General features: G+C 59.2%; 54 protein-coding genes and 1 tRNA gene (2 of these 55 only partly in view). 16 read left to right on the top strand and 39 right to left on the bottom strand.

Annotation, left to right across the window (positions count from 1 at the left end):
* A protein-coding gene (locus F6V25_RS15805) for a nitrogenase component 1 (RefSeq protein WP_151129576.1) crosses the window boundary here: on the top strand, positions 1-412 show its final stretch. It extends 932 nt beyond the left edge of the window; 412 of the gene's 1,344 nt are visible here — the last part of the coding sequence; its start codon lies beyond the left edge, outside the window; it ends in the stop codon at positions 410-412.
* A gap of 300 nt (positions 413-712) precedes the next feature.
* On the top strand, positions 713-1,279 hold the full coding sequence (locus F6V25_RS15800) for an HPP family protein (RefSeq protein WP_151129575.1): 567 nt from the start codon (positions 713-715) through the stop codon (positions 1,277-1,279).
* 3 nt (positions 1,280-1,282) lie between these two features.
* Here the strand turns inward: F6V25_RS15800 and F6V25_RS17105 are convergent, their stop codons facing one another.
* The 8 genes from F6V25_RS17105 to F6V25_RS15765 all read right to left on the bottom strand — a co-directional run bounded on the left by F6V25_RS17105 (position 1,283) and on the right by F6V25_RS15765 (position 8,174).
* Complete coding sequence (locus F6V25_RS17105) at positions 1,283-1,435, bottom strand: hypothetical protein (protein WP_191966232.1); 153 nt, start codon at positions 1,433-1,435, stop codon at positions 1,283-1,285.
* A gap of 33 nt (positions 1,436-1,468) precedes the next feature.
* Positions 1,469-1,759, bottom strand: a complete 291-nt coding sequence (locus F6V25_RS15795; RefSeq protein ID WP_151129574.1) for a hypothetical protein — start codon at positions 1,757-1,759, stop codon at positions 1,469-1,471.
* A 180-nt stretch (positions 1,760-1,939) separates the two neighbouring features.
* Positions 1,940-2,398 carry a hypothetical protein gene (locus F6V25_RS15790; protein ID WP_246167073.1) on the bottom strand — a complete coding sequence of 153 codons (459 nt, stop codon included), beginning with the start codon at positions 2,396-2,398 and terminating at the stop codon, positions 1,940-1,942.
* Positions 2,399-2,506: 108 nt separating this feature from the next.
* The gene (locus tag F6V25_RS15785) at positions 2,507-3,013 is read right to left on the bottom strand and encodes a hypothetical protein (RefSeq protein ID WP_151129573.1); all 507 of its coding nucleotides are present in this window, start codon (positions 3,011-3,013) and stop codon (positions 2,507-2,509) included.
* Positions 3,014-3,054: 41 nt separating this feature from the next.
* Positions 3,055-4,227, bottom strand: a complete 1,173-nt coding sequence (locus F6V25_RS15780; protein WP_218043563.1) for an MGDG synthase family glycosyltransferase — start codon at positions 4,225-4,227, stop codon at positions 3,055-3,057.
* Positions 4,228-4,246: 19 nt separating this feature from the next.
* A complete protein-coding gene (locus tag F6V25_RS15775) occupies positions 4,247-4,849 on the bottom strand; it encodes a glycerol-3-phosphate acyltransferase (protein WP_151129572.1) in 603 nt (200 codons plus the stop codon).
* On the bottom strand, positions 4,846-5,586 hold the full coding sequence (locus F6V25_RS15770; RefSeq protein ID WP_151129571.1) for a zinc ribbon domain-containing protein: 741 nt from the start codon (positions 5,584-5,586) through the stop codon (positions 4,846-4,848). Before F6V25_RS15770 ends, F6V25_RS15775 begins: the two co-directional genes overlap by 4 nt.
* Before the next feature lie 56 nt (positions 5,587-5,642).
* Positions 5,643-8,174 carry an SPFH domain-containing protein gene (locus F6V25_RS15765; protein WP_151129570.1) on the bottom strand — a complete coding sequence of 844 codons (2,532 nt, stop codon included), beginning with the start codon at positions 8,172-8,174 and terminating at the stop codon, positions 5,643-5,645.
* Between the two features lie 1,127 nt (positions 8,175-9,301).
* On the opposite strand from F6V25_RS15765, the gene F6V25_RS15760 reads away from it, so the two are divergent.
* Positions 9,302-9,724, top strand: coding sequence for a pyridoxamine 5'-phosphate oxidase family protein (locus F6V25_RS15760; RefSeq protein ID WP_151129569.1), 423 nt, complete (start codon positions 9,302-9,304; stop codon positions 9,722-9,724).
* 83 nt (positions 9,725-9,807) lie between these two features.
* Here F6V25_RS15760 and pepN read toward each other — a convergent pair whose 3' ends face one another.
* The 9 genes from pepN to F6V25_RS15715 all read right to left on the bottom strand — a co-directional run bounded on the left by pepN (position 9,808) and on the right by F6V25_RS15715 (position 18,059).
* Positions 9,808-12,447, bottom strand: coding sequence for an aminopeptidase N (gene pepN, locus F6V25_RS15755; protein WP_151129568.1), 2,640 nt, complete (start codon positions 12,445-12,447; stop codon positions 9,808-9,810).
* Between the two features lie 37 nt (positions 12,448-12,484).
* Entirely contained in the window at positions 12,485-13,063 is a 579-nt protein-coding gene (locus F6V25_RS15750; RefSeq protein ID WP_151129567.1) for a TetR/AcrR family transcriptional regulator, read from the bottom strand.
* Positions 13,064-13,341: 278 nt separating this feature from the next.
* Positions 13,342-13,770 (bottom strand): cupin domain-containing protein, encoded by a 429-nt coding sequence (locus tag F6V25_RS15745; protein WP_151129566.1) that lies wholly within the window; start codon positions 13,768-13,770, stop codon positions 13,342-13,344.
* 1 nt (position 13,771) lies between these two features.
* Positions 13,772-14,425 carry a flavodoxin family protein gene (locus F6V25_RS15740; RefSeq protein ID WP_151129565.1) on the bottom strand — a complete coding sequence of 218 codons (654 nt, stop codon included), beginning with the start codon at positions 14,423-14,425 and terminating at the stop codon, positions 13,772-13,774.
* Between the two features lie 82 nt (positions 14,426-14,507).
* On the bottom strand, positions 14,508-15,311 hold the full coding sequence (locus F6V25_RS15735; RefSeq protein ID WP_151129564.1) for a nitroreductase family protein: 804 nt from the start codon (positions 15,309-15,311) through the stop codon (positions 14,508-14,510).
* A gap of 73 nt (positions 15,312-15,384) precedes the next feature.
* Positions 15,385-16,224, bottom strand: a complete 840-nt coding sequence (locus F6V25_RS15730) for an epoxyqueuosine reductase (RefSeq protein ID WP_151129563.1) — start codon at positions 16,222-16,224, stop codon at positions 15,385-15,387.
* Positions 16,225-16,247: 23 nt separating this feature from the next.
* Complete coding sequence (locus tag F6V25_RS15725; protein WP_151129562.1) at positions 16,248-16,817, bottom strand: flavodoxin family protein; 570 nt, start codon at positions 16,815-16,817, stop codon at positions 16,248-16,250.
* Positions 16,814-17,398: a flavin reductase family protein gene (locus tag F6V25_RS15720; protein WP_151129561.1), complete on the bottom strand. Its 585-nt coding sequence runs from the start codon at positions 17,396-17,398 to the stop codon at positions 16,814-16,816. The genes F6V25_RS15725 and F6V25_RS15720 overlap by 4 nt, the downstream gene beginning before the upstream one ends.
* A gap of 73 nt (positions 17,399-17,471) precedes the next feature.
* A complete protein-coding gene (locus tag F6V25_RS15715; RefSeq protein ID WP_151129560.1) occupies positions 17,472-18,059 on the bottom strand; it encodes a TetR/AcrR family transcriptional regulator in 588 nt (195 codons plus the stop codon).
* 426 nt (positions 18,060-18,485) lie between these two features.
* On the opposite strand from F6V25_RS15715, the gene gabD reads away from it, so the two are divergent.
* A complete protein-coding gene (gene gabD / locus F6V25_RS15710) occupies positions 18,486-19,940 on the top strand; it encodes an NADP-dependent succinate-semialdehyde dehydrogenase (RefSeq protein ID WP_151129559.1) in 1,455 nt (484 codons plus the stop codon).
* A gap of 302 nt (positions 19,941-20,242) precedes the next feature.
* On the opposite strand, the gene merA is transcribed toward gabD, so the two are convergent.
* A complete protein-coding gene (gene merA, locus F6V25_RS15705) occupies positions 20,243-21,661 on the bottom strand; it encodes a mercury(II) reductase (protein ID WP_151129558.1) in 1,419 nt (472 codons plus the stop codon).
* A gap of 121 nt (positions 21,662-21,782) precedes the next feature.
* Positions 21,783-22,145 carry a hypothetical protein gene (locus F6V25_RS15700; RefSeq protein WP_149309368.1) on the bottom strand — a complete coding sequence of 121 codons (363 nt, stop codon included), beginning with the start codon at positions 22,143-22,145 and terminating at the stop codon, positions 21,783-21,785.
* A gap of 229 nt (positions 22,146-22,374) precedes the next feature.
* On the opposite strand from F6V25_RS15700, the gene rimI reads away from it, so the two are divergent.
* From rimI to F6V25_RS15685, 3 genes are all read left to right on the top strand, one after another.
* A complete protein-coding gene (rimI, locus tag F6V25_RS15695) occupies positions 22,375-22,824 on the top strand; it encodes a ribosomal protein S18-alanine N-acetyltransferase (protein ID WP_151129557.1) in 450 nt (149 codons plus the stop codon).
* Positions 22,825-22,988: 164 nt separating this feature from the next.
* Positions 22,989-23,807: a dihydroorotate dehydrogenase electron transfer subunit gene (locus tag F6V25_RS15690; RefSeq protein ID WP_151129556.1), complete on the top strand. Its 819-nt coding sequence runs from the start codon at positions 22,989-22,991 to the stop codon at positions 23,805-23,807.
* A gap of 4 nt (positions 23,808-23,811) precedes the next feature.
* Positions 23,812-24,726, top strand: a complete 915-nt coding sequence (locus F6V25_RS15685) for a dihydroorotate dehydrogenase (protein ID WP_151129555.1) — start codon at positions 23,812-23,814, stop codon at positions 24,724-24,726.
* A 226-nt stretch (positions 24,727-24,952) separates the two neighbouring features.
* On the opposite strand, the gene F6V25_RS15680 is transcribed toward F6V25_RS15685, so the two are convergent.
* From F6V25_RS15680 to F6V25_RS15600, 17 genes are all read right to left on the bottom strand, one after another.
* Positions 24,953-26,989 carry an ABC transporter substrate-binding protein gene (locus F6V25_RS15680; protein ID WP_151129554.1) on the bottom strand — a complete coding sequence of 679 codons (2,037 nt, stop codon included), beginning with the start codon at positions 26,987-26,989 and terminating at the stop codon, positions 24,953-24,955.
* Positions 26,990-27,266: 277 nt separating this feature from the next.
* Positions 27,267-27,884 (bottom strand): YdjY domain-containing protein, encoded by a 618-nt coding sequence (locus F6V25_RS15675; protein ID WP_420849999.1) that lies wholly within the window; start codon positions 27,882-27,884, stop codon positions 27,267-27,269.
* Between the two features lie 142 nt (positions 27,885-28,026).
* Entirely contained in the window at positions 28,027-30,456 is a 2,430-nt protein-coding gene (locus tag F6V25_RS15670) for a VTT domain-containing protein (protein ID WP_246167072.1), read from the bottom strand.
* Entirely contained in the window at positions 30,453-30,869 is a 417-nt protein-coding gene (locus F6V25_RS15665) for a rhodanese-like domain-containing protein (RefSeq protein ID WP_151129552.1), read from the bottom strand. The genes F6V25_RS15670 and F6V25_RS15665 overlap by 4 nt, the downstream gene beginning before the upstream one ends.
* 209 nt (positions 30,870-31,078) lie before the next feature.
* The gene (locus tag F6V25_RS15660) at positions 31,079-31,543 is read right to left on the bottom strand and encodes an acyl-CoA thioesterase (protein WP_151129551.1); all 465 of its coding nucleotides are present in this window, start codon (positions 31,541-31,543) and stop codon (positions 31,079-31,081) included.
* Positions 31,544-31,736: 193 nt separating this feature from the next.
* Positions 31,737-32,462, bottom strand: a complete 726-nt coding sequence (locus tag F6V25_RS15655; protein ID WP_151129550.1) for a YcbK family protein — start codon at positions 32,460-32,462, stop codon at positions 31,737-31,739.
* Between the two features lie 1,254 nt (positions 32,463-33,716).
* Complete coding sequence (locus F6V25_RS15650; RefSeq protein ID WP_151129549.1) at positions 33,717-34,277, bottom strand: hypothetical protein; 561 nt, start codon at positions 34,275-34,277, stop codon at positions 33,717-33,719.
* Positions 34,234-34,371: a cytochrome c gene (locus F6V25_RS17540; RefSeq protein WP_151129548.1), complete on the bottom strand. Its 138-nt coding sequence runs from the start codon at positions 34,369-34,371 to the stop codon at positions 34,234-34,236. Before F6V25_RS17540 ends, F6V25_RS15650 begins: the two co-directional genes overlap by 44 nt.
* A gap of 81 nt (positions 34,372-34,452) precedes the next feature.
* On the bottom strand, positions 34,453-34,812 hold the full coding sequence (locus F6V25_RS15640) for a hypothetical protein (RefSeq protein WP_151129547.1): 360 nt from the start codon (positions 34,810-34,812) through the stop codon (positions 34,453-34,455).
* Positions 34,813-34,955: 143 nt separating this feature from the next.
* Positions 34,956-35,375, bottom strand: a complete 420-nt coding sequence (locus F6V25_RS15635; protein WP_151129546.1) for a DUF302 domain-containing protein — start codon at positions 35,373-35,375, stop codon at positions 34,956-34,958.
* 95 nt (positions 35,376-35,470) lie between these two features.
* Positions 35,471-35,812, bottom strand: a complete 342-nt coding sequence (locus F6V25_RS15630) for a hypothetical protein (RefSeq protein ID WP_191966231.1) — start codon at positions 35,810-35,812, stop codon at positions 35,471-35,473.
* 237 nt (positions 35,813-36,049) lie between these two features.
* Positions 36,050-36,388 carry a hypothetical protein gene (locus F6V25_RS15625; RefSeq protein WP_151129545.1) on the bottom strand — a complete coding sequence of 113 codons (339 nt, stop codon included), beginning with the start codon at positions 36,386-36,388 and terminating at the stop codon, positions 36,050-36,052.
* A 78-nt stretch (positions 36,389-36,466) separates the two neighbouring features.
* Positions 36,467-38,092 (bottom strand): ABC1 kinase family protein, encoded by a 1,626-nt coding sequence (locus F6V25_RS15620; RefSeq protein WP_151129544.1) that lies wholly within the window; start codon positions 38,090-38,092, stop codon positions 36,467-36,469.
* Positions 38,093-38,126: 34 nt separating this feature from the next.
* Positions 38,127-39,059, bottom strand: a complete 933-nt coding sequence (locus F6V25_RS15615; protein WP_151129543.1) for a hypothetical protein — start codon at positions 39,057-39,059, stop codon at positions 38,127-38,129.
* Positions 39,060-39,510: 451 nt separating this feature from the next.
* Positions 39,511-39,587 (bottom strand) — tRNA-Arg (locus F6V25_RS15610).
* Positions 39,588-39,596: 9 nt separating this feature from the next.
* Positions 39,597-40,082 (bottom strand): hypothetical protein, encoded by a 486-nt coding sequence (locus tag F6V25_RS15605; RefSeq protein ID WP_151129542.1) that lies wholly within the window; start codon positions 40,080-40,082, stop codon positions 39,597-39,599.
* 102 nt (positions 40,083-40,184) lie between these two features.
* A complete protein-coding gene (locus F6V25_RS15600) occupies positions 40,185-40,655 on the bottom strand; it encodes a tetratricopeptide repeat protein (protein WP_151129541.1) in 471 nt (156 codons plus the stop codon).
* Between the two features lie 645 nt (positions 40,656-41,300).
* Here F6V25_RS15600 and rsmD point away from each other — a divergent pair.
* From rsmD to F6V25_RS15580, 4 genes are all read left to right on the top strand, one after another.
* On the top strand, positions 41,301-41,864 hold the full coding sequence (gene rsmD / locus F6V25_RS15595; protein ID WP_151129540.1) for a 16S rRNA (guanine(966)-N(2))-methyltransferase RsmD: 564 nt from the start codon (positions 41,301-41,303) through the stop codon (positions 41,862-41,864).
* Positions 41,861-42,346, top strand: coding sequence for a pantetheine-phosphate adenylyltransferase (gene coaD, locus F6V25_RS15590; protein WP_149309391.1), 486 nt, complete (start codon positions 41,861-41,863; stop codon positions 42,344-42,346). The genes rsmD and coaD overlap by 4 nt, the downstream gene beginning before the upstream one ends.
* Before the next feature lie 107 nt (positions 42,347-42,453).
* Positions 42,454-42,645 (top strand): DUF1858 domain-containing protein, encoded by a 192-nt coding sequence (locus F6V25_RS15585; RefSeq protein WP_149309393.1) that lies wholly within the window; start codon positions 42,454-42,456, stop codon positions 42,643-42,645.
* Between the two features lie 52 nt (positions 42,646-42,697).
* Positions 42,698-43,867 carry a PilZ-like domain-containing protein gene (locus F6V25_RS15580; RefSeq protein WP_151129539.1) on the top strand — a complete coding sequence of 390 codons (1,170 nt, stop codon included), beginning with the start codon at positions 42,698-42,700 and terminating at the stop codon, positions 43,865-43,867.
* A gap of 111 nt (positions 43,868-43,978) precedes the next feature.
* Here the strand turns inward: F6V25_RS15580 and recB are convergent, their stop codons facing one another.
* On the bottom strand, positions 43,979-47,653 hold the full coding sequence (gene recB, locus F6V25_RS15575) for an exodeoxyribonuclease V subunit beta (RefSeq protein WP_151129538.1): 3,675 nt from the start codon (positions 47,651-47,653) through the stop codon (positions 43,979-43,981).
* Complete coding sequence (recC, locus tag F6V25_RS15570) at positions 47,650-50,862, bottom strand: exodeoxyribonuclease V subunit gamma (protein ID WP_191966230.1); 3,213 nt, start codon at positions 50,860-50,862, stop codon at positions 47,650-47,652. The genes recB and recC overlap by 4 nt, the downstream gene beginning before the upstream one ends.
* A 290-nt stretch (positions 50,863-51,152) precedes the next feature.
* Here recC and F6V25_RS15565 point away from each other — a divergent pair, with 290 nt between their 5' ends.
* Complete coding sequence (locus F6V25_RS15565) at positions 51,153-52,472, top strand: DEAD/DEAH box helicase (protein WP_151129536.1); 1,320 nt, start codon at positions 51,153-51,155, stop codon at positions 52,470-52,472.
* Positions 52,473-52,577: 105 nt separating this feature from the next.
* On the opposite strand, the gene F6V25_RS15560 is transcribed toward F6V25_RS15565, so the two are convergent.
* Positions 52,578-53,882: an aminotransferase class I/II-fold pyridoxal phosphate-dependent enzyme gene (locus tag F6V25_RS15560; protein ID WP_151129535.1), complete on the bottom strand. Its 1,305-nt coding sequence runs from the start codon at positions 53,880-53,882 to the stop codon at positions 52,578-52,580.
* Between the two features lie 228 nt (positions 53,883-54,110).
* Between F6V25_RS15560 and F6V25_RS15555 the strand changes: the two genes are divergently transcribed.
* The 4 genes from F6V25_RS15555 to F6V25_RS15540 form a co-directional block, all read left to right on the top strand.
* Positions 54,111-54,989, top strand: a complete 879-nt coding sequence (locus F6V25_RS15555) for a YicC/YloC family endoribonuclease (protein ID WP_151129534.1) — start codon at positions 54,111-54,113, stop codon at positions 54,987-54,989.
* Positions 54,990-55,254: 265 nt separating this feature from the next.
* On the top strand, positions 55,255-55,863 hold the full coding sequence (gmk, locus tag F6V25_RS15550) for a guanylate kinase (protein WP_151129533.1): 609 nt from the start codon (positions 55,255-55,257) through the stop codon (positions 55,861-55,863).
* A gap of 60 nt (positions 55,864-55,923) precedes the next feature.
* Complete coding sequence (rpoZ, locus tag F6V25_RS15545; RefSeq protein WP_149309409.1) at positions 55,924-56,133, top strand: DNA-directed RNA polymerase subunit omega; 210 nt, start codon at positions 55,924-55,926, stop codon at positions 56,131-56,133.
* A 100-nt stretch (positions 56,134-56,233) separates the two neighbouring features.
* Positions 56,234-56,485 carry the beginning of a RelA/SpoT family protein gene (locus F6V25_RS15540; RefSeq protein WP_151129532.1) on the top strand. Its footprint extends 1,899 nt past the window's final position, so 252 of the gene's 2,151 nt are visible here — the first part of the coding sequence; the start codon lies at positions 56,234-56,236; its stop codon lies off the right edge, out of view.

Here is a 56,485-nt window from a genome sequence, read left to right as displayed (position 1 = left end):
CACGGCCCTGACCAAGTTCCTGGCCGACGACCTGGGATGGCTCCCCGAACTGACCGTCTGCACCGACCCCTTGGAGGACGAGGAAAAGGACCGGCTGACCAGCCAATTGAACGTTCTGGAGTCGCGCTACAAGAGCACGCTGGTCTTCGAGACCGACGGCAGCCGCGCCATCGAACACCTGCAGAAGAAATGGCCGCCGGCCGGTGGCCAAAAGTACCATAACGCCTTCAGCCCGGCCTTTGTCATCGGCAGCTCTTTGGAGCGGGAACTGGCCCAGACCATCGGCGCTCCCCACCTGTCGGTCAGTTTCCCGGTGTCCAACCGTGCCGTGCTCGACCGGGGCTACACCGGTTTCCGCGGAGGACTGCGCCTGACCGAGGATATCCTCAGCGCTGTTGTGGCGGGGAGGTAGACTCCTTCCGGCACCGGGGTGATACCGCTCCAGACGTCGCATCGTGAACCCGCCCACCCTTCCGAGGGTTGAGCGGGTTTTCCTTTTCCCGGCCATCTCTCCCGCGCACGACACGGCCATTCATGGCCCCGCATCACGGCATTTTTGATCTGAGTCAAAGCCATGCCGGTGATTTATGCTACCTTTGACGTGTTCCGAATGCACGCTCCAGCACCATCTTTTGCGGGCACTGAGCCCGGTTGTCAGCGGCGCATACCGCCTGAAACGTATCTTGGTCATGAAATCGGAGGCATCGGCTGAATGAAAAAACGCATTTCAATCTTTGTGAGAAGGCACCTTGCGATCAATAAGAGGCTTGCCAGGCTGCCCCGCAACTGCAAAGCCCCGCTCCGGGGGCCGCGCCCGCCCATGTCGCTGCGCTATGCCGTCTGGAGCTTCATCAGCGCCACCCTGGGTATTCTTGCTATTTGCGAGGTGACTACCCTGGTCGGCCATCCCTTGCTGATCGGCTCGTTCGGCGCTTCGGCGGTTCTCCTGTTCGGCGCCACGGATTCGCCGCTGGCGCAGCCGCGCAACCTGGTCGGAGGGCACCTTGTCTCCGCCACGGTGGCGGTGGTTGTGGTCGCCCTCTTCGGCTCCTCGCCGGTGACCATGGCCATTGGGGTGGGGCTGGCCATTTTCGTGATGAACGTGACCCACACAACCCATCCTCCCGGCGGAGCCACCGCCCTGATCGGCGTACAGGGGGCGGTGGGCCCGAGCTTCATCCTGATGCCGGTGCTGGCAGGGGCGTTGATCCTTCTGGCAACGGCGATCTTTACCAATAACGTGGTGTATCATCGCTCGTACCCCAAACATTGGCTCTAGCTTTTAGATGCTATTTCTGCGCATCGCCTTGTCTGCATCCAGCCCGGCGCGTTTTTCTCGTTTCCTACGCACCGCGGCGCGCATCCCGAAGAACCCGCCGGTTGCGGTCAGCACCCAGATGGTTGCCGTAACGACGATTTCACTTGTGGTGACCATTACATGCTCCTTTCCCCCAGAGTCGCCGTAGGTTCACGGCACCGTCGGCAGGACGAAATTGGCCCCGGCAAACTGGATGGCAGCCGGGTCTGCGGCGCGAGGCGGCGATACGGCATGCACGCCGCCGCACTCCGGGCAGGCCTGGACGAACGACACCAGTAAAAAGGATGCGCCGCATCCCTGGCACGTTGCCGTCAGCCCGCCATTGGGTAGGGGTGACGCTGCTAGAGCACCGCCATGGGCTGCAAGCACGAATTCCACAAGTTCTCTGCCGGTGGCAAACGGCCCTGCTCCCGGTCCTCCGTTTGGTCCACAATCGCACATAGTCTGCTCCTCCTGAATTGGTGTGTCGCTATCCGAGAGCAGCATACCCCCCTGCATTCACCTTATGCATGACGTACGTCAAATTATTCATATTATCCGGAAATTCCACGCGCCGCGACCAGGCACAGAAAAGCCCACCTCTTTCGGGGTGGGCTTTTCTGTGCTCCCTGCTTCCCGTCTCTATGCAGGGGGAGAAACGATCGATTCAAACGATTGCATCCACTTGGTGCCGCCGCCATCCGAGCCGCCGTCGTCACTCCCACTGTATTTGTAGGTGAAAATAAGTTTTGTGCCCGGCGCCGCCATGGTCGGCAACGTGACGCCGAAGGTGGTAAGACCGTCCTTCTCCAGGGTCCGCGGGATCACATAACCCACTGACCGGCTGACGACCTTGCCGCTGGCGTCAATCGACGATACCCAGATCTCAATATCTTCCATCGTTGCATAACGGACATTCTGGATAACGCCGTTAATGGCGGTGATGCCCTTCTCCGCTTTCACATCCCACCCCATATTCACATCAAACTGGGAATAATGCTGTGGTGACGTTTTTAGTTGTTCCCTGAGCCGGTCCGGGAGCGACGTGAACCCTCCCAGCAGGAACAGGGCTCCCATGAGCAGTAGCGCTTTGCGTATCATAATCGCGTACCTCCTTCTCGATTCATTTTCTCAAGTTGTGAGGGGAATTTCAATAGGCAATTAATGAAAGGCGAGCGCAGTAAGGAAAGGAAAACTCTGTGATTCAGTTCACGGCTGTACTCTCTCGTTCGAGCGCAATCCTGAAAAAGAAGCCATGAGGAGCAGGGATCCCACCGCGGTGAAGAGTAGATAATCCGTGGGCACGCCCACGGCCCAATGTTTGTGCCAGGGGATGAATTGCGGCCTGAAATGGGCGATGCCGAAGGCCGGGTTCATAACGAACCAGAGGAAGTCCTCGATGATCCAGAAGATCATCAACGAACCGAGGCACCGCGCCTCCTGACGCCAGGTGATCCGTCCCACGATGGCGTGGGGCAGGTGGAAGACCAGGCACATGAAGGAAAATACCCAGGCGTGGTAGCCGGTCATGGCCCGGCCGCCCCAGAAAAGGTCCAGCAGCCAATGCTTTTCGACGCGCCAGGTGGGCAGGGAAGCGGCCCAGCCGTTAGCCCCCTCGATCTGGATTTCGGTCATGGCAAAGAACAGCCCCAGGAGTGTTACCCAGGTGATGAGGAGCAACAGGTGCCCTGCGTGGGACCAAGGGGTTTTTTTCATAGACGGTTTCACCTTCAGCTTGTTTGTGCGGGGAAAAGGATTTAGAACGTGCCCTGAACGATCTCCAACACCTGCCGGGCCGCATCCGGCCGCCCCAGCCCCAGGGCCTTCTCCCCCATGCGCGCCAGACGCTCCGGCTCGTGCAGCAGCATATCAACCCGCCAGGCCAGGGCACCGGCGTCGCAGGCCTTCATGGCCGCACCGTTTTCCAGCAGGAAATCGGCGTTGCGTTCCTCCTGGCCCGGGATCGGCGATACCACGATCATGGGCAGCCCCATGGCCAGGCATTCCGAGGTGGTCAGGCCGCCCGGCTTGGTGATGGCCAGGTCGCTAGCCGCCATGGCCCGCTCGATCACCTTGGTGAACCCAAGGGGGAAGAGCCGGCCCGGATGGTGGTGGGCCATGGCCCGGAGATCGGCCAGCAGTCGCTCGTTTTTTCCCGCCAGGGCCACGATCTGGAAATCCCCCTCCAGTTTGAGCAGCCGTTCGGCCAGAAATTGGATACTCCCCACACCGGCGCCGCCGGACATCATCAAGAACGTTTTCCGGCCGGGATCGAGCCCCAGTTCAGCGGCGCAGGTGGCGCGGTCCAATTTTTGTCCGAAAGCCGGCATGATCGGGATGCCGGTCACCCGAACGCCGGTCGCCGGGATACCCCGCTCGGCCATGCGCCAAGCCACCTCGTCGTGGGCGGCGAAGTAGCCGTTCAACCCCTCGTGAATCCAGAGGGCATGCACGTCGAAATCGGTCACCTGTACCCAGACCGGCCGTTTGAACTCTCCCTTGCGGATCTGGCGCGCCAGCAGTTGGGCCGGCAGGAAGTGGGTGCAGATCACATGGTCCGGGGCGATCTCGGCCAGCACCCGTTTCAGCTTCCGGGTATTTAGCCGCTCGATGGCGCTCCTCAGGCGGCTCAGGGCCGAATCCACCTTGTCGCGGTCGGTCTTGTCGTAGAGGTAGCCCCAAAAGGCCGGGTGGCGTTCCACCACCTTGATATAGGTGTCGGCGTAGATGGTCTTGAACAGTTTGGGCACCAGCGCCATCAGGTCCACGTGGACCGTTTCCAGGTTGGGATACCATTTCTCCGCCGCGGCCTGGAGCGCCTGGGCGGCCCGCACGTGGCCGGCGCCGGCCGAGACGCTCAGGATGGCGATTTTTTGCCGTTTACCGGTGGTGCCGGTCATGGTGATATCCGTGTGTTGGCAGTTTTGCACAAATCAGGAGCCTCCGGTATTATCCCAAACAGCCGCCGCGATTGAAAAATTCCTTGCGGATGTTGGTACGGTGGGCGTAGAGGACCACGAGCACCAGCAGGCAGTAGAGCGTCGTTTCCACCGATACGGGTGGGGTGCCGCTCCGCAGATGCCCTGCTACGACAAACAGGGGGGAGCAGGCCAGGGCCACCAGGCCGGTCTTGGTGGTGCCGCGCAGAAACGGATAGGCCACGGCGCAGAGGGCCAGGCCGGTCAGCAGCACCAGCGGCTTGAGCAGGATCATTCCACCCGCGAAGGTGGCGAACCCCTTGCCGCCGCGCAGGCCGAGCTGTATCGGCCAGATGTGCCCGGCAACAGCCGCCAGCAGGGCGGCGCAGGGAAGCCACGGGGCGGGGCTCAGGTAACGGGCCAGCCAGACCGCCAGCAGCCCCTTCCCGGCATCGCCGAGAAAGGTGAGGATAAAACCTTTGGTGCCCAACAGACGCCCCACGTTGCGGCTCCCCAGGTTGCCGCTGGCAGTGGCGCGGATATCCTGGCCGGTCAAAAACCGCACCAGGTAGTAGCCGGTGGCGAAACAGCCCAGCAGGTAGGCGACGGTTATGGCGATAATGGTTTGTGTCATGAACGCCTCGATACGCCCGCGCCCTTCTGGCGGTACAGCACCCAGCCGCCCCACAGGAGCGCCGCAAGCATCAGGACCGCGCCGCAGCCGAAGGAGAGGCGTGCGATGAGGTGGTCGTACCGCATCCACCCCAGGCGGGTCAGGATGATCTCCCAGTCGTGGTAATCCGCCACCTCGCTCCCGGTAACCCCGCCCAGGAGCATCAACTGCCCGGCCCGGGCGTCGTCCATGTAGGGCGCGATGTCCATGAAGCTCTGGCCGAGCCACCAGAGGCCGACCGAGGCGGCAAACCGGTCCGTCTTGAGAAGGAAGGCCACTGTTACCACTAACGGTATGATCCATTGCCCCAGGGTACCGCCCAGGACCTGGAGAAATCTGCCGAAGGGAGAGAAAAAGAGGTGACCCGCCTCGTGGAAAGGGAGGTTGATCAGGTGCATGAACGATTGGTTGAAAAACTCCCCGCTGATTGGCGCCGTCATGAACCGGACTCCCCATACGGCGAGGCCCAGCCAGAGGCAGAAACGTCCCGCCAGCAATAGCCGGTTTTCCTCCGCCTCAACCGCGAACAGTCGTTCTTTGAACGGACCGGTCACCCCTGACAAGGTAGCGGTAGGCGTTGCGGCGACTTCAACGGTTACCAGTTGCGGCGCAGAATGCACCTTGGCGAAGATAACGCCGCAACGCAGGCAGTGGTCGGAGCCGTCAGGCTGTTCATGGGTGCATTTGGGGCAGATCATGGTGCTCCGTCTCCGCCTGAAAACATTCCTCGTGATATCATAGGCATCGCAACCTGTTACGCCCGCCCCGACTCCGGTCGCCCTATCGCGGCAGATGGTGCGGATTGTTTCACCAACGCCGGTATATCCACTCCGGGCAGCAGTTTCGTCAGCATCCCCATCAGCCCTTCCGTGGCATTGCCGCCGCCCGTGACCAAGACATCCGGGACGATCTTGATGTTGCCGTTTTGGATGGCGGTGGAGATCAGCTCAACGATCTTGATCTGCTTGATGGCCTCTTCGCCGATGGCCTCCTGCTGTTTGCTGTAGGCCTGGGCGGTCGCCTCACCGATGGCCGCGATCTTGGACGCTTCGCCGTCGCCGATGGCCTTCAGCCGCTTGCCCTCGCCGACGCCTTCCAAGGCCTTGGACTCTGCCGTGCCTTCGGCCAGGGTGATCATCTCGGTCTTCTTCTGGGTGGCCACCTTCACGGCAATCTCCGATGCCACCAGGGTGGGCTGCTGGTCGGCGGTGGCGCGCATTTTCTCCATCTCGGTGCGCTCCGCTTGGGACCTTTGCTCCATCTTGTACATCTCCTGCTGTTGCTCGGCGATGATCCGCTTGGTCTGGGTCTGCATCAATTCCTCGGGCAGGCGGATCTGGCAGATCAGGACCGACACGCACTCAACGTGATAGCGCTCAAGATCTGTCCGGGCACGGTTTTCGGCCTTGGTCTGCTCCTCCGAACGGCTCTGGAGAAAGTTCATGGCCGAGGCGGTGGAAGCCTGGTTACGGAACGATGAGTCGATCATGGGGTGGATGACGTGTTGGATCAGGTTGTCGATGGAGCCGACCTTGGCCACCATGTAGGGGGCTTGGTCCGGACGCACGCGGATCACGACCTTGACCGAAACCTGGATCGGGAAGCCGTCCTTGGAAATGACCGTCAACTGGTCGAAGCGGGTGTCTTCCTGGTCGTCCCAGTCGATGGTGATGTTGGTGGTGTCGATCACGTACACCATGAAAGCCCGGCGGTTGAGGTAATAGCGCCCCGGACCGGCCACCTCCTCCTGGATGCCGCGGAATCCCGTGGGCACGACATACTTTTCCTTGCCTTCTTCCTCAGTGGCGCCATTCTGTGAGGAACCGAGCCGTTTCTTCATTTCCTCCGTGGGGTCCTCGCCCACGTTCGACACCACGACCCCGACCTGACCGCGTTCGATCACGGCCACATCATCGAGTTCTACGCTGAACATGAACGGGTTGATGTAATAGGTGCCCGGCCGCAGCACGTCCAATTGCGGGCCGCGTTGTCCCTGTTTGGTCAGGAAGGCGGAACCGTCCTGGTAATCGTTGTGGCCACTGATGGGGGAGGCCACGTATTCCCGTTCCGGCAGCGGGATGCCGTCCAGGGCGGTTACCAGGCCGACCTTGTTGGCCTCGATGACCACGGCGGGAGCAACCTGCACCTGGAACAGGTTCAGGTTGATGCGATAGGTGCCCGGCAGCAGCACGTCGATCTGGGGGCCCTTCTGGCCGCCGTTCTTCAGGAACACCTCGCCGTTTTCGTAATTGGAGTGTCCCTGTACGCTCTGGGCCAGGAGCCGCCCCATGGGGATGGGGGCGCCGTCCTGGGCCGTGACCATGCCGACCTCGCCTTTGGCGATTACCACGGCTGCGGCCTTGGTGATCTTGAAGAGATTCGGATGGATACGGTAGACGCCCGGCGGCAGAATCTCTGTCTGAGGCCCTTTCTGGCCGCCACTCTTGATGAAATCCTGGCCGGATTGGAAGGAGTTGTGTCCCGGCACCACATTGGCAAAGATGCGGCCGGCCGGTATAGCAGAACCATCGGCAGACTCGACCAGGCCGATCTCCCCTTCATTGATCTTGGTGGCCTCGCCTTTTGTTACCTTGAACAGATAGGGGTTGATACGGTAGTTGCCCGGCGGGATGATCTCGATCTGTGGCCCCTTCTGGCCGCTGTTGGTGATGAATGCCTCGCCGTTCTGAAAGGACGAGTGGCCTGCCACTGCCTGGGCAAAGATCTTTCCCTCCGGGATGGCGACGCCGTCAACCGACTCCACGATGCCGATCTCGAAATCCTTGATCTCGGTGACACTCCCCTTGGTCAGCTTGAACAGGTAGGGGTTAATCCGGTATTTGCCCGGAGGCAGCACCTCGATCTGTGGCCCCTTCTGGCCGCCGTTTTTGATGAAGGTTTCGCCGTCCTGAAAGGAGTTATGGCCGGCCACCACCGTGGCAAAAATTCGTCCGGAGGGGATGGCCGAGCCATCCACTGACTCGATCAGGCCTATCTCGTTCTCCAAAATCTCGGTAAAGACGCTCTTGGTTGCCTTGTAGATGAATGGAATCAGGAAATGCAGGCCGGGGCCGAGGGTCCGCGCCTGGATGCCGACCTCTTTGCCCAGGGCCACGACCCGTCCCTGGGGCATCTTGCTGCCGAACCACCTGCGTTCGATAAGGGCGATCTCGTTGCCGCCGACCACCACCACCGAGTTCCAGAGCAGGATGACAAGGACGGTAAAGGCGAGAAAGTAGTAGTAATGATGGGCAATCCAGGAAAAGAGGGCTACAGCATCGTACATGAGGTTCCTCCTAGGTGATGTTCCGCGTTTCAACTAGATGGCTATTGCTTATCATTGAAAATATACTTTCTTCTACATGACAGAAAACAAAATCACAATGTAATTTCAAAGTGTTAAAATAATTAACATGCTTGTATAATATGCCTATCTATCTGTTTTTATATAAAAACATAACACCGAAAGCATATCTTTCGCCCTTCATTTGTATCTTTTTGACGCAGTAAAAAATCGGTATCCACATAGATTCCAACTCGTTTACCGTATATAGGCAGATCGCTCGCCAACCGCTTATTGCGGTCAAGGCCGACGATATCGGTGGAGCTACACACCTGACAGTATGCGTGGGGCTCTTTGACCTCAGCATCTATGCGATAGTCGTGTTCGTTAGTTATGAGGTTGGTAGCATTGTATGAAGAGGGGGAGAAAGTCGGCACGCATAACTATGAAGATCCTTTGGGTGCGCAACGTCATAGGCGCTGGCGGATTGAACGCACCAATGGCCGGGGTGGGCATTATATAGCCATTGATTTGTTCTGTTTACAAAACCACCAGGGGGATTTTTACCAAGAATGGATTGTCTTCATCGGACAATTTCTTCCATGCCCCGGGGAGTGCCGAGCAGACGTTGTCGCCAAGGTCGGCCAATTCATCCCGCTTCCAGGTAAAGGAACTTTCCGAACCGGTGCGGGTGAGGAGCGCAGGCTAAGTTTTTGAGCCGCAGGTAGAAGGGAGCCAACGTGCGTCAGTAGAACCGTTGTTGTGTGGAGGGAAGCCTGCGCCATCGGCAGGCGCCTGTAAGGTATCCTTCGCCGCAGGATCAGGCCGTCGTCCTCTCGTCCCAGACGCTGCCCCATATTCAGCAATCTTTGTTGCATAAGCAATAAAGATGTACTCGCCCCGCAAATTGCCATTTTCAGGCCCATTACTCGTTTCATGCGTGCTTCCGCTGCAAGTTTTATTGCACTCCCCCTGATTGCAGAGGATTGGGCGGATGCTGCAATATGCTTATTTAATTGCGCTATTTTTTTGTTGTGTTGTTGGCGCGTATCCTGCGATGTATTGTAAGAGTGGTGAGAGTTGATACGCATTGTGTGTTCGGGAGCGTTGCTGCAAGAAGAGGTGCCGACATGATTTCGGAAGCGCTGCGCCAGTTCATTGAAAGCACTCCCGTGGTCTATGTGGCTTCTGCGGATGCAAAGGGACATCCTCACGTAGCAGCCGGTAATCATCTGACCGTGAGTGGCGGGTCGCTTCTGGTGTTCGAAAACTGGTTTTGCCCGGTGACGCTGCACAATATTACCCGCAACACCCATGTTGCGGTTGTTGTGGCCGCGCCCGGATCGAAGACGGGCTATCAGTTGATCGGCCGGGTCGTCAAGCCCCACGACGATATGGTCGAAGGAGAGCGCGCCGTCCCTAGGCCACTGGACGTTACCCCCGCCTTGACCAGGTTCATGGTCCGGATCGAGAAAATCATGGAGTTTTCAACGGGGATACATTTCGATATCCCTATCAATCCCGGATATTCACTGCCGGAATGCCTCGGGTAGGAATCCTCCCCGCAGCCTGTTGCTCCAATCCTTCAAACCCGTGTTGTCTCGAATAGTGCCCGGCCGTTTTGCCAGGGCTCAGGTTACAGGCTCTTTTCTACGACCTCATAGACATCCCTGGGCAATTGGGGAAGTGCCTGGATCCGTCTCAACTCCTGCTGCATGAGCGCCTGTCTCCCCGGCTCGAAGCGCCGCCAAGTGGTCAACGGCGCAAGCAGGCGGGCGGAAACCTGGGGGTTGAGCGGGATGAGGCGGAGCAGTTGATCGACCAGAAACCGGTAACCTGCGCCGTCGGGGGCATGGAAGTGGGGCTGGTTCTGGCTGAAGGCTCCTACCAGGGCGCGGAAACGGTTGGGATTGGCAAGTTCGAAAGCCGGATGGCCGATGAGCGCCCGGGCGTCGTCAAGGGTGCCGGGGAGATCCGACAGGGCTCTGAGCGAGAACCACTTGTCCACCACGAGGCGATCTCCCTGCCAGTGACGGTAGAAATCCTCCAGCACCTGGCTGCGCTCGGGGCAGTCGCACGAGGCCAGCGGCCCAAGCGCCCCCATGGTGTCGGTCATGTTGTCCGATGTGCGGTACTGCTGGATGCAGAGTTCGGTGATGGCCTGCTCTTCCAGACTCATCAGGTAGGCCAAACAGAGGTTGGCCAGGCGGCGTTCTCCCGAACGGCCGTCGTCCACCCCGTAGGGGAGCGCACTGCGGCACGCCTCGCGCACCGCCAGAAAATCGCTCCGCAACTGCGTCGCCAGGGTGTGGATCATGAACCTGCGGGCGATGTGGATGGCCTCCGGGTCAATGACCGGCATCAGTTCGGCCAAGTATTTCTCCGACGGCAGCGTGAGCGCCTCGGCCAGAAAGGCTCGATCCGGCTCCCCACTGGTAAGGGCGGCTCGGTAGGCCGCCACGAACGCCTGGTCCGGCTTGAGTTCCCGGCCGGCCTGCTGGTCGGCCACCAGGGAGAGAATGACCTGCGCCGCCAATTGCTGGCCCGCTTCCCAGCGACAGAACGGATCGGTCTCGTGGGCCATGAGAAGTACGAGGTCGTCAGGGCGGTAGGGGTAATCCAGCTTTACCGGGGCAGAGTAGCCGCGCAGCAGGGCCGGCACCGGCTCGCTGTCCAGACCGGAGAAGTGAAACGTCTGTTCGGCCCTGTTCACCTCGAGAATCCTGGTGGTGGGGCCGGGCGCCGGTTCGCCGAACAGGGTGACGGGAAGCTCCCGGCCGGCCCGGTCCAGGAGGCCGACGACCAGCGGGATGTGGAACGGTTGTTTATCCGGCTGCCCAGGGGTGGGGGGGCAGGACTGGCGCACCGTCAGAGTGAAGACGCCGTCGGCCGCTTCAAATGAGCTCGATGCCTCCATAAGCGGCGTTCCGGCCTGGCTGTACCAGAGGCGGAACTGACCGAGGTCCATATTACTCGCATCGGCCATGGCCTGGACAAAGTCCTCAATCGTGACCGCCTGCCCGTCATGGCGTTCGAAGTAGAGGTCCATACCCTTTCTGAAACGCTCTGCGCCCAGCAAGGTGCGGAGCATGCGGATCAGCTCACCCCCCTTGTTGTAGACGGTCGCGGTGTAGAAGTTGTTGATCTCCATGTAGGATTCGGGGCGGACCGGGTGCGCCAGCGGGCCGCCATCCTCGGCGAACTGTGCGGTGCGCAGGTAGCGGACATCGGCGATGCGCTTCACGCCGCGCGATTCCATGTCGGCGGAAAACTCCTGGTCGCGGAAGATGGTGAGCCCCTCTTTGAGGGAGAGCTGGAACCAGTCGCGGCAGGTAACCCGGTTGCCGCTCCAGTTATGGAAATACTCGTGGCCGATGACCTCCTCGATGGCCTGGTAGTCCGTATCTGTGGCGGTTTCGGGGGTGGCCAGGACGTAGCAGGAATTGAAGATGTTGAGCCCCTTGTTTTCCATGGCCCCCATGTTGAAATCGTCCACCGCCACGATCATGTAGCAGTCCAGGTCGTATTCCCGGCCAAAGGTTTCCTCGTCCCAGCGCATGGCCTTTTTCAGGGAACGGAGGGCGTGCCCACCCTTGTTGCGGTTGGCCTCCTGGAGATAGAGCCGCAGGCTCACCTCCCGGCCCGAGCAGGTCGTAAAAGAGTCCTCGATGCAGGCCAGCCTGCCGGCCACCAGGGCGAAGAGGTAGCTCGGCTTCCTGAACGGGTCGTGCCAGGTGATGAAGTGGCGGCCATCCGGCAGTTCGCCCCTGTCCAGCGGGTTGCCGTTGGACAGAAGCACCGGGTAGCGCTCGCGGTCGGCGACGACGGTGACGGTGAAGATGGAAAGGACATCGGGACGGTCCGGGTAGTAGGTGATGGAGCGGAAACCCTGGGCCTCGCACTGGGTACAGAACATCCCGTTGGAGCGATAGAGCCCTTCGAGAAAGGTATTGTCCTGGGGGCGCAGTTCGGTTTCCACCTCCAGGGTGAAGCTGGCGGGAACCGACGGCACGACGAGCGTCTCTGCCGACACCTGGAAGGCCTCCGGGGCAAGGGGCGTCCCGTCGAGGGAGAGGCTGCGCAGTACGAAACGGTGGCCGTCCAGAACCAACGGCCGCTCTCCCCCGGAGCGGTCATAAGCCGCCCGCAGGGCAAGGCGGGAGCGGACGAGCGTCGTGTCCTCCCCCAACTCAAAGCGGAGATCGACGCTTTCAACGGTATAGTCGGGCGGACGGTAATCGTGACGGTGAATGGTGGTATGGGCAGTTTCTGTCATATCGGGTCCTTCATGCGGTTTTTTTGACAACGCCGGCCTATCGTTTGATGCCGTCCCAGCATGCCGCGATGGTCTTCTCAATGAGCGCGTCGTCCAGTTCTATAAACCCGAGAATATGGTCCCGGGTCAGGGTGATCACTGGTCCGAAGGCCAGGGCAAAGAGTAAGATAGTGGGCAGGTCCTTGATGACCTGCTGGGCGACTCCCTGCTCGAACAACTCCAGATACAGGAGGTCGTCGTCCTTGAATTCTTTGGCAAACCTGCCCCGGCGCAGGTCCACTCCATAGGGGGAGTTGTGAAACTGCTCCATGTACTTGGATTCGAGGGGGTGGGCAACGAAGTACTTGAGGAAGTTGATGCCGAGGTGCAGAAAACGCTCCCTGATGGGGCGTTCCGTCTGGTAGCCAACCCGGAGCGCCTCCAGTAATTTCCCCTCTATCTCCCGATACAACTCCTTGATGAGGATGTCCTTGCTCTCGAAGTAGCAGTAGATCGTCCCGGCCGCCACCCCGGCCCGCTCGGCGATCATGGCCATGGGGGAGCCATGGAATCCCTGGTCGGCGATGATCTGCACCGCCGCACGCACTATTTCACTACGCTTATCAAGTTTTGCCATGTTCCTGACCCCAATCCCGTTGGAATTGAATGAATGGTCATTCAATGTGGCCAATTTATAATGTTTACAATGGCCTGTCAAGGGGTTCTTATGGTCCCCTCCAAGGGAGGAACTGCCGCCCGGAAGGTCGGTAGCCGTCGTATGGTTTTTCCGGCCTGCTGAGCATGAAAAGCGTCACGAGGCTGGGCGCGTACCACCTGGCGCGCAAAAGCCCCGCCTCCCATCCGGGAAACGGGGCTTTTGCAGGTAATGCCGCAACAATCCTGTCCGGTTTGGGCCTACTCCGCCATCCAGGACGCCTTGGCCGTCGGGATGCGAAATCCATCCTCCAGGGTGGCCTGGCTCAGGCTGCTTTCCTCGGCCTGGATGCAGATGAAGTACAGGTCCTCATCGCCGGCTTTCCACGACCGCTCGCCCTGGGGGGCCACCCGTACCAAGCTTCCCTCCTGGACCGGGAATTCGTCGCCGTCCACGAAGAACGTGCCGTTGCCGCGCAGCACGATGTAGAGCTCTTCGTTTTTCCTGTGGGCATGGACAAAAGGCATGGCCTTGCCGGCCGGAAGCCGGTTGAGGGAAGCCTCGCAGCCGGTAAGTCCCAACTCCCCGCCGATGAAATACTTGCCCTTGAGTCCGCGGAAGTCGTGGTTCAAAAGGCCTTCCAACGGGCCGATATGGGCTGCTGTGAAGTTCTTCGCCTGCTCCGTCATGTCATTGCCCCTTCCCGGCAAGCCTGGCCCCCAAGTCATACGCCTGCTGGCAGTCCTGGGGAAATACCTCCTCGCGCCGCTTTGCCTTGTGAACGGGGTCGAAACTCTCGATCAGCACCTTGGAGTAATCGCTGACCTGACAAGTGTCGAAGCTGCACAACGTTTCGGGCTGCTGCCCGAAGATCAGTTGCAGGTAACGGGCATGGGAGTTGAAAAGGTGCTCGTAGCCGTACGTCGTGCTCTGTTCGTCCGTGACATTCATCGTATAGATGAACCCGGTGGCGATCTGCTTGGGGGCTATGGATGCATAGGGCAGGGTGTAGGTCAGGTAGGGAAACAGCAGGCGCTCAAGGAAGGAGCGGGTCTCGCCGGTCACCGAGCCGAAATAGATCGGCGACCCGATGATCAGGGCGTCGGCCTCGATGATCCTGTTCAGGACCGGCGTCAAGCCGTCGGTGAAACCGCAAGTGCCGTAACTCTTGCCCCCTCGGGTCTTGCAGGCGAAACAGCTCACGCACCCTTTGTAGTCAAGGTCGTAGAGGTGGACAAGCTCGGTCTCGGCCCCCTGCGCGGCGGCCCCTTCCAGGGCCTTGCCCAGCAGGGTCGCCGTGTTCCATTTTTTTCTCGGACTTCCGTTTATGGCAATGACCTTCATCAGTTACACCTCCGCACTAGGACTTTTTTTGAGATTTTCACGTCATGTTTCCTTTTGTTCGACATCAGCGCCGGCAGCCCGATCATCTCCACTGGATTCGCGCCTCCTGGCGCGGTGGGACGCGGGGGTAACGATAGCGGGGAAAACCATACATCAGCGCCCCGTAGACGCTGTGATCCTCGGGGATGCCGAGCGTCTCCTTGAGCGGAGGATGCCCGTTGGCCGCACGCATCAGGAAGCCGGCCCAGCAGGTGCCGATGCCCTGGGCGACGGCCGCCAATTCAAACTGGGTCAGGGCGATGGTGCTGTCCACCGAACTCCAGAGCCATTCGTCCGGGGCGTGGATAACGGCCAGGTGGGGCGCATTGCGTAGGATCGGGTCCTTGCCCTGTTCCCACAAGTCGATATACCGGGTGTAGCGCGGTTCCAGCTTGTTGCTCTGGCGCAGGTAATCGATCACCAGTCCGGCCAGGCGCTTCACCTCGGACGGAGTCTGGATCACCAGCCAGTGCACCGGCTGGCGGTTCACGGCCGAGGGGGCCCACCGGGCCACTTCGATAACCTGCTTGACCAGGGCCTGGGGCACCGGCTCATCCCGGAATTCCCTGACCGAACGGCGGCTCCTCACGAGCTGGTTCAGGGCCGGGACGGAAACCGTCAGGGCGGGATCGATGGGGAGCGACTCCTCCAGGGGAATTTTTTCGTGGTGAACCGCCCCCTGGGGACAGACGGCGACACAGTGACCGCAGGTGATGCAGTCCTGCTCTCCACCGGCACGGAAAACGGGAAATCCCTCCCCATCCACCTCAAAAAGCGCCGGCGGGCATACTTCGCTGCACATGCCGTCACGCCGGCAGGTGCTGTGATCAATCGTTACCAGACTCATTCTTTCCTCCTTGAAGTGAAACCTGCTGTTGGAACTGCAGAATGCTCACGGCGGACGTTCGTGTTCCGTGAAGTCAAGCGTCGTTCGTTCCGGCCGGGATTTGCCCCTCGCACGGGACCCTGGTCTGGCAGAGGCCGCACCCGGTCTGCGCCACGCCGTATTTCTCCGCGACCGCCGCCACCGCCGTGCCGTAGACGTAACGGCTGCAGGCGTCCTTATCGTGTCCCTGGTGCGAAATAGCCCCGGCCGGGCAACGTCCGATGCAGGCGCCGCAACTCTTCTCCCGGTAATAGAGGCAGTTGTGATAGTGGTCGGGGTACGGGCGCGGGCTCGGCGTCAGGGGCAGGTCGGTAATGACGCTGCCGCAGCGATGGGCGATCCCACGGGGGGTGATCAGGGCGTCGTTCAGGCTGAAGGTGCCCAAGCCGGCTGCATAGGCGGCGTGGCGCTCCGACCAGGTAGAGGCCCTCCCGACCGGGGTTTCGGGGTATTCGCGCCAGGTCGCTTCCAGTTGGGGCGCCACGGCGCGGTGTCCCTGTTCGGCCAGCCACTCCGTCACATGGCGGCGCAACGCGGCGTTGAGTTGCTCGCCGAAGTTCCGGGTACGGGCCCAGGCCGGGGAGGGATAGACCGTTTCCCGGCGGTTGCTGTCCCGCGTCGGCTGGGTGATGGGCAGAATCCAGGAAATGACCGTGGACGCCCGCACGCCGGTGCCGAAACCGATCTCCATCACCTCGTGCGGCGTACGGTGAAACGCTCCGATGATCCGTTTGTAGTCATCGAAGAGTGGGTCGTCGGCAGCGGCATAGCCGACCAGCGGTTCATCGAAATACGGCTCATCGCTCTCGGGAAAGCGGCCGGCCGGACTTTCCCCGACAAAGCGGCAGATCATGGTGCGGATGCGCTCTTCCATCCCCGTCTCCTTTCTTCCCGGGCCTATGCCATCAAGGCGCGTGCCGCTTCCTCGGCCTGTTGCAGGATATGTCCCGGAACGACGTCGGTTCTACCGGGGCCGATGCCGCAGGCGCGGATCAGTGTGGTTTCGCTGAACCCCATCCATTTCAGGAACCCTTCGTACCGCGGGAAGATATCGGAAAATGCCGTCTCTTCCGGTTGCCCCTGGGTCTGGACGAAGACCAGTTTTTTGGGCGCCAGGCGGCTTGGCTGCGGGTTGGTAATATAATCGGGGACCAGGTAGGAGTAGCTGCGGTCGATAAAACCCTTGAGCTGGCTGGTGATGTCGCCGTAATAGACCGGTGAGGCTAGCACCACCGCGTCCGCCTCGCTCACCGCGGCCAATACCTCGCTCAGATCGTCTTTGAGCGCGCATCGGTCGAGCTTGGTCTTGCAGGCATAGCACGCCTGGCAACCGCGGTAGGCAAGACGGTTCAATTCAAAGGATCGCGTTTCTGCCCCCAGATTCCCGGCGGTTTTCAGGAGATGGTTGGCGATGGTGGCACTGCTCCCCTTGGTGCGGGGGCTTCCCAGCAGACAAACGATTTTCATTTCATTCCCTCCGTTGTGATGGTCTTGCCGATCTCCCACGCCTTGCCCAGGAATTCCCCCAGGCCGTAGTACCCCATGTGGGCCGTGTCCCAGATTATCGGCCTGACTTTGGTGATGTCCGGGTATCCCTTGGCACCGATAAGCGCCTCGTCCGCTTTGACGTCCACGATCTCTCCCACGAACTGGGTGTGCAGGCCCAGTTCATGGATATGCAACAGGCGGCACTCCACCACCAGCGGTACCTCGTCCACGTAGGGGGCGTCCACCAGGTCGCTCCGCACCGCCGTCCAGCCGCAGGCGGCGAATTTGTCTCCGTCGCGGCCCGATACGGTCCCCACATAGTCGGCCTGCGCCACCTGGGCCTGGGACGGGATGCTGACGGTGAAGGCCTTGCGCGCCACGATGGCGGCATGGCTGTAGGTCGCCTTGCGCAGGGATACCGCCAGGCAGGGGGGCTGGGAACAGCAGATGCCGCCCCAGGCAGCGGTCATGATGTTTGGCGTGCCTGCTTCATCATAGGTGCCAACCAGCCACACCGGTGTTGGGGTGGCCAGTGTCTTTGCTCCAACGGATTGTTTCATCGGTTCCTCCTTGGTTGGTTCGCCAATCTGACGATAATAGACCGGTCAACTATATTTGGGATAAATAAAGGGCTTACTTCTGCCCCAGGATGGCGCTGAAGAGGAGATCGACGAAGTCCCGCATCGGCTGGGGCGATTTCATCACCTTGGCCCGCAGGATCGCACCTTCCCAGCCGGAAAGGATGAAACCGGCGGTTATCGCCGGATCGACAGCGCCGGAAAGCTCGCTCCGGTTCTGGGCCTCGCGCAGGCAGGCGGCAAAGCGTTCCCGCCACATGCCGAAGATCTCATCCAGCCGGGCGCGGAAGCGCTCGTTCAGGTCTGCCAGTTCCTGCCCCAGGTTGCCGATCAGGCATCCCTTGGTGCACTGGTTCTGGGTTACGCGCGTCAGGCCGCTCTCAAAAAAATCGCGGATGCGGTCGAGCGGCGCAAGGTGCTCGTTGCTGAGGAACTCCTCCATGCGTCGTTCGAAGCGTTCGGCGAAGTGATCGATCACCGCCAAGCCGAAATCTTCCTTGCTCCTGAAGTAGTGGTAGAACGACCCCTTGGGGACGCCGGCCTCCTTCAGAACGGCGTCGATGCCGGTGGCGTTGTATCCTTGGCGGGCGATCATCTCGGTGCCGATCCGAATGATCTCGCCTCGTGTGTCTTTCTTTTTCATGGGAGTAAAAATAGACCGGTCGGTCTAATGTGTCAAGGGGAATTGTCACAGGATGAAACTGTGGCCGAAATGACGTGGGGGGCAAGCTTTAAGTGCCTTGAATCCGTGGCGCCCTCACGGCTCCACTCGCTGGGCATGCCTCAGTCTTCGCTGTGCCGGCCGGGGCTTCTCCGTGACGGAGTACACACGACACTGGCGGCATGGTGCTTCACGGGCGGTGTTTGACTCCGGCATGTCGCTCACTCCACCGTTCCGGCACCACGGATTCAGGTCGCTCTGAAATACAAAAGCATGAATGGCTCCTCTTGCTCGGCATGCTTCAGCCCTGGCGTTATCCAACACTTTACTTCACAAGGCTTTGGGGTAAAATAGCAGCCACCGGCAGTGCCGGCGTGCCCCTGACTATCCCGACGGAGGATTGACATCATGCTCACCTTACAAGACCCGACCCTTTTTCGCCAGCAATGCTATATCGACGGCCAGTGGCTTCATGCCGCGGACGGTGGCACCATTTCGGTCAATAATCCCGCCACCGACGAGGTCATCGGCACGGTTCCCAGGATGGGGGGGGCTGAGACCCGCACCGCCATCGAGGCGGCCAACGCGGCCTATCCGGCCTGGCGGGCCAGGACCGCTGCGGATCGTTCCCGGCTCCTGCGCCGCTGGTACGAGTTGCTGTTGGAAAACCAGGAGGACCTGGCGATCCTGATGACCGCCGAACAGGGCAAGCCGCTGGCCGAATCCCGGGGCGAGATCGCCTATGCCGCCTCGTTCATCGAATGGTTTGCCGAGGAAGGAAAGCGGGTCTACGGCGACACCATCCCCACGGTTCAGAACGACAAGCGGATCGTTGTCATCAAGGAACCGATCGGCGTTTGCGCCGCCATCACCCCCTGGAACTTCCCCGCCGCCATGATCACCCGCAAGGCCGGACCCGCCCTGGCCGTCGGCTGCACCATGGTCCTCAAACCGGCCAGCCAGACCCCCTATTCGGCTCTGGCGCTGGCTGTGTTGGCCGAGCGGGCCGGTATCCCGGCCGGGGTGTTTAACGTGGTCACCGGGGTCTCCGGCGCCATCGGCGGCGAGATGACCGCCAACCCCATTGTCCGCAAGCTGACCTTCACCGGCTCGACGGAAATCGGCAAGCTGCTCATGCAGCAGTGCGCCGGGACGGTCAAGAAGGTGGCCATGGAGTTGGGCGGCAACGCCCCCTTTATTGTGTTCGACGATGCCGACCTGGATGCCGCGGTGGAGGGGGCCATCGCCTCCAAGTACCGCAACACCGGCCAGACCTGCGTCTGCACCAACCGCTTCCTCGTGCAGGCCGGCGTCTACGACGCCTTTGCGGAAAAATTGTCCGCTGCCGTGGCCAGGCTGAAGGTGGGCGACGGGCTCAAGGGGGAGACCCAGCAGGGGCCGCTGATCGACATGAAGGCCGTGGAGAAGGTGGAAGAACACATCGCCGACGCACTCGCCAAGGGGGCGCGCATCGTCACCGGCGGAGGGCGGCACGAACTTGGCGGCAGCTTCTTCCAGCCCACCATTCTGGCCGATGTCACCCCAGCCATGGCGGTGGCCCGGGAAGAGACCTTCGGCCCCCTGGCGCCCCTGTTCCGTTTCACCACCGACGAAGAGGCGGTAGGCATGGCCAACGACACCGAGTTTGGGCTGGCCTCCTACTTCTACAGCCGGGACATGGGCCGGGTCTGGCGGGTCGCGGAGGCCCTGGAATACGGGATTGTCGGCATCAATACCGGCCTCATCTCGTCCGCGGTCGCCCCCTTCGGCGGGGTGAAGGAATCGGGGGTCGGCCGGGAGGGTTCCCGGTACGGCGTCGATGACTTCCTGGAGATCAAGTACCTCTGCATGGGCGGTATCTGATGGAACAGGTTGTTGAAAAACAGCCATCTCGCCGCCATCCTCGAACGCCCTTTCGTGCGGCGTAGCGCTGCTACGTCTCCTCGGTGCATTCTGCGGGTGCGACGATCTGACTATTTTTGAACAACCTGAGTCTTTCTATAACCTTTTTAGAGCTTATCCATAAATAACTGCCACCAGGACCGCGCCCGGATTTGCGGAAGATTTGCCCTGGCCGATTGAGCAAGACCGCAGGCGTAGCAGCGCTACGTCGAGGATTGTGCGATTGAGGGCGGGGCGAAGATGCCGTGAAGACGGGTGCTGGATCACTCGGCGCAGCAGGAGAGCCTGCTGATATCCCTATCGAACCCCTGGGCGCAGAGTTTCAACCCCTCGCCGATGGAAGGGTAGACGTGCATGGTGGTGGCCAGATCCGCCACGGTCGCCTTCAGGTGGAGGGCCAGGGCCGCCTCATTGATCAGGTCCGCCCCCCGGTGGCAGGCCAGGTGCACCCCCAGGAGCCGCCCGGTCGGCCGGTCGGCGATCATCTTGATCACCCCGGCGGTATGGCCGGTGACGTGGGCCTTGGGGATGGCGCTGACCGGCATGGTATTGACCGCCACGTCAAAACCGGCCTGCCGGGCGCTCTCCTCGGTATGGCCCACCATGCCGATCTCCGGGTCCGTGAAGACCGCCATGGGGGCCGACAGGTAGTCCATGGTGCAGCCGCACCCCTCGTTGAACATGTCGTCGACCGCCACGATGGCCTGACGGGCTCCCACCGTGGCGATCAGCATCTTGCCGGTCACGTCCCCGGCCGCCCAGATGCCATCGGTTGAGGTGCGCATGCGCCCATCGGTGACAATAAAGCCCTTCGGGTCCGTCCCCACGTTCGCCTGTTCCAGGCCGAGCCCTTCCGTGGCCGGTCCGGTCCCCACCGCCAGGAGCAGCCGTTGGGCGGTGTATTCGTGGCGCCTGCCGCACACATCGGCGGAGAGTACATTCACATCCCCCGCACGATCGGCCGAACAGATGGTCACATCCGTCACCACCTTGATGCCTTCCCCCATCAGCACCGCGCGAAGCGCTTCGGCCACTTCCCGCTCCACGGTCGGCAAGAGGCGCGGTCCGTGTTCTAGGATCGTCACACGACTGCCCAAGCGATGGTACATCTGCCCCAGTTCGACGGCAATGACGCCGCCCCCCACTATGACCAGGGATTGGGGAAGCTCTTTCATCAGCAGGGCGCTCCGGCTCGTCAGATAGTTGCACCCTTCGATCCCCGGAATAGGGGGGATGCGCGGCTTGCCACCCACCGCGACAAGAAAACGGTCGCAGCGATACCGCTTGTCGTTGGCCTCGATGGTGTGCGGGTCGATAAAGCGTGCGGTCCCCTTGACGAGTTCCAGGCCGGACATGTTTTTGAGCACGTCCAGGTAGCGCTCCTGGCGGAGTTTGTGCACGACCTTTTCCCGGTGGGCGAAGAGCGTCTCGCAAGCGACGCCCTGCCTGCCATCCTCAAGCCCGAGCCCGAGCCTCATCCCCAGATGAGCCTCGTGATTGAACAGGGCCGCGTGGATGAGGGTCTTGCTGGGGATACAGCCCCAATTGATGCAGGTGCCTCCCAGAACGCTCTTTTCGAACATGAGTACCCGCGCGCCGTGGGAGGTGGCGCGCAACGCCCCCGCAAAGGCGGTGGAGCCGGAGCCAAGGATGATCAGGTCGGGTGTGCTGCCGGTTGTCATGGATGATTCTCCTTAGTGGTTGCCGCATGAAGTCGATGCTCCTGGACGCTGTCCCGCGTCAGGCATCGGCATAAAAAAGGCTGCCGATCATCGGCCGGCAGCCTTCAGGTCCGGGCATATCTCAGGAATCGACCGGATTGCCGTGGGTCTCCACGTCGAAGATCGTCATCAGCGCCTCGGGCGTATAGGCGCAGATGTGGGTACGCACACCTTCCTTGGCCCGATGCACCCATTCGATTTTGTCTCCGGACGCCTCATGGATGAACTTCACCCGTGTCCCACCGATCCGTTTGACTTCATCCCGCATCTCGTTCATGGTCAATAGTTGCAGGCCGCCGATCTCTTCACTTTCCGTGGCATGTTCCAGGAACCGGTCAAGCAGTTCGTAATCGAGAAAATCCTCTTCCTTGCGCCACCACTTGACGAAGCAATGATCCGCTGTTGCCCGCTCCTTGACGGTTGTCAGTATCTCACGTCCTTTCATGGCACACCTCCTCTGCCGGCAAACGGCGACGTCGTCTCCCTGAACCGGCTCGTGCTCTACCTCTGGATAGTATTATACGCCGGTTTTGCCGTTCAGACGGTGCTTTTTGCCGAAATATGCGCCTTGCGTGGCGCAGGGCGATTCATGGGGCGGGATTGTGGGACCGATGCAGACCCTGGCCGTACAAAATCGTTTACTTTACCCGGTTGTTTGCCTATCATATTTTCCCATGTCTGCACCGGGAACCGTTGATATCCGCCCCATGACCAAGGCCGATCTGGAGAGCGTGCTGGCCATTGAGCAGGCCTCCTTTCCCCATCCCTGGCGCTATGAACATTTCCTGCACGAACTTGCGTCACCCCATTCGTTTCCGTTCGTCGCCGTCATCGAAGGCGCGGTGGGCGGTTATGTCTGCCTGATGTCGCTTTTCGAAGAGGCCGAGATTCTGGACATCGTCGTGGCGCCGCACTTGCGGGGGCGGGGTATCGCCCGGGCGCTGCTGGAGCATGCCGTTGCCATCGCCCAAGGGAAACAGGCCGGGATCATGAGGTTGGAAGTCCGCGCCTCCAACCGGGCAGCCATCGCCCTCTACGAACGGTTCGGTTTCTCCCGGACCGGGATGCGGACGAAGTACTACGAAGGCGTCGAGGACGCGCTGTTGATGGAAAAAACACTATAAGAGCCTGACAGGCTATTGAAAAACTCAGGTTGTTCAAAAATAGTCAGATCGTCGCACCCGCAGAATGCCCTGAGGAGGCGTAGCAGCGCTACGCCGCACGAAAGGGCTTTCGAGGATGGCGGCGAGATGGCTGTTTTTCAACAACCTTCCAAGGAGACAGTTAGATGCAGTTCAAATCCATGATCATATCCAACGTGGAGGTCTCGCCCGGCTACTGGCGCATGCGCATGACCGCTCCCTCCGAGTTCCCCGCGGCCCAACCGGGGCAGTTCGTGATGGTGCGGGTGAATGATGCCATCGATCCGCTCCTGCGGCGTCCTTTCGGCATCTTCGACGTGGGTGTCCATACCCCGGCCCAGACCGGCGCCGCATCCCAACCCTACCTGGAGATGCTCTACCGGGTGGTGGGGAAGGGGACCGGCATGCTTTCGGCGCTGCATGACACCGATCTGCTGGATGTCTTAGGGCCTTTGGGGAAGGGCTTCGAGCTCGGCTCTCCCAAGGAGGAAAAGATTATCGTGGGGGGGGGCGTTGGGCTGGCGCCGCTCTACCTGTTAGCCAAGGAACTGGTGAAACAGTCGCCGGTGCGACTCTTTGTCGGCGGCAGGACGCGGGACGACGTCCTCTGCATTACCGAATTCGAGCGCCTGGGGGTGGAGTGCTATGTGGCCACCGAGGATGGGTCGTTGGGGGAATGTGGCCTGGTGACCGAGGCCTTGGTCAGACGGCTGGCTGTCTGCGACGGTACGCCGCGCATCTTTGCCTGCGGCCCCCATGGCATGCTGAACGCCGTGGCCGGCATCGCCGCCCAGAGGAACATACCCTGTCAGGTCTCCCTTGAGGGGTATATGGCCTGCGGCATGGGGGCCTGCCTGGGGTGTGTCACCCCCGGCCACCATCATTCCAACGAAACACCCGATTATCGCTGCGTCTGTGCGGATGGACCGGTCTTCGACGCTGCCGAACTGAAGTGGGAGGCCTGAAACCATGAAACCTGACCTGTCTGTATCCATTGCAGGGCTGGAACTGCGCAACCCGGTGATGACCGCCTCGGGTACCTTCGGCTATGGCGAGGAATTTGCGGAATACGTGGACCTGGAAACTATCGGCGCCTTCGTGACCAAGGGGCTGTCCCTCAGGCCCCGGGCCGGCAATCCCACGCCGCGCATCGTGGAGACGCCGGGCGGCATGCTGAACGCCATCGGCCTCCAGAACGTGGGCATCGACGCTTTTATCGAGAAAAAGGTCCCCTTCCTCCGCTCGGTCGCCACCCCGGCCATTGCCAATTTCTTCGGCAACACCATCGACGAGTACGCCGAACTGGCCCGCCGTCTGGACGCCATCCCCGAGATCGCCGGGTTGGAGGTGAATATCTCCTGCCCCAATGTCAAGCAGGGGGGCATCGTTTTCGGCACCGATCCCCAGTGTGCCTTCCAGGTGGTCACGGCCTGCCGCGAGGCCACCATCAAGCCGCTGATTGTCAAGCTCTCGCCCAATGTCACGGATATCGTCTCCATGGCCAAGGCCTGCGCCGATGCGGGGGCCGACGCCCTGTCGCTGATCAACACCCTGACCGGCATGGCCATCGACCTGGAGCGCCGCCGGCCGGTGCTGGCCAACATTACCGGCGGCCTCTCTGGCCCGGCGGTCAAGCCGGTGGCGTTGCGCATGGTCTGGCAGGTGGCTCGAGCCGTTTCCCTGCCGATCATCGGCATCGGCGGCATCATGAACGCCCGCGACGCCCTGGAATTCATCCTGGCCGGGGCGACGGCGGTGCAGGTCGGGACCGCCAGTTTCATCAATCCGGGTGCTGCGCAGGAAATCGCTGAAGGCATGGAAAAGTGGCTGGCGGAAAACGGCGTTGAAGATGTGAAGAGCCTGATCGGGGCTCTGGAGGCCTGACAGGTTGTTGAAAAACAGCCATCTCGCCGCGTCCTCGAAAGCCTCCTTGTGACTTCGGCCTGCGGCCTCACCCTTCGGGCGCCTTCGCGGTCCAATTTCTCGAGTGAAATTGTGCGGCGTAGCGCTGCTACGCCTCCGCGGGGCTTCCTGCGGGTGCGACGATCTGACTATTTTTGAACAACCAGGTTTTTTCAACAGCCTGCTGGAGGCCTACTACCACGTCGCCTTATGAGGCAAAGGCATAGTTGTTTTTGGTGCCTTGCTTGACGCGGTACATGGCCATGTCGGCCGTGTTCATGAGGGTGTCCACGGCGTCGCCATCCTGGGGGAAGATGCTGATGCCGATGCTCGCCCCCACATGGCACTCGAGCCCTTTGAACATGAACGGCATCGAAAGAAGCGTCAGCATCTTCTCCGCCACCTGGGTGATATGCCCGAGAGCGGCAACATCCAGCAGCATGACCGCAAATTCGTCTCCCCCCATGCGCGCGACCGTATCCGAGTCCCTGACGCACCCCGAAAGGCGCCGGGCCGTCTCCCGCAACAGCGCATCGCCGCTGTCATGCCCGTAGGTATCATTGATCGTCTTGAAACCATCCAGGTCCACGAACAGCAGGGCGAATCCCGTCTGATTCCTTTTGGCATGGGCCAGCGCCTGCCCGATCCTGTCAAAGAAGAGCGCCCGGTTGGGCAGGCCGGTCAGTTCGTCGTGATGGGCCATGTGATTGAGCTTTTCCTGCAACATCTTGCGCTCGGTGATATCCTCCTTGATGGCGATGAAGTTGGTGAGCTCGCCTTGTGTGTCCCAGATGGGGGCGATGGTGGCATGTTCCCAGAACAGCTCCTCATTCTTCTTCTTGTTCAGAAACTCCCCATGCCAGAGTCCGCCGGCGAGAATGGTCCGCCAGAGATCATCGTAGAATTCGGGGGGCAGGATGCTGCCGCGCAGGATGCGGGGATTCTGGCCGGCGACCTCCTCCGCCGTATAGCCGGTAAGCTCGCAGAACTTGGGGTTGACGTATTCGATTGCGCCGGTCGTGTCGGTGATAACGATCGAAACCGGGCTTTGAATGATGGCCGCCGACAGCTTCCGCAGCTTTGCCTCGGCCTTGTCGCGCAACTGCATCTGATCGTTGAGCGCCGCGTTAAGGTAGTGAAAGCGGATGGCTACCACAGAGACGGCGATGATGATCACCATGGCCCCGCCCAAGGCCCCGTAAAGCCAATCCGGGAGCCGTGGCTGTTCGCCGGCATGGAGGAAGCTTTCCAGGGGGAACGGTTTCGATGCCGGGATTATCCCCAGCTGGGAATAGGTGTCGGCGATGTGCTGCCACCGGCCGGGGTTCATGTAGCCGACTTCCACCAGGTCCGGTCTGATCAGCTTTTGCAGCTCTCCCGCTTCGTAGGCAAGCTGCCCCCTGGTGAGGCGGCCGGTGTTGTAACGTTTCAGGATGAGGTCGATCATTTCATCCTGATGTTCAAGGGCGTATTTCCAGCCGCGCAGACTTGCATCGCGAAATTGCCGCACCACCTCGGGTTGCTTTTGTACCACCTCCTGGCGCGTGAAGAGCGTGTCGCCGTAGAAATCGATTCCGCTCCGCTCGGGATAGATAATGGAATAGGCGATTCTTCGTTTTTCGAGCTGATAGGGTTCGGTCGTGCTGTAGACAGAGGCGGCGTCAACCTCGCCGTTCAGGAGCTTTTCGAGGGAAAATTCGTGGGGAACGACCCTGATCGCGTCGTCGGGTACCGCCTCCGCCCTGAAGAGCGCCATGACCTCGGCCGGCATCGGTTCAAGCATGACCCGTTTGCCCGCCAGATCATGGACATTTTTGATGTTATTTGCGTTGAGGGAGAGGATGCCCAGGGGCGAATGCTGCAGGATGGCGGCAAGGGCGACGACCGGTTTTCCCTCAGCCCGCATCAGGACCAGAGAGCTGCCTCCCACCCCGAACTGGGCCTCACCGTTCAGAACCGCGTCCACGGGATCGCTCCCCTGGGCCGCCTCACGGAGCGTTACCATCAGCCCGGCATCGCGGTAGTAGCCCTTTTCCACGGCGGCATAATATCCGGCGAATTGAAACTGGTGTTTCCACTTCAATTGCAGGGTGACCGGCGTCAGCACGGTAGTGCCGGCCAAAAGCAGGGCAGGGCGGAGGAGAAGGAGGAAAAAGGCCGCCAGGGGAATGATGCCGAACAAGATGCTCGGGAACGATGAACAGGATTTCGCCGGACAGGGTGCGATCAGGAAACGCCTTTTCATGTACACTCCCGGATTGTGGAATCTTTGAACAATGAGCCCACGTGATGGACTGCGCCCCACTACCTATGGAGATAGGAGGATAATGTTTAGCACAGGCATAAAGTATACCTCAGGTTGAATTGATGTGAAGCGATTTTGTAATTGGTGTACAAAAAAGAGAAAAATTCGATTGGGATGATGGAGTAAACGGAAAGAGGAACCGCTGTCGTGCGGTTCCTCTTTCCGTTTTTGTCGCGTGTGTGCTGAATCGGTCGGTGAACTTCTCTCGTTTCTTGTATTACTTAGTACCGTAAATCGACTTGATTACGATTTCGGCCTTTGTTCCGGGCGCCGGCATCTTGCTCCAGTCAAAACGGTAATAATTCTTTGTCTCCTTCAGGGGAAGTGAATTGTCGGCGATGATCCCCCCGTTGCACCCGGATGGGCAGACGATACAGCCCGATGCAAAGTTGATCGCCTCGGCCGTGCCGTGGTAGACGAAATGCGGGGTATAGGGTTTGACGACGTCCTTGCCGTCAACCGCAATCTTTTCTTCGATCAGATCTTCAATTGCCACCTCGACCATTTTACCGTTCTTTTTCCAGCGTACGGACACCAGCACCGGATCGCCGTCGAGATAGTCCTCCTTCCTGGTGGTGGATTTCAGGCCGGTGCGCTGCTTGACCTCGGTCATGGGGATCTGGCGTCGGGACTTGATGCCGACAGACTTGATGGCCTTGTCGATATCGGTCCGGTTTACCTCCGTGGAGAAGATGAAGAAAGAAGCCATCTTGCCGCTCTTGCTGCCGAAAAAGGCCTGGAAGCGACGTCCCCAGTCGCATACCGATGGTTGGGAGCAGTCTTTGAGCACCGTGGAGGTAACGCGGACCTCCCGGGCCTTTAGATCGACCGTCATGGTGTCGGTACCGGATTTGACGGTCGTTACCCCGCCCGATTTGTGCTTGGCCGCTCCGGCAGGCAGGGCAAGGGCACAGCAAAGTAAGGCTGCCAGCATGGTGCGAAGTGCGAATCGGTTCATATGAAACCTCCTGCGGTAGTTAGTATGCTGCAAGCGAAAGAAGCATGCGGACAACAAGCCCTGCCGTGATCGCGGCAACGGAGCGGCCCGGCTGGATACGGAATCCCCCGATCCACAGGCCGCACAATAACAGGGGAAAACCCGGTATCGCCGCCATTGCCCCGGCGCACCAGACGGCCCACGCGGGGGGGGGCGTACGTGGCGCCAGCCCCCTGTGCCGGTAGTGGAGCGGCGCAAGATCACCCAGACAGAAGCGGCCGAGCAGAGCGCTCAGACCGGTGACGACCAGACCGGCGCAGCCGACGTATGCCAGGCCTGTCGGCGTACCGAAAGCCGCGGCAAAGGCAGCCGTTGTCCTCAGGGGAGAAAAGGGAAAGGCAAACGTGTGCATCGCCTGACAGACCAGGGCGATCCCGGCGGCACGGGCGCTTGACATGGGTTTCAGATATTCGACGAAACCGGCCAGATCACCATCCCGGAGGCGGTGAGCCACAAAGAGCAGGTTGAATTCAAGGGTATAGAGATAGGCATTGAGGGCCCAGAAATACTTCAGAACCACGCCATAGCAAGCCGCGGCGGTCACGGCGAGCGCCGCGGCCGCAATGGCCTTGAGCTGCAAGCTTCTCCGCAAACTCCATGGGACTTCCGGCCGTGGCTCCCTGCGCTCACGGTTCCGGTACCATTTTACCAGCCTGGGGATCAGCGACACCGCGACGATGAGGGCTATGCCGACGAAAAACTCCCAGGAGACCTTCCCCTTGAGCAATCCCAGCAACGAGCTTGAAAACGTGATAAAGGCGATGGTGCCGGGCAGCATGAAGATAAAGGTTGCCACGGCATACTGGGGAAACGATATCTTCGTCAGGCCGAAGGCAAAATTGAGCAGGTTGAAGGGGAACAGGGGGATCAACCGGGTAAAGGCCACCGCTTTCCAGCCGTTCTGGGCGGTTTCGCTGTCAAGTTTGTTCCACCGCGAACCGACCAGTTGCCGTTCTACCCAGTTCCGGGCGGCATAGCGGGCGATCAGGAAAGCCGCACAGGCCCCCAGGGTGGCCCCGATGATCGTGTAGACCACCCCCCAGACCGGCCCGAAAACTGTTGCTCCGGCCATGCTGAGGGGGAGGCCGGGCAGCATCAGGGCGGGAGCGACCGTATAGATGGCGATGTACACCAGCGGCGCCACGATGCCGAAGCCGCTAAACAGGGCACGCAGCCGTTCCGGTTCCAGGTACTGGCCGGCCCCGCTCGCCCGCACCAGAACTATGGCGGCGATCATGACGCCCAGAAAGAGGAGCGGCCGGAGCATCCCGGACCCGCCGCCGGGGACGGTCCTCTCCCGGCTTATGACGGCGGGCACGATTCTCTTGAACCGGGATTTGAGCCGCAGGCGATTGACATAGGTGATCGGCCCCGATGACGGTTTCGACGCGTTGAAAAGAAGGTCGAGGACATGGCTGACCTTCAGCCGTTTCCCGAGGTGGTTGGCGCAGCCGGCACAGTAGGTGACAACTTGACGGCCCGCGGCTTCACCCACCCGGAGTTCTCCCCAGGCATCGGCCAGGTCGGGGGCCAGGGCCCCCACGGTCCCACCCTCACCGCAGCAGAGTGTTCTTGTGCGTGTGTGCGACATCTCTGCGATCACGCGGCCGGATCGGGAAACCAGTCCACGGGCCGCTTCCTGCGGCGCGGAGGCGAACCTGATCACGCAGGGGTCGTGGATGGCCACCGGAGAAGATGTCGCCTCCGCCGTTGTCTCCGGCATGATCCCGGCAAGCCTTTCGTAGACCGTTTCCGTCTGAAACTGGGGGGCGTATTCGGTAAAGACCTTGTAGCAGTTGGGGCAGGCCACCAGGACCCGTTGTATCCCGTGGGATTCCAGCCAGGCCACCATCTCGCCGAACATCTGGGAGAAATACTGTTCCCTCCCCAGGTCGTGGGACGGTTTGGTGCAGCAGTCCAACACCAGGCCGAGGTCGGGAAACGCCTCTTTCAGCCGCTCATAGACCGCGACGGTTACGCTGGGGCGCGTGCCTGGCAAGGCACAGCCCGGGAAAAAGATCGTGGTGCATCCTTCCGGCAAGCCGTACCAACTGAAACGGCGGGATGTGCCGGTCCTCTCATACCCGAGAAGCCCCTTGTGCTCGCGGAACGAGCCAAAGCCCCGGTCGATCGCCTCGCGCCGCATCTCCAGAAAGAGGGCCTGGGGCTTGACGCCGGAGGGGCAGACGGCCGAGCAGAGTCCGCAGAGGCTGCACTCGAAACAGACGACATTTTTTTTCGGGTCATCCGGATCGTAGGAACGGGCAATATCCCGGGGGGAGCCGTAGAGTTTCAGGAATCCGCACTCCCCGACGCAGACGCCGCACCCGGTGCAGCCGCTGATTTCGTCCGCAAGCAGCGCCGCCAGTTGCGGCCGCAACGTCCCGGTTTCACTCTGGATCGAACTCATTCTGTTTTACCTGATTGGGCCGGCTTGCAGCATTCGCAGGCCGCATTCTTGGCCGCTGCCTCCATCCCCCCCTCCAGCACCAGGAGCCGGGAATGTTGAACGCCCCCGCGTTCGAGCGACTCCGCGGCATGCACGGCGTCGCTGCCGCCTGTTGCGCTGACCACAATCACCCTGCCTTTGGTCGAACGCAATCTGGCGGCGATTTTTTTCAAAAATGCCGGGTCGTTACCCGCGGCGAGCGAGTGGTCGTAATTGTGGGCGCGAAACCCTTCGGCATTTTGGATATCCACTATGGAAAGCTTCTTATTGGCCTTGATCCATGACGACAGTTCGTTGTGGCACACGGTTGGAATCTGGTCGGCAAACAGGAGGGAAGGAATCAGGAGTACGAACAGTGCGGATACATATTTCATGAAAAAGCTCCCTCGGCATTAGTTAGCGGAGGAGCATCCTAAAGTGTTAACCGGTCAAGGTCAAATTGGTTTATTGGATTTAAATTATGATTTCAAAAGGTAATTACGATATTGCGTCGCTCGATATCGCAATCCCCACGGAAAAAGCAGCCGCCCGATGGTACTTCGGCCTTTACGGCATGCCGAAGGTGGTGCCGTGAGGGGGGGCTCTATTGCTCGTGTTGGCGAGCAGCCGGTTTCTGGAACTGCCGTTTGCGCCCTTCCTGGTCAACGGCCACATAGGTGTATGAAGCTTCCGTGACCAAGTACAATGCGTTTTCCTTGTCGGTCGGTGCTTCCCTCAGGCTCGGCTTAACCCAAACCTCCAGCCTGATGGTGATGGAGGTGTTCCCGATCCTTGTAACTTTGCCGAAGCAACAGACAATATCGCCGGTTTTTACCGGTTTGATGAATTTCATCGCGTCCACCGCAATAGTCACGGCCCGGCCGCCGGTGATCTCTATTGCCAACATGCCGCCGGCGATGTCCATCTGCGACATGATCCATCCCCCGAAGATATCTCCATTCGCGTTCGTATCGCTCGGCTTTGCATAGGTACGGAGAAGCAGTTCTCCCACCGGGAACTCGGTGTGGTTGGCCAAGACGGTCTCCTTTGTGCCACTCTGAAAAATCATGGGTTAAACCTCCCGCCGGTTTTGACGTGTGCAACTTGTGGGCTATGGGCCTGAAACAATGATACCGGCATCAGTAACCGTACAAATACCTTTACCCTATAGTGACGTGCCACGAGAGATGAAAAGGAGTAGTGGGGAACATCAGTAAATATTAGATAGTTATTTGCAAATGATCTGCTCTGGAGTGTGACGGCTACTTCTTCGCCCAGTTGCGAAGCGGTCCGCTGTCGTTATGCACGAAGTTCTGCCGCGGATAATAGCCGACGCCGCCGTAGCCGAAATAGTTGCGCGCCAGCTGGGCATACTGGCACACTTTGCTGATCGGCACGCCAGGTATGGAGTAGTCCACCGCCTTGCCCTGCATGTGGAACGAGTTGCGCGCCACGTTCTCGCTTTTCCTGGCGAGTATGGCGTTGTATTCCGGCGTCCGGTAGGCTGAGTTGATGTAGATCTCCTTGACCCCGAGGAGTTGTGCAACGTAGTTGATCATCTCTATGGTTGCAATGTCCATATCAGTGTATTTGTTGTCATAATTGCAGCGCATGAAATAGTTGAGCGAGCCGAGGATCTTGGGATCATACTCCCCGTAGCCGTTTCTGAACTTGAAGAGGTACCGTTCCTTGAAGTGTGTGTTATAGAGAATGATCTTCCCCTCGTTGAACAAAGGCTGACCCTTTATCTTGCGCTCAACAAGGCCGCCCACCAGGCTTTCGAGGGCCTTTTCGTCGCGTTGGGCGGCAATGAACTGCTCGGCGGTTATGTTCGGACCAACGGCGATGTCCTTTGGGATGTCGCCGTTCTCGACGAGGTCGCTGATTCCTGTGGAAGCGGTGTGCTTCATGAGCGCCTTTGCCAGCGAGCTGTGCGGCACCAACAATAATCCGGCGCCAGCCGCAATAAACTGTCTTCGTGTGAGCATTCCTATATCCTTGTAACCAGAGAGCCTCGGGGAAACTGCCGTGGGCTCGTTTTGCAGAGCGAGGTGTCCCCCGGAACTCCTCAATATGAATTGTCAGTGTTGTCGGACTTTTGATTTGAACACCATCGACACGGATATTGCCACCAGTTTGATGGCAGGGTCAAGAAAAACAGAATTAAATTATTTGAACAGAAACAATATTGGCTCAACCTTAGAGCAACCATAAAACTTATCGCCTTACAATGCTGGCCGCCATCAGGACAAGCCATCTGTGCACGACAAAACTTGCTTCCTGATATCGATCTACTTTGAGATACATCGTCTTTGTGCGCATTTCCTTTCCCCCACAAGATAACTAGCGTATCCACCAGGGGATATAAGAAGCAATAAGGGCTTAGGCAATAAAGCCTAAGCCCTTGATGTAATGGCGCGCCGGTTATGATGAAAATCAGTACTGAAAAATATGCCTTGATATCAGCCGGATATAACTGTTCATTGGTCTATTTGAAGTCCAGCTGTATTTTAGTGTATATGATTAGAATCCGGCTCTGTCCAAATCTAGGCACGGAACAGTGCCGTTTTCATTATGACGTCAGAGAGCGGTGCAGCGGCAGAGAAAAGTGGTCAGCGTAAAATAGATAGCCAGTATTAGCGAAATATTAATTCTTCACGCCATGCCGACAAATAGTCACTGGGGGCAATGGTGGAGCAGACATAGAAAGAATAGTTAGTAGCTTTGCGGCCGGTTACCATCCGTTCCTTTTTATCACATGCAAACACTGTCTTGTATGTTGCGGTAATTGGATTCGCTCGGATCATGTCACGTATTTTTTTTGATATCACGTCAGAACCAATTTGGCTTCCCGGCTCCTTCACCTTTTGCTGTAGGGCAACAAGCTTAAAATCAGGGCCACTGATTTCAATCCTCACCAGCCCGAAGTGGGTTGGTGCTCCCATTCTAAGGGCCAAGAGGCTGAATTAACACAAGTTTAAATCCACATGTTAGCCCGCATCACCCCCCCAAATTCCCGTCATGTGAGGGCGTAGTCCTCTCGTCGAAGCTCAGTAACTATCCCATTGCAATTTTTCCGTCAAATTTCCTTCACATCCGCAATAGAAATTTTCTCCGTTTTCTGTGTTGAGCCCCTCTATAAGTATAAACGGTCGTCTGCATAGCAAACGACCGTTCAGTAACCCAATTCACATTATTGCTAAGGCATCATGCCACCGGTGGTCGTACCCGAGGTCCCTCCATTATTCCGCCTCTGAAGGCGGACGACATGTTCGTGTCGGGTTGCAGGGTGAGACGGAGTCCGAGCATCTCGCCAGGAAGATAGAGTGGGGCGATGAATTCGTAGACTTCTTCACCCGTTTCAACATCACCCGACCGGCCTTTGTTATGCCATTGAGGGCCATCTCCACAGCTTCAGGGTCCTGAACAGCAGTGCCGATCAGGTCCGGATTGGAATGGAAACGGTATCTTCCTGATTTGTCTATCAGCGCAAAATAAGCGATGTCATGGGTGGTGAACGTGGCGAGAGAAAGCAGTGAAGGGTCGTGCATGGCGCTGTTTTCCATGGCCGCTGATAGTGAGTGGGCCAGGCCGCTGAGATGATCTTCTGCCATGGGGACCGGAGCCACGATAATCGCTGACGGCGAACCATATAAGAAATATTGAAACGCCGGCCCCGGCAAAAAGTAGAATCTTTTTGAGCATGGGGATGTTACCCGGCCAGAGTTGAGGCGAAAATCACTTGGTGAAAGATCGGTTTCAATCCCTGAACTTTGTATGGCATTCCGCACATCGATTTTCAAATTTGCCAAACGCCTCTTTGGCAGATCCGAAATTGCCATTTACTGCGAGCTCGCGCACGGTTGAGACATCGTCACTAAATTTGACGGCAATCATATTATCTCCTCAATTGCAAAAAACTTGCTGAAGGCTCAAAAGCGTCGAGACATCGTTGGCCCGTCGCTTTTTGTCTCGTTTCTATTTTGCCGGCTGTACCAGTAATGAAGCATCAGCCTTCTTAGCGATGTCACCGATCTTAACCTCTCCCTTGATGATTTCTGCCTCGAAGTAATGCTTCCCCATGAACGATAGCACCTTCACCGCTCCGACTTCTGTCTCCTGTCGGGTCTTCATGTTCATACGGTAAACCGGAAGTACGTCGTTTACCGCGATTTCCTTCTGTGCCTCTACATCGCTGCTGTGAAACAGATGTACTTTGCTGCCCATCTTCATGACGATTTCGTTTTTGGCTTTTTTCTCAGCGGCCTGGGTGACAACGGGGATAGCCAATATGGCCGAGAGGCTGAGAAGGGTGAGAATGTTGATTATTCTTTTCATAATAGAGCCCTATCTTCCTGTATATATTTGCGCATCTTTTATCCCGGGTGCTAAAAAAATAGTATACTACTATTACTTGTGCTTTAAACCAGTTACTACCCCAGCCGTTTCACCTCCCTTCTCAACTCAAGGGCTGATTACGGCTAAACGTCATCCTGCTCACTACAGAGCGCATCGAGAACCCGCTCCATCGTGGCGCGTACCTGGCCAGCGACCTTCGTAAGCTGGTCATTTGCGATCATTCCCAGAGCTGCGACCGGGTCCATGACCATCACGGCGGTTTTATCGTCATCTCCCTGATAAACGACTACATTGCAGGGGAGTAGGGTCCCTATGTTGATTTCGCTATCGAAGGCTTCCCAGGCCAGCGTAGGGTTACAGGCCCCCAGGATGACATAATCACGGAATTGCCGGCCCAGTTTCTTCTGAAAAGTCTGTTTTACGTCTATCTCCGTCAGGACGCCGAAACCTTCCTTGGCCAGCTCTTCGCGGACCTTTTTCTCCACTGCATCGAAAGAGCCATCTAGTGATACACCGAACGCATATGAAGTTTGTAGTCTCATGATTTCCTCCCCAAGCTGTGATATTCAATGCTCGTGCTGTTTCACTTCAAGCGGCATCACGGTGTCGCCTTCCGCTGGCCTACCAAGTTTATCTATCACCTTCCATCGCACTTTGATGGCAAACTTTCCTTGAACAATAATGGAGTTTTGGGCTTCAATACCGCTGCCATGTCAAAGACAGAGAGGTAGATGTCGCCTTCAAGGGGAGTGCCGTCCTGCAAGGTCATCCGCAGCTCTTTCACATCAACAGGCCGGTCAAAGAAGGCGTTAACCTCTTCAACTTCCTTGGCGCCCTTGTCCTTAACTGCCGTGATACTCAACAGCCGGGGAGGCGAGATTGCCGAGACGGCCTTGTCGTCAGCTCCCTGAACATCAAGAGCTTTTGCTTGCCCTTCTGTTAGAATCCGGACCGTATTGACATCTTTGAACTGCTTCATTATGGATAGTTAGTGGATTTCATGGACGAGTAGTGAACTCACTTATTTTTCCTGGACAGACTCTTAAACACTACGACCAGCACCACCAGTACGGCGAGCGCTGCCCAAAACCACGTCTGTCCGCCAGCCCATCCACCCATCCATCCGCCTGTATGGTCCATCATAAAGATCCTCCTTTGGTTGCGCTGCGACCGGCCAGTCGTTTGGCAATCCAGAATGTGAACGGAGGCAGCAGCGTCATTTGTGGAGTAGCGGCCACAGGCCCGTGCCAACAAACATAGGCACTATGGGCATCTGCTCGTTGTACGCCCAGCGTCCGGCGTCTAGCGCCGCATGTTCCACCAGCACCGCATACGTCAGCCCCAGAACAGCTGCCGCCGTGGCATACCTGTTCCATCTGGCGCGTAAGCCCCATCGGGGATCGCCAGCAGCCAGCGCTCCGGACGCATAAAGGCCCAGAATGATTCCCACATCACCCACCGCCGCCCGCGTGCATAAACCGAGCGTGCTCGTCCAAGAATATTCCGCCGTTTCGACGTAAGCGGGCATCTGTGCCATTTCCCAGATTTCGTTCATAACGAAACCCGCTAACATTATGGCCGCAAAAAAACCAACCAATAGCCGCAAAGGTAGCCTGGGATTTTGGGGGGAGCGTCAGCGTCGGCCACGGTCGCGACGTATTGCTTTGACAGCAATAAAGATCGTGCTAAAGATTCCGGCGGTAACCATTACTTCGCCGGCATTATGATGCAATCCGGCGTCCGGTGGTGTACTCACCATCAACGCTCCAGCGACCATAAGCGCCGCAGAAATGATGGCGCTGGTGAGCAGTTCTAGGTTGCGGCTGACACGACCCCCTAATGCTTCAATAGCCGGAGCCTGAAAGCGGCCCAGGTTGCCTTCAGCGATACGTCGGAGGACACGTCGCGTGTCACCGGGCGCATCATTCATCAAGCGTTCCATTTCGCGCGCCAGCTTGCTTGTTTTTTCCTTTATCCGCCCCAGTGAAAAATGCTGCGCGGTCAGGCGTTTGATTTCTTCTCGAAACGATCCCATGTAGTTATGGCCCGGATCGAGTTGACGTATCAACGATTCCAGGATGACGAAGGCACGCGTCAGCAGGAAAAACTCGGGGGGATTGTGGACTCCGTTTCGGCTCCCGGCGCGCAGCAGCGAATCGAACACTTCCCCGACCGAAACAACAGCAAGATCGCTCCTGTGAATTTCAGTGAGTACGGCCTTTATGTCCATCAACAACTCCGCACGATCGACCTTTTCGCTCCCCTGCGGTGCCATTTCAAGATACGCCTCTTTGGCGGCCCGGGCATCGCCTTTCACGACCGCTTCGAGCAGGAGCGTCAGCGATTCGCGCATCGACTCGTCAAGCTCACCCGTCATCCCGAAATCAAGCAAGGAGAGCCGTCCATCGGGCAGAACCAACACATTGCCGGGATGCGGATCTGCGTGGAACAATCCCTCTTCGAAAATAGTTTGTAGCATAAGCCTAACCAGGGTGTTGATCGCCCGCGGCATAGCTTCAGGTTGTTGTTTTGCGTAGATATCTACACGTTCACCAGCAGAGAACTCCATTGTGAGAATGTTTCCGGTCGAGAACTCAGACACGACATCCGGAATCCAGAGGTCAGGAATATCCGCCAGCGCAGTGCGAAAGAGCACTATGGAGCGCGCTTCACGTTGAAAATCGGTTTCCCTTTTCAGACTTTTGGCAAATTCTTGCACCAGAACAGGGAGGTCGAGCGCAATTAAACGAGGAAAGAAACTTTCCACCAATGCTACCAGATAGGTCATTGCCGCGATATCCGTGGAGATCATCTTTTCAAGGCCGCGCCGCTGCACCTTCACGGCCACGTGACGCCCGTCCAGCAGTGTCGCTTCATGCACCTGGGCAATGGTGGCAGAAGCTATCGGCGTTTCATTGAACGAGGCGAACAATTTCGTCCATGGCGCGCCAAGTTCTATTTCAATTCTGGCGCGCATTGTGCTCGTGCTCATCGCCGGCAACTGGTCATGCAGCAATTCCAACTCATCGATGTAGGCGTCCGGCAGCAGATCTCGTCGCATCGCGAGTACTTGTCCGAATTTAAGAAAGGTGAGTCCCAGTTCCTCGAAGGTTTCCCGGACCTCTTTCGGTGGAGGCCAATGTCCCTTGCCGCGTAGGGCGCCCAGGAACTTGTGCCGGGCAAGCACACGCATAATTTGCATGAGTCGCGGCATCACTCGCCGCAGATTTCTTTTAGCCGGGCCGATCATCACAGACATGTGCTTCTCCCAACAGTCATGCGTTGGATGGTTACTACATCATCATTCCACCGCTTCCCATCAGAACAATAGCTGTCGATGATTTAGTCGGGTCAACAGTACTGGTAGCTTTAACGAGAAACATCCCCTGCCTAGCGGGTCCCGTATAAAGTCCGCCGGGTGTAATAGTGCCACCGTTCGGAGTTATCACCGACCACGTCACGGAAATATTGGCCGTAAACTGTTGTGTTGGTCCGTTTATCTGCATTTTGGCGACACTAGGCGTTATGGTTATGCCGCTAGCCGTCGGCGTTGTAGCCGGCGTGACAATATTTCCTGCCATCATAGTGCCGGACGACATACTTGCCATTGATCCCGTATATACGCTAGTACCATTCACATACATCATGGATACGTTGCCGCCGGCATCGATAGTCATTTTCACGTCATCAAACATTCTATCAAGCCCCAAACCAATTGTTATAGATCCCGTAATTGGGTCTACATTGGCAACGCCATATGCGCTTAGCAATGGCGCCATCTTTTGTTGCATATGTTGCCTGGCTGTACCGATGTTTCCCGAAATGGTGCCCATTTGCGTTCCATTCGGATTATTATAGAAGGCATTCATGGATGACATATTGGCAAATCCTGCCGCATCCGCCACCATCAGGTGCGACAGAGGGTTAATGTTGGCCGTTCCCGGACCGCTACTCATTGAATAGAGCGTACCAGCTCTTAGCATGTAAGGGGCCGTTTTACCGCTAACATTGAACGAGAATGCTCCGCTTTGTGCATTGATCGTAGTACTCATTTCGGGATTATTTGCAGAATCCTTCATAAATACAGTGCCGCTCATAGGCGCTCCGCTAGCTGCGACCCCAGAAACAGTTGGGGTACCGCTTCCGCCACCTCCTCCACCGCAACCGTTTAGTGCAAAGACGACTACCGCCGAGATCAGGTACATTGCAAAAGCAATTTGTTTCATGACATCCTCCTTTACCTGGTTAATGGTTGATAATTGGGCTTAATGAAACGCCCGTTGTGGAGCATTCGTTATTTGAAATCCGCATCAATTAATTAGCAACTAACACGCCAATGAATATCTGTGGGTACTAAGAGTGCAACGGCTTGATTGTGCAGGGATAAATGAAAAGAGAGGGTGCAGAGAGAAGAGAAGATCAGCAGCGGAATCTATCATATCTGACAAAACTTCCATATATGACGGACGATGTTAGGGCTACTTTGTGAAACTTGCATGGTTTTCAATTGATGACGAAAGGCATGTTCTCAGGTACATGGAAAACTACACCAGAAACTCTACTTTAAATCTGTCTACTTGACAGGGAAGCTTACGGTCACTGGTGGGAGCCGTAAAGTCTACGGCGGGAAAAAAGAATCTGAGCACTCCAGCTGAAGTACTCAGATTCAATGAGGTTTGGCGCGCCCGGAGAGATTCGAACTCCCGACAACCTGGTTCGAAGCCAGGGACTCTATCCAGCTGAGCTACGGGCGCATACCGAGATTATGACAACTGAACCGCCATGCTGATGGTCGCTGTAGGTATCAGAGTGGCACTTGGTGAGTCATACACTTGAATATTCGAAAGCGAAAAGTCACTTGCGGTGACGGTCGTCCCGGAACTGATAACACAGTTCACGATCATAAAATTGCCCGGGCCGAAGCCGTTCAGGGTTACGCTGCCGAACGTTATCTGGGAAGAACTGAAATTGGCAATAGAGAGGCTCCCGACAGCTCCCCCGGTCAAGGTCACCGATCCCCATGCATCGGTACCAGAGAGAACGGCTGGCGACACTCCCTGCGGCAGCTTGATGGTGAATATAGCTGACGACACCAGGGTGTTTGCGGGTAGGCTCGGTATGCTCAAGGTGAGGGTGGCCTTCGTGGGGTTTACGGGAGCAGTACTTCCTCCTCCACCGCCTCCGCCGCAACCGAAGGCTGTGGTAACGAGAAGGGCAAAAAGCGCGCGTGCAAGATAGCGTATCGTCATGGCATTACCCCCTTGCTTACTAAGATATCACATGACGCAAAATTAGCAACAGCGCGGAAATGATTAAGTTGCCCGGTTCTTGCCGCCCACTGCAATGGTGACTTATTTGTTGTAACGTTCGATGAACCCCTGAACCTGGAGGGCGGTCTCGCTGGTCCGGTCAAGTTCCAGGTAACGGCGCCACGCCTCCCGCGCCTTGTCCATGCGGTTCAGGTCAAAGGCATTGACGTATCCGACGTTATACAGGCTTTCCAGGTTATAGGGCGCGATCTTGAGCGCCCTCTCGAAATTTGCCAGGGCTCGCGTGAAATCGCCTAGCTGACGGTACATAGCCCCCTGGTCGTTAAGTATGTCCGCATCGTCGGGGGTGAGCGCCAGTGCCCGGTCATAGGCCTCAATGGCCTGCTGGGGCTGGTCGCCGTCGTAATAGGCATTTCCCAGCTCGCGCCAGGCTGCCTGATCGCCCGGTTCCCGTTGTGTCTTCTGGAGCGCCGCGGCAATGCGTGTGCGGACCTCTTCAGGGACCTGTTGTGTGGTCGCCTCCGCCGTGTCGTTGCTGTCCGGCGTTTCCATCTCATCGTCCGAAACGGTTTCATCCTCAAATGACGGGCAGACCTGTTTGGCGGCCAGGTCGAGCGCCGAGCCGGGGAAGATGGCTGCCAGCGCCCCCCCCCCTTCATCCTCGCCAACCGTTTTCCATCCGGTCCAATGATGTCGATGAGTCCCAGGATATCGGTCTGTTCACTGCAATCTATTTCGTAATATTCCAGGTGGAGGCGGTACTGTTTTTCGCCATATTCGCCGGCAGCCAGTTTGCGCTGCGGTTCGCCGAGGGGGGTGAACCTGAGCCAGACGGTCACCCTGCCCAGGGGGGTCAGTTTCAGGGAATCCATATCAACGGCGACGTCATGACGCGCCGTACGGGCCAGGGGGCGCCATTGGACAGCCGCCGCAGTCCCCTGAAGAATAACGCTCAGTGAGGCCGCCAGCACCATGAGGCGCACGAAACGGTATGGTAGTGCTCGTCCTGTGTTCACGTGAATTCCTTAACATTTTCAAGGATAAGCCCGACTGCGCCATTGTACTGGAGCATGGTTTGTTTTCAACTGTTTTTTCCGCAGCGCGTCATTTTTTGCCTGGAGTGCTTCCGACTTGACGCCTATACTGTTTTAATGTAGCTTTCGCCAGATAGAGTATACAGGAAAGGTGACGCCGAAAATGCGCGTAATTGCGGGCAGTGTGCGGGGAATGAAGCTTGCGGCGCCCCGCGGGATGCAAACCCGTCCTACAGCCGACCGGGTCCGTGAAGCACTTTTCAGCATCGTTACGAGCCGCCGTGACCTTGAAGATGCCCAAGTGCTGGATATCTGCGCGGGAACCGGGAGCCTGGGGGTCGAAGCCCTCAGCCGGGGGGCGGCCTTTTGTTGTTTTGTGGAGCATGATAGGAACGTACAGGCGGTTCTGGAAAAAAATTTGGAGGCCACCGGCCTTACCGCCCGGTCTCAGGTCCTTACCCTCGATTGTCTCAAGGCCTTGCGTCTCTTGGCGTCACAAGGACGGCGCTTCGATGTGGCGTTCTTTGATCCCCCCTATGCCTCTGCCCTTTACAATACCGTGCCGGAGGCGGTAGGCGGCCTGTCCCTGCTGGCGGATGACGGGGTGCTGATCGTGGAATGCGCGGCGCGCAATCCACTGCCCGAACGGGTAGGGACGCTTATCAAGTGTGATCGCCGGGTTTACGGTGACACGGCACTGGAGTTCTTTATGTTGGAGGACGCATGAAAAAGATCGCTGTCTATCCCGGTTCCTTCGATCCCATCACCTACGGTCACGTGGATATCATAAACCGCGGCTTGAAGATCTTCGATCAGGTGGTGGTGGCGGTGGCCGCCAACTCCCAGAAGAACCCCCTGTTTTCCATCGACGAACGGGTCGCCCTGATCCGCGATGTGTTCAGGGAGGAGCCGCGGGTGGTTGTTGACACCTTCAGCGGCCTTCTGATAGATTATGTGTCCTCACGGCGGGCACATGTCATCATCCGGGGGCTGCGCGCCATATCGGACTTTGAATACGAGTTTCAGATCGCCCAGATGAACAGCACGATCGGGCAAGGCGTCGAGACGCTGTTCATGATGACATCGCTGCAATACGGTTATCTCTCCTCCTCCATCGTCAAGGAGGTCTGTCTGCTGAACGGGAACATCGACCGGTTTGTGCCGCCGGAAGTGAAGGCCGCCCTCAGGGCAAAATTCGGACTCGAGTGAACGACCGCCAATGGGGCGGTGCCAAACGGAACCAAGCGTGCAACGAAGCAAAATTACCCAGGCGCTCCAAAGCCCATCCTTTTTTGCAAGCAAGCGAGGTGCGTACCATGATCACACGGGACATGATTATCGCCGATATTATCAGACAGCACCCCGAAACAGTGTCGGTATTCCAGCGCTATCATCTTGACTGTTACGAATGCCAGATCGCCGATCTGGAAACCGTTGAGCATGGGGCCGGTGTTCACAAGGTTGCCATCGCCGAACTGATTGAAGCATTGAACAAATCCCTGGAATGAATACCACGGCTCACGATCACCGGCAGGTTATTCCCTTGGCGGATTTCACTCCATGAATGATTTTGATAATTACGCCAATTATTTTCCCGCCGGCATGAAGGTCAACGTTGGCATCCCCCTGGCGAATGCCGGAGTGTTCCGCGACTGGGCCATCATTCTCGAGATCGACGAGGATTTCGTCTCCCTCCAGCTTTCCCGCGATCAACTCCCCCTCAACGCCTCCCTCCACGTGGGGCAGATCCTCGACCTGCGCGGCGGCAAGGATGACAGCGGTTACAGTTGCCGGGCCATCATCGTTGCCGAAGGTCCTGCCCGGGAGATACTTCTCCGCCTGATCGGCGAGATCGTTTCCGACGAGCTGCGGGAGTTCTACCGTATCGATGCCTTTTTGCCGATCAAGTACTACCTCTCCTCTGAACAGAACGTGGACATTCTCAAGCAGGAATGGGTGGAACGCCGCGAGCAGCGTCAGGCCGTCGATGTCGAACTCAAGAACAAACGTTGGGACAGCAGCCTGGTACTGGGGCGTGCGGAACTTCCTCCGGAGCGGCGGCTCGAACAAGCAGAGGACAATGCCGGGGAAGGCGAGGAGGGCGACGAGGAGCATGAGGAAGAATACGAAGGGGAAGAGGAGCGCGAAGGGCTAGAGGAGGAGCGCGAAGAGCCTGAGGGTGGGGAAGAACCCCCGGCCGACTCATGGGATACCATTATACCGCTGGCCGCCAACATCAGCGGCGGCGGCGTGCGTATCATCACCCACCAGCAGTTTGAAAGCGGCGTCTATGTGCTGCTGGAGATTCTTGTCCCCATGCCGCGCCGCATTGTGGACATCGTGGCGCGGGTCATCACCGCCAACCGCAATTTCGCCGCCGGCAACGACCGTGAATACTTCAACACCGGCCTGCAATTCGTCTTTATTGACGAGCGGGATCGGGACGCCATCATTAGCCATATTTCGAATGTCCAGCTCAAGCGGATACGCCAGTTGCGCGAACAGTTCATCTTCCGTGACGGCCGTCCTGTCGAGGGGGAAGAACAGGAGGAGGCGTCCCGGTTCAACTGGGGCCGCTTCGGCAGACGGCTTGTCTACGCCCTCATCTTTCTGCTGGTCACCATGCTCATCGCCGATTATTTCAGGCATTATGCCAAAGGGCACCCCAAAAACGAGATCGAAGAGATCTTCGAGGGGGGGATCAGAAAGTACCTGGAGAAGTTCAAATAGCCTTTGATCCAGTCGTTAACGCAACACGAGCCCGGGGGGATACCATCCGGGCTCGTGTTTTTTGTAGATGCGGTCTTGAACCTTTCGACCTGGAAAATTTGAAATTATAATCTACCTCACGCCAGCCTCTCCGCTCACCAGCAACAATTCGTTTGCCCGTTGGATGAACAGGGGCGATGGCTTGTCGTAGTAGACACCGTACTCGACCGAACCGGTCGAAATTCCCCGCAAGAAAACGTAGATGGCGCCGCCGAAATGGGTGGCGTAATCATAACCCGGCAGGCGCAGGCGCAGCATCCGGTCGAGCGCCAGGGTGTAGAGGTGGTATTGGAGGATATAGGCGTGCCGGGCCATGGGTTCCGGGAGCCTTGCCGCACGATAGTCCTCGTGCTGGTTCCCCAGATGGTTGGATTTCCAGTCGATGATGTAGTAGCGGCCGTTGTGCTCGAAGACCATGTCCATGAAGCCCTGCAGCATGCCGCGCAACTCCTGGACGTGGAGTGCGGCCAGGACCTCCGCGAACTCGCCATGCCGGTCGTGGCTCAACAGCCCGGCGAACAGTTCGGTCAAACCACTGCCGCTCAGCCTGTTCACGGGGAGGAAAAACTCCATCTCGACCTGCCACGAGCCCGGCTTGAGGTGCGAGAGGGAGAAACCGGGATCGGCGGAGAGGAGCGGGGCGGAGATGATGTCCATGACCATGCGCTGCACGGCCGGCAGCCAGCGCCGGTCATAGCCGTTGCGCAGCAGAACGGTCTGGCAAAGCCGCTCCAGGGACTCACTCTCCACGGCGCTGAAATCGAGCTGCTCGAATAGTTCATGGAGGCAGGTGCCGGCGGCCGCGCCGCGGGGAAAGCCGAAGATCGACAGCTCTGCTCCGAGCCCATCCAGGGGGCTGTCGCCGTCTGCCGCGATCTGGGGAGCATCAGGCGCGGCGACGGCATCGTAATCGTGGGGCTGAAGATGGCGTTCGGAGCCACCGGTAATGGCACTGAAACTGGAGACGCGCCACTCGGTGGATATTGTCCGCTGCACCTCACGGCAGGCAAAGGGGCCGGAGGCATTCTGATCGGGGGTATAGGGCGGGGCGGCCATCTCTGCCGGCATAAACCGGGCGGCAATGGGGCTGGGACCATCAGTATGGATCGCCTTGCCGGCCAGCCCGGCGACCGCATCCAGAATCTCCTGATCGTCGGCGGCGCCGAACGATTTGGCGTCCTTGAAGTTCTCACCGTGCAGCAGCCTGCGCAACGGCGACTCGAAGGCGCCCTTGATGCTGCCCCAGGTGACATAGCAGAGAAACTCGGCCCGGGTGAGGGCCACATATAGGAGGCGCGCCGCCTCGGCATCCTGTTCCTCCCTGGCCAGTTGCTTGTGGTCCGTATCCCGCTGGTCCGATCCCAGATCGAGCGTCAACCCGCCGCTGGCATCGTGAAAGAGCACCCGCCTGCTTTTGGCGGAAGGGGGGTCCCAGGCAAAGGGGAGAAACACCACCGGATATTCCAGCCCCTTGCTGGCATGGATGGTTGAAAGGGTGACCGCGTTGGCGTCCGTTTCCAGGCGCAACAGAAAGGTATCGTCCTGCAACTCTCCCGTGATGCGCCGTTCCAGCCAGGCGATGGAGCCCTCCAGGCCGCGGCCCTGCTCCCGCTCCGCCTGGTGCAGCAGTTCGCAGCAGTGCAGGATGTTGGTCATGCGCCGGGGACCTTCGGCAGAGGCGAGTGCCTGCCGTCTGACGCCGCACTCACCCAGAAGGCGCGAAACCAGAGCGATCACGCCGCCTGCCCGGGCCGCCTCGTGCAACGCCCGGAAGCGCAGCAGCCATACCTCCCAGGCACTTTCGTCATGTTGCAGGTCAAAGACGTCATTGGCCGACAGCCCGATGACTGAGGTCAGCAACGCCTCGCGCACCAGAGCGCTACGGGCCGGATCGGCCGCCGCCCGCAGGATGCGCAACAGGTCGAGCGCTTCGCGGGTTTTGAAGATGGTGGCATTGCCGTGTTGAACCGCGGGTATGCCAAGGGCGGTCAAGGCGCTCTGTATCTGGTCGGCCTGGTAATGGGCCTTGACCAGAATGGCCATATCCCCCGGTTTGAGCGGCCGTTGAATGCCGTCCTTTGCTATGACCTCGTAACTTCCGTCCAGCAGACGGGCGATCTCCGTAGCGGTCGCCGTGACCGTCGCTCCACGGGCCACAGCTTTGCCGGCCGCTTTTGACCGGTCGGCACGTTGATAGACCCAGAACCTCAGCGGACTCTCCACCGGCCTGCCATTGCACAGGAGTTGCTGCCGCCGGTCCCGGCCCGCCTGAACCGCGCCGAACAGGATAGCGGGATTGAGGAACGGGTTGTCCGTGCCGAACAGGGTGTTGACGGCTGCCACCAGGGGTGGGGTGGAGCGGCGGTTGGTGTCCAGGGTCCAGCACCGCTCCTTGTCCGTGGCCTGGGCTGCGGCGATGTAGGCATGGATGTCTGCGCCACGGAAACTGTAAATGGCCTGCTTGGGGTCGCCAATCAGGAAGAGCGGGTATGGCGCGTCGGGGGGGCTCTCGGCGTTACCGGCGCCGTAATCTCCCCGCTCCATTTTTGGCGGCAGTCCGGCCAGACGGGCGAATATCCGCCATTGCAGCGGGTCGGTATCCTGGAATTCATCGATCATGGCCGCCTTGTAACGCTCGCGGAGTCCGGCCGCCAGCCGCATCCCGCCCGCCCCCTCCAGGGCCAGGTGCAGATCCAGCAACAGGTCGTCGTAACAGCGCAGGTTGAGGGTCTGTTTGCGTCGGGCCAGTTCGTTCCGCAACCACTCCTTGAGTTCCAGTTGGCGATGGATCAGCTTTGTGTTGAATCCGTTATCGACCCTCACTGCGGCGTCGTGCAGCCTGCCGCAGAGGTCGAAAAACGGATGCTCCGGCCGGATGGATCCCTTTTTCATGCCTTTTTCGATGCGGGCCGGGGTAAACAGCGCCAGGCCGTCGCACCCCTTGTCCAGGCTCCTGCGTTCCAGGCAGACGTTGAGTTTTGCCGCGGCTGCCTCGATCTGGGCTGGTTTGTAGCTGGTCTGGCTCAGGTTGGCCCGGTTGAGCATCTGGACGATGGCCGCGCGTTCCGCCGCCCACATGGCCGCCACCGGCGGCAGCAGCGCGTCCCGTTGTTCCATGAGCCGGACCAAGTCCGCATCCTCCGCTTCGGGGATGACGTTCAGGTCCCGGTTCTGGTACTGTCCCTCAAAGGGTTCGGCCAGCTTGTCCGGTGTATATCCTGCCATTACCAGGCGTTCCAGGAATGGCCCTTCGTCGGCCATGATCCGGGTCCGCCAGAAGTCGTCGCACACCTGGGCCACCAGGGCGGACTGGTCGGCGGTCAGCTCGCTGTCGAAGAGCGAACCGCTCTCGAAGGCGTTCTCCAGCAGCGCCCGCTGGCAGAATCCGTGGATGGTGAAGATGGCGGCATCGTCAAAGGAGTACAGGGCGCGGGTAAGGAGGCGTTGTGCCGCCTCCCGATCGATCTTTTGGCTGGCCAGCAGCATCTGTTCAAGTTCGTCGGTCGGTTCCCGGCCCGTAACGTACAGGTCCAGGGTGGCGGCGATCCGCTTCCTGACGCGGTCGCGCAGTTCGGCGGTGGCGGCCTTGGTGTAGGTCACCACCAGGATTTCCTCCGGCCGCATGCGCTGTTCCAGGAGCAGGAGGATGTAAAGCGCGGTGATGGTCCAGGTCTTGCCGGTGCCCGCGCTGGCCTCGATTAAGGTCAGGCCGGAGGTATCTATTTCGTGGAGGCTGAGGGTTTTCATGCCGTCTTATCCTCGGTTGCCACCGCCCGCATCGGTTCGAACACCCGGCGGCTCAGTTCGTTGAATTCCTGGTTCAGCGGGTTCGTATCGCCAAAACAGATGGAAATTGACGGTTCTGCCGATTCTGCGGGAGAGGGGGCGTGGTCACTGCCGGTCCACCGCCCCTCGGCCTTGTCCATGCCCTCCGTGAGGTAGAGCCAGGAGACCTGGGGGAAGAAGGGGAGCGGTCTCCTCATGCCTTCGCGATACAGTTCCAGCAGGTCGTTCAGGATGGCGGCGGCGTTGTCCGGCGGCGCCAGGGACAGGGACAGGTCGTTGCAGAGCAGGAGGCTTTGGCGCGGATAGCCGGCGGGCGCCAGGGCGTTGAGGAGCAGGTGCTCGACCCACAACCCCAGGCGGTCTTTGGCCTTCATGGCGGCGCAGCGCCAGCGCAGATGCCGTGTCGAACGAATGCCGTTCACGACGCCCTTAAGCGTCATCCCGCTGTGCCCGTATGCCACCGCCAGAGGTGCCTGCTCTGCATCCAAAAACGGCGCCACCAGATCGGCAAACCTCCGCCCCTCATCCTGGGCCTCTCTGAAGGCGGTCTGTCCTGCGGCAAGGGGGGGCAACAGCGAACGGGCCCGGGCCGTCTCGTAGCCGGTGCCGGTCTCCGCGCCGGACAGCATCTGTTGCACAAGATCCTGCCTGAGTCCGTAGGCGGCTATGCCGTCCAGGCGGAACGGTTCGCGCTCCTGCACCTCTTCGTCGGGATCGAACGGGTGTACGCCCAGGCGTCGAGCCAGGAAGGCGGCGCAGGGATTGCCCAGAAACCGTTGCAACTCCCGGAGTTCGATCTCCTGCACCAGGTTGGAATCATCCGGCAACGGTGCCGTGATGAAACGGCGCGTCACGGGGCCGGAGAGCTGCCGTGCCGCCAGGGCGTCCCGGTATTCGGTCGAGTAACTGAACAACTGCGCGTTGGCGCCGGTACTGAAGTAGTCGGGGCTAAAGGCTTGCAGGCGGTGTTTGACGAGGACCGGGGGGGCGGTCTCGGGGAGGCCGGCGACCACAGCGGCGCGCGCCACGTAGTCCAGCAGTTCGGCAACTACCACCGAGGGGGGGATGACGGAGTTGTCCCGGTCGCTCTGGCCGGTGTAGCTGATGTGCAGGCGTTCCTGGGCCGAGATGAGGGTCTCCAGGAACAGGTAGCGGTCCTCATCCCTGACGGAGCGGTCGCCGCGTCGGCGTTTTCCGGACAACAGGCTGAAGCCGGGCTGGCGCTTATTGCGGGGGAAGATGGCGTCGTTCATCCCGCATAGGCAGATCACCCGGAAGGGGATGCTGCGCATGGGGAGCATGGCGCAAAAGGTGACCCGCCCCCCCAGAAAGCCGAAGCCGCCGCCGGAATCATCCAGCAGCCCGTTCAGGGCTTCGCGCATCGCTTCCAGGCTGATGGGGGTGCTGAAACCGCTCAACTCCTCGGCTTCGCGTAAGGTCTGGAGGCTGTCGAAGAGCGGCTTGAGCCCGTCTTCGCCGTTGCCGGGGCGGATAAGGTCCTGGGCGACGGTGGTGAGGATATCGGCCCAGGCGGCCAGAGAATGGTTCCCCGACAGTTGCTTGACCGCTGTGCGCGCTGCCAGCAGGAACTCGGCCAGCTTGCCCAGGGGCACGGCGGAGCGCCCCTCGATATCCCCAAAGGGGAGGATGCCGCGAAACAGGCGGTCGCTGTCCGGCTCCAGGGCGTAGCCCAGGAAGAGGCGGTCCAGGGCGGCCTGCCAACTGAACTCTTCAAAAGAGGGGAAGCCGAGTTCGGCCCGCTGGTGGGCATCAAGGCCCCAGCGTACACCGGTTTCATCCAGCCATATCCTGATGGCCTCCAGTTCGCCGGGGGTAATGGCGAACCGGTCCAGTACCGGCGACGATTCCAACAGTTCCATGATCTGGTTGACCCCGAAGCGGGTTGCCGGGAGCCCCAGGATACGGGCAAAGGTCTCCATGAACGGGTTTTCCCTGCGTTGGCTGCGATCCGCAATGGTGAACGGTATGGCCGGCCGGCCGCCGGCCTGGGTGCCGAACACGGCGGCGATGTAGGGGGCATAGGTCTCGATGTCCGGTATCATCACCACGATGTGGCGTGGCTCCAGGTCGTCCAGTTCGTCGAACATGGCCAGCAGGTTGTCGTAGAGCACCTCCATTTCGCGCAACGGGCCATGGCAGGAGTGCACCTGGAGGGAGCGGTCCCCCGGCGCAACGACGATCCGCTCATCCCGGCCGCCGCTGTCCCGCAACTGGCGGATGTCGTTCTGGATAGCCATCAGCAAGGTGCCGCTGGGCTGTTCGCCCTCCTCGTCCAGGTCTAAGGTGTCGAAGCCGTATTCCAGCAACATGTCGTGGAACTCCTGCCCCATGGTTCCCAGGGAGGAGAGCAGTGGGTTGCCGGTATCGTAGTATTCTTCCGCATCGGGGGACTCCCGCAGGGCCAGTTCCGCCAACCGTTTGCGGGAGACGATATCGCCCCAAAAGGCGCCGCAGGGGTTTTGCAGGTAGAAAACTACCTCCGTAGTGTGGGCCAGCAGCGAGAATGCCTCCAGGTGGAAGGGGGGGAGGTAGGAGATGCCGAACAGGTTGATACGGTGCGGGAGCGGGCCGGCCGGTTGTGCTCCCGCTTTGATGCGCTCCCGAAACATTCTGAGGTGCGCCGCCCGATGCTGTCCGGCACAGTCGGCGGAGATCGCCCGCCACAGGTCGGATTGCCAGCCGTCATCCCGGCCCCGGTCCCACGCCTGAACCATATCGGGCCGGAACATGATGTACTGGTCGAACAGGTCGGCCAGGGTTCGGGAAATCTGGAGCAGCCGGCGGTCGTCGGCAGTCGCGCCCAGGTAGCCGGCCGCCTGTTCGAAGCCGGGCCGGGTCAGCAGGGCGGGGAGCCGGGCCGCGATGCGCCAGGACATGCGCTCCCGGGTAAAGGGCGAACTGTCGGGCAAGCCGGGGATCATGGCGCGGAAGCAGCTGTCCAAAATCTGGTTGGGAAAGGGAAAGTCAAGGCCGGCAGCGACCCCCCGGATGGTTGCCAGTTCCAGGGAGAGCCAACGGGCCATGCCGGGATTGAGCACCACCACCGTATCCCCTCCCAGGGGCGGGGTAGGGAAGCCTGCCATGTCGCCCGCCAGGGAAACGGCCAGACGGGTGAGGGAGTTGCTGGTAATGACCTTGAGTGTGCCCATGGCGGCTAGACTACACCGGAACCGGCAGGACAAACAAGCGGGAAGTGGAGGTCGGCCCCGAGCCTGGTATAGTGTCGCCTGGCGTCCCTGCAAGAAAGCCATTGTCGCTGCATGGGGAGGCATGCTATACATGATACACATCTGAACCACAGGGCCCATTCCTGTGGTTTTTGTTTTCCTGAAGCAACCGACACGGCCTTGTCTTCCCAATAGGCACGAAATTTTGCGGACGATGATGACGCTGCCGTGTCGTTTTCGTAGACAACAATCCGTTGTAAGGAGTTCGATCCATGTCCTTTGAATCCCTCGGCCTGCGTGCCGAACTGCTGAGCGCCATTGCCTCCCGGGGCTACACCGAGCCGACTCCCATCCAGACCGAAGCGATCCCGGTGATTTTCGAGGGATGCGACCTGCTGGCCGGCGCCCAGACCGGCACCGGCAAGACAGCAGCGTTTGCCCTGCCGATCGTGCAGCGGCTGGCGGAACATCCCCCCCGGCAAAAGCGGCGGGCTCCGCGGGCGCTGGTCCTGGTGCCGACCCGGGAACTGGCGGCCCAGGTCAGCGAACAGATGAACAATTTCGCCCGGCGCGTTGCGTTGCGTTCCACCATGATCTACGGCGGGGTGACCATCCAGGCGCAGATCGAGCGGTTGCATCGCGGCGTCGATATCGTGGTCGCCACGCCGGGGCGTCTGCTCGATCATGCAGAGCGGGGCACGGTGAACCTCTCCCTGATCGAATTCCTGGTCCTGGACGAGGCCGACCGCATGCTCGACCTGGGCTTTATCGACGCGATCAAGGCGGTTGCGGAATATCTGCCGGCCAAGCGCCAGACCCTGCTCTTTTCGGCAACCTATTCCCAGAGCATCAAGCAGTTTGCCGACCAACTGCTCGATCACCCGCGGCGGATCGTGGTGGCGCGCAAGAATATCGCCGCCGACGCGGTGACCCAGGCGGTCTACGAGGTGGAGCGAAGCCGCAAACGGGAAATGATCTCGTTTTTGATCCGCCAGGGAGGCTGGAATCAGGTGCTGGTCTTCGCCCGCACCCGCTACGGCGCGGACAAGCTGACGGAAGAGCTGCTCCTCGACGGGATCAAGGCCGCCGCCATCCACAGCAACAAGAGCCAGTCCATTCGGACGCGCACCCTGGCGGAGTTCAAACGGGGGGAAGTGCGGGTGCTGGTGGCCACCGATGTGGCGGCGCGCGGGCTCGACATCGAGCATCTGCCCCATGTGGTGAATTACGATCTGCCCCAGGTCCCCGAGGATTATGTGCACCGGATCGGCCGCACCGGCCGGGCCGGGGAGGAAGGGATCGCCCTCTCCCTGGTCTGCCCGGAGGAACGGCCGTTGCTGGTCGCCATCGAGAAGCTGCTCAAGAATACCATCCCGCGCCGGACGCTTGCGGAATTTCCCCCTGTAGCCGCCAAGCGGAGTGTCCGGATCAAGGAGGTCAAACAGGCCGATAAACTGTCCAAGGCGCGGAAGGCAAAGGACAGGCAGGCACAGACCCCAGCCCCCAAAAATACGACCCCGCGTCGGGGAAAGCCGGTGGCCGAACGGCCCGCCCCCAAGACCGGCCGCCGGGGGAGCAGGTCGGTACGGTAGAGCCTGCCCCCTGATTTGATCACAATACCGATTCAGAGAACAAAAAAGGGCCCGCACGATGCGGGCCCTTTTTTGTTCCTGTGGATTATCTGACCAAACCGTGCCTCAGGTCAGGTCCTGAACACCCTGGTAGATGATGTCGAACAACTCGGGGATATGCTCCTCTGCGATGCAGGAAAAGGCGATGCGCAGGTCGGTCTTGCTGGTGGAGATGGCGCCGACCCCGTACTTGTCCAACAGGTGGACGCGCAGCTTTTCGGCATCCACCTGTTTCAGCTTCAGGCACATGAAATACCCGGAGTTGAACGGGTAATAGGTCCAGGCCGAGTCGTATTTGCCGCTGTTGAGGACCTGTTTGGTTTTCAGGGCGCGACCCTTCATGACCTGGAATTTTTCTTCCTTCTGGGCCAGGAACTGGGGCGAACGCAGCGCCTCGATGACGAAGGTCTGGGAGGGGTGGGGGCAGTTGGAGATGCGGGCACGGATGATCCCCATGGTCTTCTTCTCCAGAGCGGTCATGACCGGTGTGTTCTCGTATTCGTTGCCGTCGGCAAAGGTGATGAACCCGGTACGGAAGCCCCAGACGAACTCCTCCTTGGTGGCGCCGTCCAGTTTTACCGCCAGGATGCGCGGATGGAGGTTGGCGAGCTTGCCGAACAGGGACTCCTTGAGGCTATCCTCGTAAAAGAGGCCGAAGTAGGCGTCGTCGGTCACGGCGACGATGTTGCAGCCGGATTCGGCCACTTCCTTGATGGCTGCCACCAGGGCATCGCCCTCTGCCACGGTTGGGGTGTAGCCGCTGGGGTTGTTGGGGAAGTTGAGCAGGACAACGGCCTTGCCCTTTTCTTCGGCGCTGTTCTTCAGAACCGCCTTGAAGGCGTCGATGTCGTAACCGCCGGCCACGGTAAAGGTCGGGTGCTTCTTGACGATCGCGCCGCAGCACGTGCCGAAGGTCAGGTTGTAGTTGCCCCAGAGCATGTCGGGAAGGATCAGGTGATCCCCCTTGTCGATGAACAGGTCGGCGACGATGGAAAGACCGTGGGTCAGGGCATTGGTGACGATGGGGTTGCTGAAATGCTTGCCCTGAAGGCTCGGGTTTTCCCGCAGTTGCTTTTCCCGCCACAGGGAACGCAGTTCCGGCTTGCCAGCCGGGGGGGCATAGGGAAAGATATCCTTGGGGTCAAACGCGGACAGCTTGTCCTGGATACACGACAGGAACATCGGCCCGCCGTTTTCGGTGGCAATGCCGATAGTGGCGTTGTATTTGTGCGCCTTCCCCTTGGCTTCGGCCGACTGGGTCAGGATGCCTTTGGGGAAGAAGAGGTTCTTGCCGAGATCGGACAGCATTTCCAAAACATACGGATTGTGCTGGGCAAGCAGGTCATTCAGTTCTTGTGCCAATGGGTTCATTGCGTTCCTCCTGGAGCTGATTTGAAGATTGTCTCACACACAATCCTAATTGGTTCCAAACCGTAAAGATATAATTGAACAGTACCGGTTCAGCTTTGTCAATAGGGAATATGAGGAAACCACCTCCCGCAACCGGAACATTTTGCATCTTCAAACCTGTCGTTGATGAAACGCTTGGGATGTTGTATGGTCCGCAGTTGTGACGTTACTATGGAAAGAGGTGCCTCGATGCTAAAGAGCATGACCGGATACGGCAAGGGAGAAGCAACAGCAGAACAGGGAACCTTCACGGTGGAGATCCGTTCGGTCAATCATCGCTACGGCGAGGTGTCGGTGCGGATGCCGCGCGGTTTCATGGCCCTGGAAAACGAGGTCAAACGGGCCGTATCCGCCCAGCTCAAGCGGGGCAAGATAGATGTTTCCGTACAGTGGGAGGAGGCTCTGGCCGGTGAATCGCTGCCCCGGATCGACACGGCCCTGGCGCGGGCCTACTTCACCACGTTCAATCACCTGGCGGGCGAGTTGGGGCTCTTGGGCCAGGTGCCGCTCTCCCTGGTGATCGCCCAGAAGGGGGTCCTGCGGGAGGGGAGTACGACCCTTACCGAGGACGATTACCGCGATCAGCTCCTGTCGGCGGTCCAGGCTGCCGTGACGACGATGGGCGCCATGCGGACACGGGAAGGTGAGGCGCTGACGGCCGATCTGGCGGCCCGGCGTGCCCAGGTAGCGGAATGGACTGCCCAGATCAGGAAGCGTACTCCGGCGGTGGTGATCGAGTACCGGCAGAAGTTGAAGGCGCGTCTGGAGCAACTGCTGGAGGGGACGGAGATGGACGAGGCGCGTCTGGCCCAGGAGGTGGCCCTGATGGCCGACCGATGCGACGTGACCGAGGAATTGGTCCGACTCGCCAGCCATTTCACTCAGTTCGACGAGGCGCTGCGCCTCCCGGAGCCGGTGGGGCGCAAGCTGGACTTCCTGATGCAGGAGATGAACCGGGAGGTCAACACCATCGGCTCAAAATCCAGTGATGCCGAGATCACCTCGCTGGTCATCCGGATCAAGGCCGAGATGGAGAAGATGCGCGAGCAGGTGCAGAACATCGAATAAAGAGGTTGTTGAAAAACAGCCATCTCGCCGCCATCCTCGAAAACCGCCTTGTGCGGCGTAGCGTTGCTACGCCTCCGCGGGGCTTTCTGCGGGTGCGACGATCTGACTATTTTTGAACAACCTAGGCTTTTCAGCAGCCTGATTAATACTTAAGATTCGTATAACGCGTGAATCATGAGGGTAAAATGGGCGGCCCTTCGGGTGGAACTTTCCTTTTGCGGCTGTTCTGTGCTACCCTCTGCAAAATTTCCGGGAAGGATGTTCCATGAAACGCGAAGGCCTGATCCTCATCATATCGGCTCCCTCGGGGGCCGGCAAAACCTCTCTCTGTAATGAACTCCTGCAACGTTTTCCGGCCATGAGGGAGTCGGTGAGTTATACGACCCGGCCGCCGCGGGCCGGTGAAGTGGATGGCCAGGATTATTTTTTCGTCTCCCGGCCCGAATTCGAACGCATGGTGGCCGAGGATGCCTTTGCCGAATGGGCTGAAGTGCACGGCAACCTGTACGGCACGGCGCTGCATACCCTGGAGGATGCCCGCCGCAACGGCATCGATCTGGTGCTGGATATCGATTGTCAAGGGGCGATGATTCTGAAGGAACGCCTCGACGGCGGCGTGTTCGTGTTCATCCTGCCACCTACCATGGAAGAGCTCCGGCATCGTCTGGAGAGCCGTTCGTCGGACGCCCGTGAGGTTATCGAGCGCCGTATTGCGCGGGCCGCGGATGAGATCAAGGAGTGCCGCTGGTACGATTACATCGTCATCAACGACCGCTTCGAGGATGCCGCCGAGGAACTGTCGGCCATCGTCCTGGCCCATCGTCGCCGGACCTCCCGAATGCTGGAGCAGGTGGCGAAATTGTTTGATATTTGAGATGAAATCATGTAAAAATAACGTTCCATTTTTCTATCAGTAGCAGGAAGGAGTAACGCTATGGCACGGGTAACCGTTGAAGATTGCCTCAAAAAGGTCGATAACCGTTTTCTTTTGGTGATGTTGGCCTCCAAGCGGGTCAAACAGCTCTACAAAGGGGCTCATCCGCTTATCGATGCAAAGAACAACCGCATGGTGGTAACCGCGTTGCGGGAAATCGCCGCCGGCAAGGTCAACTTCGAAATCAACAAGAAGCAGCAAGCCCATTAATCGCCGTACTGGGGTGAAATCGCAAATGGTGCGACTTCACCCTTTTTGTATCCATCCCCGTACCTTCCGATCCTTTTCGTCCTGCGAGTAGAAACGGCGCATGATCAGACTCAACGACATCCTCGATACGGTAACGGCGTACAACCCAACGGCTGATCTCAATATCATCCGCAAGGCTTATGTGTACTGCGCCAAGGTACACCAAGGCCAGACGCGCCTGTCCGGGGAGCCCTACATCATCCATCCCATGGAGGTGGCAGGCCTGCTGGCCGAGTTGCGCCTTGACGTCCCCAGCATCGTCACCGGTTTTCTCCACGATACCATCGAAGATACCCTGACGACCTACGAAGAG

This window comes from Oryzomonas japonica (assembly GCF_008802365.1).
GTDB classification, from domain to species: domain Bacteria; phylum Desulfobacterota; class Desulfuromonadia; order Geobacterales; family Pseudopelobacteraceae; genus Oryzomonas; species Oryzomonas japonica.
The sequence above is the reverse complement of the archived record's forward strand: the minus strand, read 5'-3'. Positions and strand labels throughout refer to the sequence as shown.

Bases quoted from the DNA above. Each gene is read 5' to 3' on its own strand.
- F6V25_RS17105 (WP_191966232.1), bottom strand. From the start codon at position 1,435: ATGGTCACCACAAGTGAAATCGTCGTTACGGCAACCATCTGGGTGCTG.
- F6V25_RS15680 (WP_151129554.1), bottom strand. From the start codon at position 26,989: ATGAAAAGGCGTTTCCTGATCGCACCCTGTCCGGCGAAATCCTGTTCA.
- recB (WP_151129538.1), bottom strand. From the start codon at position 47,653: ATGAAAACCCTCAGCCTCCACGAAATAGATACCTCCGGCCTGACCTTA.
- F6V25_RS15555 (WP_151129534.1), top strand. From the start codon at position 54,111: ATGCTAAAGAGCATGACCGGATACGGCAAGGGAGAAGCAACAGCAGAA.
- F6V25_RS15715 (WP_151129560.1), bottom strand. From the start codon at position 18,059: ATGAAAAAGAAAGACACACGAGGCGAGATCATTCGGATCGGCACCGAG.
- F6V25_RS15580 (WP_151129539.1), top strand. From the start codon at position 42,698: ATGAATGATTTTGATAATTACGCCAATTATTTTCCCGCCGGCATGAAG.
- F6V25_RS15670 (WP_246167072.1), bottom strand. From the start codon at position 30,456: ATGAGTTCGATCCAGAGTGAAACCGGGACGTTGCGGCCGCAACTGGCG.
- F6V25_RS15785 (WP_151129573.1), bottom strand. From the start codon at position 3,013: ATGAAAAAAACCCCTTGGTCCCACGCAGGGCACCTGTTGCTCCTCATC.
- F6V25_RS15765 (WP_151129570.1), bottom strand. From the start codon at position 8,174: ATGTACGATGCTGTAGCCCTCTTTTCCTGGATTGCCCATCATTACTAC.
- F6V25_RS15560 (WP_151129535.1), bottom strand. From the start codon at position 53,882: ATGAACCCATTGGCACAAGAACTGAATGACCTGCTTGCCCAGCACAAT.
- F6V25_RS15740 (WP_151129565.1), bottom strand. From the start codon at position 14,425: ATGAAGGTCATTGCCATAAACGGAAGTCCGAGAAAAAAATGGAACACG.
- F6V25_RS15775 (WP_151129572.1), bottom strand. From the start codon at position 4,849: ATGACACAAACCATTATCGCCATAACCGTCGCCTACCTGCTGGGCTGT.
- F6V25_RS15720 (WP_151129561.1), bottom strand. From the start codon at position 17,398: ATGAAACAATCCGTTGGAGCAAAGACACTGGCCACCCCAACACCGGTG.
- F6V25_RS15615 (WP_151129543.1), bottom strand. From the start codon at position 39,059: ATGAAACAAATTGCTTTTGCAATGTACCTGATCTCGGCGGTAGTCGTC.
- F6V25_RS15750 (WP_151129567.1), bottom strand. From the start codon at position 13,063: ATGGCAAAACTTGATAAGCGTAGTGAAATAGTGCGTGCGGCGGTGCAG.
- merA (WP_151129558.1), bottom strand. From the start codon at position 21,661: ATGACAACCGGCAGCACACCCGACCTGATCATCCTTGGCTCCGGCTCC.
- F6V25_RS15685 (WP_151129555.1), top strand. From the start codon at position 23,812: ATGAAACCTGACCTGTCTGTATCCATTGCAGGGCTGGAACTGCGCAAC.
- F6V25_RS15600 (WP_151129541.1), bottom strand. From the start codon at position 40,655: ATGGAAACGCCGGACAGCAACGACACGGCGGAGGCGACCACACAACAG.
- F6V25_RS15665 (WP_151129552.1), bottom strand. From the start codon at position 30,869: ATGAAATATGTATCCGCACTGTTCGTACTCCTGATTCCTTCCCTCCTG.
- F6V25_RS15640 (WP_151129547.1), bottom strand. From the start codon at position 34,812: ATGAAAAGAATAATCAACATTCTCACCCTTCTCAGCCTCTCGGCCATA.
- F6V25_RS15655 (WP_151129550.1), bottom strand. From the start codon at position 32,462: ATGCTCACACGAAGACAGTTTATTGCGGCTGGCGCCGGATTATTGTTG.
- F6V25_RS15760 (WP_151129569.1), top strand. From the start codon at position 9,302: ATGATTTCGGAAGCGCTGCGCCAGTTCATTGAAAGCACTCCCGTGGTC.
- F6V25_RS15735 (WP_151129564.1), bottom strand. From the start codon at position 15,311: ATGAGTCTGGTAACGATTGATCACAGCACCTGCCGGCGTGACGGCATG.
- F6V25_RS17540 (WP_151129548.1), bottom strand. From the start codon at position 34,371: ATGATTGCCGTCAAATTTAGTGACGATGTCTCAACCGTGCGCGAGCTC.
- rimI (WP_151129557.1), top strand. From the start codon at position 22,375: ATGTCTGCACCGGGAACCGTTGATATCCGCCCCATGACCAAGGCCGAT.
- gabD (WP_151129559.1), top strand. From the start codon at position 18,486: ATGCTCACCTTACAAGACCCGACCCTTTTTCGCCAGCAATGCTATATC.
- rpoZ (WP_149309409.1), top strand. From the start codon at position 55,924: ATGGCACGGGTAACCGTTGAAGATTGCCTCAAAAAGGTCGATAACCGT.
- F6V25_RS15565 (WP_151129536.1), top strand. From the start codon at position 51,153: ATGTCCTTTGAATCCCTCGGCCTGCGTGCCGAACTGCTGAGCGCCATT.
- F6V25_RS15730 (WP_151129563.1), bottom strand. From the start codon at position 16,224: ATGGAAGAGCGCATCCGCACCATGATCTGCCGCTTTGTCGGGGAAAGT.
- F6V25_RS15625 (WP_151129545.1), bottom strand. From the start codon at position 36,388: ATGAACGAAATCTGGGAAATGGCACAGATGCCCGCTTACGTCGAAACG.
- F6V25_RS15620 (WP_151129544.1), bottom strand. From the start codon at position 38,092: ATGTCTGTGATGATCGGCCCGGCTAAAAGAAATCTGCGGCGAGTGATG.
- coaD (WP_149309391.1), top strand. From the start codon at position 41,861: ATGAAAAAGATCGCTGTCTATCCCGGTTCCTTCGATCCCATCACCTAC.
- F6V25_RS15660 (WP_151129551.1), bottom strand. From the start codon at position 31,543: ATGATTTTTCAGAGTGGCACAAAGGAGACCGTCTTGGCCAACCACACC.
- F6V25_RS15800 (WP_151129575.1), top strand. From the start codon at position 713: ATGAAAAAACGCATTTCAATCTTTGTGAGAAGGCACCTTGCGATCAAT.
- F6V25_RS15635 (WP_151129546.1), bottom strand. From the start codon at position 35,375: ATGAGACTACAAACTTCATATGCGTTCGGTGTATCACTAGATGGCTCT.
- rsmD (WP_151129540.1), top strand. From the start codon at position 41,301: ATGCGCGTAATTGCGGGCAGTGTGCGGGGAATGAAGCTTGCGGCGCCC.
- recC (WP_191966230.1), bottom strand. From the start codon at position 50,862: ATGGGCACACTCAAGGTCATTACCAGCAACTCCCTCACCCGTCTGGCC.
- F6V25_RS15690 (WP_151129556.1), top strand. From the start codon at position 22,989: ATGCAGTTCAAATCCATGATCATATCCAACGTGGAGGTCTCGCCCGGC.
- F6V25_RS15675 (WP_420849999.1), bottom strand. From the start codon at position 27,884: ATGACGGTCGATCTAAAGGCCCGGGAGGTCCGCGTTACCTCCACGGTG.
- F6V25_RS15605 (WP_151129542.1), bottom strand. From the start codon at position 40,082: ATGACGATACGCTATCTTGCACGCGCGCTTTTTGCCCTTCTCGTTACC.
- pepN (WP_151129568.1), bottom strand. From the start codon at position 12,447: ATGACAGAAACTGCCCATACCACCATTCACCGTCACGATTACCGTCCG.
- F6V25_RS15630 (WP_191966231.1), bottom strand. From the start codon at position 35,812: ATGAAGCAGTTCAAAGATGTCAATACGGTCCGGATTCTAACAGAAGGG.
- F6V25_RS15745 (WP_151129566.1), bottom strand. From the start codon at position 13,770: ATGACGGAGCAGGCGAAGAACTTCACAGCAGCCCATATCGGCCCGTTG.
- F6V25_RS15770 (WP_151129571.1), bottom strand. From the start codon at position 5,586: ATGATCTGCCCCAAATGCACCCATGAACAGCCTGACGGCTCCGACCAC.
- F6V25_RS15790 (WP_246167073.1), bottom strand. From the start codon at position 2,398: ATGATACGCAAAGCGCTACTGCTCATGGGAGCCCTGTTCCTGCTGGGA.
- gmk (WP_151129533.1), top strand. From the start codon at position 55,255: ATGAAACGCGAAGGCCTGATCCTCATCATATCGGCTCCCTCGGGGGCC.
- F6V25_RS15585 (WP_149309393.1), top strand. From the start codon at position 42,454: ATGATCACACGGGACATGATTATCGCCGATATTATCAGACAGCACCCC.
- F6V25_RS15795 (WP_151129574.1), bottom strand. From the start codon at position 1,759: ATGTGCGATTGTGGACCAAACGGAGGACCGGGAGCAGGGCCGTTTGCC.
- F6V25_RS15725 (WP_151129562.1), bottom strand. From the start codon at position 16,817: ATGAAAATCGTTTGTCTGCTGGGAAGCCCCCGCACCAAGGGGAGCAGT.
- F6V25_RS15700 (WP_149309368.1), bottom strand. From the start codon at position 22,145: ATGAAAGGACGTGAGATACTGACAACCGTCAAGGAGCGGGCAACAGCG.